This window comes from Methylorubrum rhodesianum (assembly GCF_014199985.1).
Taxonomy (GTDB): Bacteria; Pseudomonadota; Alphaproteobacteria; order Rhizobiales; family Beijerinckiaceae; genus Methylobacterium; species Methylobacterium rhodesianum.
Map to the genome: position 1 here is coordinate 113,067 of NZ_JACHOS010000009.1, position 56,314 is coordinate 169,380.

At 68.9% G+C, this 56,314-nt stretch carries 52 protein-coding genes and 1 riboswitch (2 of these 53 only partly in view); of the genes, 29 read left to right on the plus strand and 23 right to left on the minus strand.

Annotated elements, in window-relative coordinates:
• The 5 genes from HNR01_RS14635 to cydB form a co-directional block, all read left to right on the plus strand.
• Positions 1-1,220: the 3' portion of a DUF3141 domain-containing protein gene (locus HNR01_RS14635; RefSeq protein WP_183668272.1), read on the plus strand. Its footprint begins 1,114 nt before the window's first position; the window shows 1,220 of its 2,334 coding nt (coding positions 1,115-2,334); the start codon falls outside the window, past its left edge; the stop codon is at positions 1,218-1,220.
• A 28-nt stretch (positions 1,221-1,248) separates the two neighbouring features.
• Complete coding sequence (fabI, locus tag HNR01_RS14640; protein ID WP_017486832.1) at positions 1,249-2,031, plus strand: enoyl-ACP reductase FabI; 783 nt, start codon at positions 1,249-1,251, stop codon at positions 2,029-2,031.
• 27 nt (positions 2,032-2,058) lie between these two features.
• Positions 2,059-2,460 (plus strand): ATP synthase F1 subunit epsilon, encoded by a 402-nt coding sequence (gene atpC / locus HNR01_RS14645; RefSeq protein ID WP_017486833.1) that lies wholly within the window; start codon positions 2,059-2,061, stop codon positions 2,458-2,460.
• Positions 2,461-2,870: 410 nt separating this feature from the next.
• Positions 2,871-4,295, plus strand: a complete 1,425-nt coding sequence (locus HNR01_RS14650; protein ID WP_183668274.1) for a cytochrome ubiquinol oxidase subunit I — start codon at positions 2,871-2,873, stop codon at positions 4,293-4,295.
• A gap of 14 nt (positions 4,296-4,309) precedes the next feature.
• A complete protein-coding gene (gene cydB, locus HNR01_RS14655; protein WP_017486835.1) occupies positions 4,310-5,320 on the plus strand; it encodes a cytochrome d ubiquinol oxidase subunit II in 1,011 nt (336 codons plus the stop codon).
• A gap of 863 nt (positions 5,321-6,183) precedes the next feature.
• On the opposite strand, the gene HNR01_RS14660 is transcribed toward cydB, so the two are convergent.
• Together HNR01_RS14660 and HNR01_RS14665 are read right to left on the minus strand one after the other, a co-directional pair.
• Entirely contained in the window at positions 6,184-6,915 is a 732-nt protein-coding gene (locus HNR01_RS14660; RefSeq protein WP_183668276.1) for a DUF4198 domain-containing protein, read from the minus strand.
• A 499-nt stretch (positions 6,916-7,414) separates the two neighbouring features.
• Positions 7,415-10,426, minus strand: coding sequence for a PAS domain-containing protein (locus HNR01_RS14665; RefSeq protein WP_183668278.1), 3,012 nt, complete (start codon positions 10,424-10,426; stop codon positions 7,415-7,417).
• Positions 10,427-10,823: 397 nt separating this feature from the next.
• On the opposite strand from HNR01_RS14665, the gene HNR01_RS14670 reads away from it, so the two are divergent.
• Positions 10,824-13,286, plus strand: coding sequence for a PAS domain-containing protein (locus HNR01_RS14670; protein WP_183668280.1), 2,463 nt, complete (start codon positions 10,824-10,826; stop codon positions 13,284-13,286).
• A 171-nt stretch (positions 13,287-13,457) separates the two neighbouring features.
• On the opposite strand, the gene HNR01_RS14675 is transcribed toward HNR01_RS14670, so the two are convergent.
• A complete protein-coding gene (locus HNR01_RS14675; protein WP_183668281.1) occupies positions 13,458-14,093 on the minus strand; it encodes a DUF1269 domain-containing protein in 636 nt (211 codons plus the stop codon).
• A gap of 594 nt (positions 14,094-14,687) precedes the next feature.
• Here HNR01_RS14675 and HNR01_RS14680 point away from each other — a divergent pair.
• From HNR01_RS14680 to urtA, 9 genes are all read left to right on the plus strand, one after another.
• A complete protein-coding gene (locus HNR01_RS14680; RefSeq protein ID WP_183668283.1) occupies positions 14,688-16,655 on the plus strand; it encodes an oleate hydratase in 1,968 nt (655 codons plus the stop codon).
• A 401-nt stretch (positions 16,656-17,056) separates the two neighbouring features.
• Positions 17,057-18,118, plus strand: coding sequence for a DUF2778 domain-containing protein (locus HNR01_RS14685; RefSeq protein WP_183668285.1), 1,062 nt, complete (start codon positions 17,057-17,059; stop codon positions 18,116-18,118).
• Between the two features lie 179 nt (positions 18,119-18,297).
• A complete protein-coding gene (gene ureE / locus HNR01_RS14690; RefSeq protein ID WP_183668288.1) occupies positions 18,298-18,759 on the plus strand; it encodes an urease accessory protein UreE in 462 nt (153 codons plus the stop codon).
• Positions 18,760-18,763: 4 nt separating this feature from the next.
• Complete coding sequence (locus HNR01_RS14695) at positions 18,764-19,444, plus strand: urease accessory protein UreF (RefSeq protein ID WP_017486843.1); 681 nt, start codon at positions 18,764-18,766, stop codon at positions 19,442-19,444.
• Between the two features lie 14 nt (positions 19,445-19,458).
• Positions 19,459-20,154, plus strand: a complete 696-nt coding sequence (locus HNR01_RS14700) for an urease subunit gamma (protein ID WP_017486844.1) — start codon at positions 19,459-19,461, stop codon at positions 20,152-20,154.
• Positions 20,155-20,169: 15 nt separating this feature from the next.
• Positions 20,170-21,882 (plus strand): urease subunit alpha, encoded by a 1,713-nt coding sequence (gene ureC / locus HNR01_RS14705; RefSeq protein WP_017486845.1) that lies wholly within the window; start codon positions 20,170-20,172, stop codon positions 21,880-21,882.
• Positions 21,879-22,529 (plus strand): urease accessory protein UreG, encoded by a 651-nt coding sequence (ureG, locus tag HNR01_RS14710; protein WP_017486846.1) that lies wholly within the window; start codon positions 21,879-21,881, stop codon positions 22,527-22,529. The genes ureC and ureG overlap by 4 nt, the downstream gene beginning before the upstream one ends.
• Positions 22,529-23,413 carry an urease accessory protein UreD gene (locus tag HNR01_RS14715; protein ID WP_183668290.1) on the plus strand — a complete coding sequence of 295 codons (885 nt, stop codon included), beginning with the start codon at positions 22,529-22,531 and terminating at the stop codon, positions 23,411-23,413. Before ureG ends, HNR01_RS14715 begins: the two co-directional genes overlap by 1 nt.
• Before the next feature lie 187 nt (positions 23,414-23,600).
• Positions 23,601-24,842, plus strand: a complete 1,242-nt coding sequence (gene urtA / locus HNR01_RS14720) for an urea ABC transporter substrate-binding protein (protein ID WP_183668292.1) — start codon at positions 23,601-23,603, stop codon at positions 24,840-24,842.
• Positions 24,843-24,914: 72 nt separating this feature from the next.
• On the opposite strand, the gene HNR01_RS14725 is transcribed toward urtA, so the two are convergent.
• A complete protein-coding gene (locus HNR01_RS14725; RefSeq protein ID WP_183668294.1) occupies positions 24,915-26,075 on the minus strand; it encodes an acetyltransferase domain-containing protein in 1,161 nt (386 codons plus the stop codon).
• The gene (locus HNR01_RS14730) at positions 26,075-28,279 is read right to left on the minus strand and encodes a TonB-dependent siderophore receptor (RefSeq protein ID WP_183668297.1); all 2,205 of its coding nucleotides are present in this window, start codon (positions 28,277-28,279) and stop codon (positions 26,075-26,077) included. Before HNR01_RS14730 ends, HNR01_RS14725 begins: the two co-directional genes overlap by 1 nt.
• Before the next feature lie 107 nt (positions 28,280-28,386).
• A riboswitch (cobalamin riboswitch) is annotated at positions 28,387-28,603 on the minus strand.
• Positions 28,604-28,961: 358 nt separating this feature from the next.
• On the opposite strand from HNR01_RS14730, the gene HNR01_RS14735 reads away from it, so the two are divergent.
• A complete protein-coding gene (locus HNR01_RS14735; protein WP_017486851.1) occupies positions 28,962-30,140 on the plus strand; it encodes a DUF2778 domain-containing protein in 1,179 nt (392 codons plus the stop codon).
• A gap of 113 nt (positions 30,141-30,253) precedes the next feature.
• On the opposite strand, the gene HNR01_RS14740 is transcribed toward HNR01_RS14735, so the two are convergent.
• Together HNR01_RS14740 and HNR01_RS14745 are read right to left on the minus strand one after the other, a co-directional pair.
• Positions 30,254-30,616 (minus strand): YybH family protein, encoded by a 363-nt coding sequence (locus HNR01_RS14740; RefSeq protein WP_017486852.1) that lies wholly within the window; start codon positions 30,614-30,616, stop codon positions 30,254-30,256.
• Between the two features lie 28 nt (positions 30,617-30,644).
• Positions 30,645-31,088, minus strand: a complete 444-nt coding sequence (locus HNR01_RS14745) for an OsmC family protein (protein ID WP_017486853.1) — start codon at positions 31,086-31,088, stop codon at positions 30,645-30,647.
• 280 nt (positions 31,089-31,368) lie between these two features.
• On the opposite strand from HNR01_RS14745, the gene HNR01_RS14750 reads away from it, so the two are divergent.
• From HNR01_RS14750 to HNR01_RS28285, 3 genes are all read left to right on the plus strand, one after another.
• Positions 31,369-31,818: a PAS domain-containing protein gene (locus tag HNR01_RS14750; protein WP_153875816.1), complete on the plus strand. Its 450-nt coding sequence runs from the start codon at positions 31,369-31,371 to the stop codon at positions 31,816-31,818.
• Between the two features lie 113 nt (positions 31,819-31,931).
• Entirely contained in the window at positions 31,932-33,182 is a 1,251-nt protein-coding gene (gene frc, locus HNR01_RS14755; protein WP_017486855.1) for a formyl-CoA transferase, read from the plus strand.
• Positions 33,183-33,320: 138 nt separating this feature from the next.
• Positions 33,321-33,929: an HPP family protein gene (locus HNR01_RS28285; RefSeq protein ID WP_246417515.1), complete on the plus strand. Its 609-nt coding sequence runs from the start codon at positions 33,321-33,323 to the stop codon at positions 33,927-33,929.
• Positions 33,930-34,024: 95 nt separating this feature from the next.
• Here HNR01_RS28285 and HNR01_RS14765 read toward each other — a convergent pair whose 3' ends face one another.
• The 4 genes from HNR01_RS14765 to oxlT (HNR01_RS14780) form a co-directional block, all read right to left on the minus strand.
• A complete protein-coding gene (locus tag HNR01_RS14765; protein ID WP_017486857.1) occupies positions 34,025-34,744 on the minus strand; it encodes an alpha/beta hydrolase in 720 nt (239 codons plus the stop codon).
• Between the two features lie 270 nt (positions 34,745-35,014).
• Positions 35,015-36,766, minus strand: a complete 1,752-nt coding sequence (gene oxc / locus HNR01_RS14770) for an oxalyl-CoA decarboxylase (RefSeq protein WP_017486858.1) — start codon at positions 36,764-36,766, stop codon at positions 35,015-35,017.
• A 626-nt stretch (positions 36,767-37,392) separates the two neighbouring features.
• The gene (gene oxlT, locus HNR01_RS14775) at positions 37,393-38,718 is read right to left on the minus strand and encodes an oxalate/formate MFS antiporter (protein WP_183668299.1); all 1,326 of its coding nucleotides are present in this window, start codon (positions 38,716-38,718) and stop codon (positions 37,393-37,395) included.
• Positions 38,719-38,988: 270 nt separating this feature from the next.
• A complete protein-coding gene (gene oxlT, locus HNR01_RS14780; RefSeq protein WP_026105884.1) occupies positions 38,989-40,284 on the minus strand; it encodes an oxalate/formate MFS antiporter in 1,296 nt (431 codons plus the stop codon).
• A 430-nt stretch (positions 40,285-40,714) separates the two neighbouring features.
• Here oxlT (HNR01_RS14780) and HNR01_RS14785 point away from each other — a divergent pair, with 430 nt between their 5' ends.
• The 4 genes from HNR01_RS14785 to HNR01_RS14800 all read left to right on the plus strand — a co-directional run bounded on the left by HNR01_RS14785 (position 40,715) and on the right by HNR01_RS14800 (position 43,899).
• On the plus strand, positions 40,715-41,167 hold the full coding sequence (locus HNR01_RS14785) for a CBS domain-containing protein (protein ID WP_026105885.1): 453 nt from the start codon (positions 40,715-40,717) through the stop codon (positions 41,165-41,167).
• Between the two features lie 177 nt (positions 41,168-41,344).
• Positions 41,345-41,626: a hypothetical protein gene (locus tag HNR01_RS14790; protein WP_017486862.1), complete on the plus strand. Its 282-nt coding sequence runs from the start codon at positions 41,345-41,347 to the stop codon at positions 41,624-41,626.
• A gap of 37 nt (positions 41,627-41,663) precedes the next feature.
• Entirely contained in the window at positions 41,664-43,508 is a 1,845-nt protein-coding gene (locus HNR01_RS14795) for a DEAD/DEAH box helicase family protein (protein WP_183668301.1), read from the plus strand.
• A gap of 223 nt (positions 43,509-43,731) precedes the next feature.
• Positions 43,732-43,899, plus strand: coding sequence for a hypothetical protein (locus tag HNR01_RS14800; protein ID WP_183668303.1), 168 nt, complete (start codon positions 43,732-43,734; stop codon positions 43,897-43,899).
• On the opposite strand, the gene HNR01_RS14805 is transcribed toward HNR01_RS14800, so the two are convergent.
• Together HNR01_RS14805 and frc (HNR01_RS14810) are read right to left on the minus strand one after the other, a co-directional pair.
• Entirely contained in the window at positions 43,881-44,096 is a 216-nt protein-coding gene (locus tag HNR01_RS14805; protein WP_017486865.1) for a hypothetical protein, read from the minus strand. The two genes, HNR01_RS14800 and HNR01_RS14805, sit on opposite strands and share 19 nt — an antisense overlap.
• 132 nt (positions 44,097-44,228) lie before the next feature.
• Entirely contained in the window at positions 44,229-45,506 is a 1,278-nt protein-coding gene (gene frc / locus HNR01_RS14810) for a formyl-CoA transferase (protein ID WP_017486866.1), read from the minus strand.
• A 381-nt stretch (positions 45,507-45,887) separates the two neighbouring features.
• Between frc (HNR01_RS14810) and HNR01_RS14815 the strand changes: the two genes are divergently transcribed.
• From HNR01_RS14815 to HNR01_RS14830, 4 genes are all read left to right on the plus strand, one after another.
• Entirely contained in the window at positions 45,888-46,571 is a 684-nt protein-coding gene (locus tag HNR01_RS14815) for a GntR family transcriptional regulator (RefSeq protein ID WP_017486867.1), read from the plus strand.
• 408 nt (positions 46,572-46,979) lie between these two features.
• A complete protein-coding gene (locus HNR01_RS14820) occupies positions 46,980-48,074 on the plus strand; it encodes a glycosyltransferase family 4 protein (protein ID WP_017486868.1) in 1,095 nt (364 codons plus the stop codon).
• 5 nt (positions 48,075-48,079) lie between these two features.
• Complete coding sequence (locus HNR01_RS14825) at positions 48,080-49,168, plus strand: glycosyltransferase family 2 protein (protein WP_183668304.1); 1,089 nt, start codon at positions 48,080-48,082, stop codon at positions 49,166-49,168.
• Positions 49,169-49,270: 102 nt separating this feature from the next.
• The gene (locus tag HNR01_RS14830) at positions 49,271-50,320 is read left to right on the plus strand and encodes a glycosyltransferase (protein ID WP_183668306.1); all 1,050 of its coding nucleotides are present in this window, start codon (positions 49,271-49,273) and stop codon (positions 50,318-50,320) included.
• 69 nt (positions 50,321-50,389) lie between these two features.
• Here HNR01_RS14830 and HNR01_RS14835 read toward each other — a convergent pair whose 3' ends face one another.
• From HNR01_RS14835 to HNR01_RS14850, 4 genes are all read right to left on the minus strand, one after another.
• The gene (locus tag HNR01_RS14835; protein WP_017486871.1) at positions 50,390-50,677 is read right to left on the minus strand and encodes a hypothetical protein; all 288 of its coding nucleotides are present in this window, start codon (positions 50,675-50,677) and stop codon (positions 50,390-50,392) included.
• A gap of 38 nt (positions 50,678-50,715) precedes the next feature.
• Positions 50,716-51,024: a hypothetical protein gene (locus HNR01_RS14840; protein WP_017486872.1), complete on the minus strand. Its 309-nt coding sequence runs from the start codon at positions 51,022-51,024 to the stop codon at positions 50,716-50,718.
• A gap of 66 nt (positions 51,025-51,090) precedes the next feature.
• Positions 51,091-51,318, minus strand: coding sequence for a hypothetical protein (locus HNR01_RS14845; protein ID WP_017486873.1), 228 nt, complete (start codon positions 51,316-51,318; stop codon positions 51,091-51,093).
• Positions 51,319-51,501, minus strand: a complete 183-nt coding sequence (locus tag HNR01_RS14850; protein WP_017486874.1) for a hypothetical protein — start codon at positions 51,499-51,501, stop codon at positions 51,319-51,321. It abuts the gene before it with no gap.
• Here HNR01_RS14850 and HNR01_RS14855 point away from each other — a divergent pair.
• Positions 51,491-51,802 carry a hypothetical protein gene (locus tag HNR01_RS14855; RefSeq protein WP_157228220.1) on the plus strand — a complete coding sequence of 104 codons (312 nt, stop codon included), beginning with the start codon at positions 51,491-51,493 and terminating at the stop codon, positions 51,800-51,802. The genes HNR01_RS14850 and HNR01_RS14855 overlap by 11 nt on opposite strands.
• 319 nt (positions 51,803-52,121) lie before the next feature.
• Here the strand turns inward: HNR01_RS14855 and HNR01_RS14860 are convergent, their stop codons facing one another.
• The 4 genes from HNR01_RS14860 to queD all read right to left on the minus strand — a co-directional run bounded on the left by HNR01_RS14860 (position 52,122) and on the right by queD (position 54,930).
• Positions 52,122-52,985: a glycosyltransferase family 2 protein gene (locus HNR01_RS14860; protein WP_183668308.1), complete on the minus strand. Its 864-nt coding sequence runs from the start codon at positions 52,983-52,985 to the stop codon at positions 52,122-52,124.
• 106 nt (positions 52,986-53,091) lie between these two features.
• The gene (locus HNR01_RS14865; RefSeq protein WP_183668311.1) at positions 53,092-53,829 is read right to left on the minus strand and encodes a PIG-L deacetylase family protein; all 738 of its coding nucleotides are present in this window, start codon (positions 53,827-53,829) and stop codon (positions 53,092-53,094) included.
• Positions 53,830-53,839: 10 nt separating this feature from the next.
• A complete protein-coding gene (queC, locus tag HNR01_RS14870) occupies positions 53,840-54,568 on the minus strand; it encodes a 7-cyano-7-deazaguanine synthase QueC (protein ID WP_183668313.1) in 729 nt (242 codons plus the stop codon).
• A gap of 5 nt (positions 54,569-54,573) precedes the next feature.
• Positions 54,574-54,930 (minus strand): 6-carboxytetrahydropterin synthase QueD, encoded by a 357-nt coding sequence (gene queD / locus HNR01_RS14875; protein WP_026105886.1) that lies wholly within the window; start codon positions 54,928-54,930, stop codon positions 54,574-54,576.
• Positions 54,931-55,018: 88 nt separating this feature from the next.
• On the opposite strand from queD, the gene HNR01_RS14880 reads away from it, so the two are divergent.
• Positions 55,019-55,978, plus strand: coding sequence for a hypothetical protein (locus HNR01_RS14880; protein ID WP_183668315.1), 960 nt, complete (start codon positions 55,019-55,021; stop codon positions 55,976-55,978).
• 57 nt (positions 55,979-56,035) lie between these two features.
• On the opposite strand, the gene HNR01_RS14885 is transcribed toward HNR01_RS14880, so the two are convergent.
• Entirely contained in the window at positions 56,036-56,224 is a 189-nt protein-coding gene (locus tag HNR01_RS14885) for a hypothetical protein (RefSeq protein ID WP_157228223.1), read from the minus strand.
• Positions 56,225-56,309: 85 nt separating this feature from the next.
• Positions 56,310-56,314, minus strand: partial view of a 7-carboxy-7-deazaguanine synthase gene (gene queE / locus HNR01_RS14890; RefSeq protein ID WP_153875801.1) — the 3' end only. The gene runs 628 nt beyond the window's last position; the window shows 5 of its 633 coding nt (coding positions 629-633); its start codon lies beyond the right edge, outside the window; it ends in the stop codon at positions 56,310-56,312.

Here is a 56,314-nt window from a genome sequence, read left to right on the forward strand (position 1 = left end):
TCATCCTGTTCGCCTCGCTGGGCGACAACATCACCCCACCGCAGCAGGCGTTCAACTGGGTCGCCGACCTCTATCCGACGACGGAGGATCTCAAGGCCAACGGGCAGGTGATCGTGGGCCTGATGCACGAGAGCGTCGGACATCTCGGGATCTTCGTCTCGGCAGGTGTCGCGCGCCGGGAACACACCCAGATCGTGGATCTGCTCGACTATATCGAGCACCTTCCGCCCGGCCTCTACGGCATGAAGGTGGAGGAGCAGCACGTGGACGGCGCCGTGCGCTACGATGCCGTCCTGCACGAGGTGCGGGTCGAAGACCTCCAGAAGCTCCAGAAAGACGCGCGCAAGGACGAGATTCCGTTTGCCGCCGTCGAGCGCATCTCCCGGGTCAACGCGGCGGCCTACGAGCGCTTCGCGCACCCGGTGGTCGAGGCGTTGGTCCGGCCCGAGGTGGCCCCGCTCCTGCGCGCGCTCCACCCGCTCCGCGCGCGGCGCTGGGCTCTCTCCGACCTCAACCCGTTCCTCGCCCCGCTCGGCGGCTGGGCGGATCTCGTCCGGTCGCACCGCGTGATGCGCGACGAGACCGGTCCCCTGGCCGCGGCCGAGCGTCGGGCTGCGGCCGGCATCATGGCCGGCTGGGACCTTTACCGCGACCTGCGCGACGCGGCGGCCGAGAACCTGTTCTTCACCGTCTACGGCACGATGAGCCTGACGAGCCCGGCCGCGTCGGCGGATAGGATCGCGACCGGTGCCGGCCGTCCGGACGTCGGCGAGCCCGCCGGCCGCATCGACGAGGGCGGTTTCACGGACGCTGCGGTTCGGGCCGGTCTGCTGGTGGCCCGACTCGGCCGCAATCAGCGGCGCCTCTCGACCTTCAAGCGGATCCGCGCCCTCGTGGGCCGCGATGTCGGCCTGCTCGCCATGCCGACGGAGGCCGCGGCGCAGGTGGTGCGACGGCAGGCTGCCTTCGTGGAGCGCGAGCCGGAACAGGCCCTGGCCACGCTGCCGAACCTCGTACCGAGCGCGGAGGAGCGAGGCCGGCTCCTCGACATCCTGGGACGCCTGGCGAGCCATTCCGACCTTGAGCCGGAACAGCGGGCCCTGATGCAGCGCCTCCAAGAACTTCTGGGGCCCGAGAGACTTCCGGGATCCCGGCCCGAGTCCGACGTGGCTGCCGGGCGTGAGCACGGGTCGGAGCCGGCCCGGCGCAAGGCGGGCTGACGGTCGATCAACGAGGAGGAGCCAGCCGATGACGCAGATTCCCGATGGCAACGCCCTGCGCGGCAAGCGCGCCCTGGTGCTCGGCGTGGCGAACGAGCACTCCATTGCCTACGGCTGCGCTCGGGTTTTCCGCCGCCTCGGGGCGGAGATCGCCCTGACCTACCTGAACGAGAAGGCCAAGCCCTACGTCGAGCCCCTGGCTCGCGAGCTGGACGCCCCGATCCTGCTGCCCTGCGACGTCCAGCACGGGGGCGATCTCGATGCGGTCTTCCGACACTTGGCCGAAACCTGGGGCAGGCTCGACATCGCGCTCCACTCGATCGCCTTCGCGCCGAAGGCGGATCTCCAAGGACGGCTTATCGACAGCTCCGCGGCCGGGTTCGGCGTCGCGATGGACGTGTCCTGCCACTCCTTCATCCGCATGGCCCGGCTCGCCGCGCCGCTGATGACGGAGGGCGGCACGCTGCTGACCATGAGCTACCACGGTGCGGCCAAGGTCGTGCCGAACTACAACCTGATGGGCCCCGTGAAGGCGGCGCTCGAATGCGCGGTGCGCTACCTCGCCTACGAGCTCGGCCCGAGCGATATCCGCGTCCACGCGGTCTCGCCCGGCCCTCTCAAGACGCGCGCCGCCTCGGGGCTGAAGGATTTCGACATCCTGCTGAGCGAGGCGATCGAGCGATCGCCCATCGGCGAACTCGTCGACATCGACGATGTCGGGCTCACCGCGGCGTTCCTCACGACGCCCTACGCCGCCCGGCTGACCGGAATGACCGTCCATGTGGACGGTGGCCTCAGCATCATGGCCTGAGCGCCGCCTGTACAGGGAGTTGCCGCCATGGCCCTTCTCTTCGCCGAACTCATTTCCCCCGAGCGCAGGATGTACGCGGGCGAAGTCCGATCCGTCGTCTTGCCGAGCGTGGAGGGCGACATGACGGTGCTGCCCGGGCACGCCCCCCTCGTGACCGCGCTGCATGCCGGCGTGATCTTCGCCACGGATGCGACGGGGGCCGGACGCCGCGCCTTCATCAGCGGCGGCTTCGCCGAGGTGAGGCCGACGCAGGTGACGATCCTGGCTGAGCGGGTCCGTCGAATCGAGGAGCTCACGCGCAAGCAGATCGACGAGGAGATCCTGCTCCTTCAGATGGAGCGCGACAGCTCGTCGAATCCGGAGCTGCGCGCCGAGCGGGACGTCTCCGTTGCCCGGCTCGAGTCCTTCAAGGCCAGCCTCAGCCTCTGACGGCGCGTCGATCGGGCCGCACGAAGCGTCGGCCCTCAGCGCGTCGTCGTCGGCCTCGGCCCCGGAGCGCCGGACAGCCTGCCTCCCGCGGTAGCCTGCTCCGTGTAAGGGATCAGGTGCAGAAGGTGCGCGATGCAGGTGAGGCACGCCCGCCACCTGTCGCCTGCTTGGAACCGTGCACCAGGGCGCCTCCGAACGGTCGGCGGCCCCATCAGGCCACGGCCTGATCCAGATCAATGTGCCCCGTGACGTGATGAGCTTCCCTGTGCAAGCTGCTCTCTACGGTCGAACGGCGCCGTGCCGCACCGGATGATTGCAGGCGCAACTTGGATCGTCGTGAGACTCGCGAGCCGCTTATTCGGATTTGCCCTCGACCCGTGCTTCGTTCCCCTGTGCATCGAGTATGAGAGATGTTGGCCGACTATCTCCCCAGCGCACTCGATCTCGCCCGAGCCCAATTCGCCTTCACGGTCGTCTGGCATTTCCTGTTCCCGGCTTTCACGATCGGGCTGGCCAGCTTTCTCGCCGTACTGGAAGCATTCTGGCTCACCACGGGACGGGCCGTCTATCTCGATGCCTACCGCTACTGGCTGAAAGTCTTCGCCGTCGCGTTTGCCATGGGCGTCGTCTCCGGCCTCGTCATGAGTTACCAGTTCGGCACGAACTGGTCGGTCTTTTCCGACAAGACGGCTCCGGTTCTCGGCCCGCTTCTGGGCTACGAGGTTCTGACGGCCTTCTTCCTGGAGGCGGGCTTTCTCGGGGTCATGTTGTTCGGTCTGGAGCGCGTCGGCCCGCGCCTCCACTTCCTGGCCACCTGCCTCGTCGCGGTGGGCACGCTGATCTCGGCCTTCTGGATCCTGTCGGCCAATTCGTGGATGCAGACGCCCGCCGGCTACGTGATCGACGCCAACGGCCACTTCGCGCCGCAGGATTGGTGGGCGGTGATCTTCAACCCCTCGTTTCCCTTCCGTTTCGCCCACACCGTCACCGCCGCCTACCTGACCACCGCGATGATCGTGGGCGCGGTGGGGGCGTGGCACCTCTTGCGCGACCGGTCGAACCCGCGCGCCCGCCTGATGTTCTCGATGGCGATGTGGATGGCGGCGATCGTCGCCCCCGTGCAACTGGTCCTCGGCGACCTGCACGGGAGCAACACCTACCACTATCAGCCCGCCAAGGTCGCGGCGATGGAAGGCCATTTCGAGAGTGAGCGGCGCGCACCCTCGATCCTGTTCGGCTGGCCGGACGCACAGGTCGAGACGACGCGTTGGGCGATCGGCATCCCGGGGCTCGCGAGCCTGTATCTCGCCCATGACCTGAACGCCGAGGTACGTGGGCTGAAGGCGATGCCGCGCGACACCTGGCCGACCAACCTGCCGCTGGTGTTCTGGGCCTTCCGGGTCATGGTCGGGATCGGCTTCCTGATGATCGCGCTGGGCGTGGCCTCCCTCTATCTGCGCTGGAACGACCGCCTCTACACCGCGCGGTGGCTGCACCGCTGCGCGGTCGCGATGGGTCCGTCCGGCCTCGTCGCCGTCACGGCGGGCTGGGTCGTGACGGAATCCGGGCGTCAGCCCTTCACGGTCTACGGGCTGCTGCGCACCGCCGACAGCGCCTCACCCATCGCCGCCCCCGCCGTCGCGGCCTCGCTCGCCGCCTTCGCCGTGGTCTACTTCGTCGTGTTCGGGGCCGGCATCTGGTACCTCCTGCACCTCTTCAATCAGCCGCCGCGACCGCACGAGGCGGGCCCGCCCACCGGCCAGCCGGTCCGCACCGCCGGCATCACCCCAGCCCCGGCGCTCGCTGCCGCCCCGAATGCCCAGCCGGCCGAGTGAAGGAAGCGACGGCGATGTCTCTCGACCTCACGCTGATATGGGCCTTCCTGATCGCCACGGCCGTGTTCCTCTACGTTGCGATGGACGGGTTCGATCTCGGTATCGGCATCCTGTTCCCGGCCGTATCCGCCAAGGCCGACCGGGACGTGATGGTGAACTCCGTCGCGCCCGTATGGGACGGCAACGAGACTTGGCTGATCCTCGGCGGCGGCGGCCTGTTCGCCGTCTTCCCGCTGGCCTACGCGACGATCCTGCCGGCGCTCTACATGCCGTTGATCCTGATGCTGCTCGCCCTCGTGTTTCGCGGCGTCGCCTTCGAGATGCGCTTCCGCATGGTGACAGCGCGGGGTCAGCTCTGGTGGGATCGGGCCTTCTCCTGGGGAAGCTACGTAGCGGCCTTCTGCCAGGGCATCGCGCTCGGCGCCCTCGTTCAGGGCATTCGCATCGACGGCCGGGCCTATGCCGGCGGCTGGTGGGACTGGCTTACCCCGTTCTCCCTTCTGACCGGCGCGGCACTGGTCGTCGGCTACGGGCTGCTCGGAGCGTGCTGGCTCATCTGGAAGACGGGGGGAGAGCTGCAAATCCGCGCTTACCGCCTCGCCCGCCCGCTCGGCCTGGCGACTCTGCTCCTGATCGCGATCGTCTCGCTCACGATGCTTGTCCTCAGCATCCCCTTCCGCGAGCGATGGCTCTCCTTTCCCGGCATCCTCGTCGGGGCGCCGGTTCCCGTGCTCGTCGGCCTGCTGGCGCTGCGCTTCCAACGCGCGCTGGAGCGAAGGGAAGAGCTCATGCCCTTCCTCTGCGCGCTCGGCTTCTTCCTGCTGTCCTACATCGGCCTCGGCATCAGTCTCTGGCCGATGATCGTGCCGCCGGATATCACGATCTGGGCCGCGGCCACGCATCCGAGCAGCCAAGCCTTTCTACTCGCCGGTGCGGCGGTCCTGGTCCCGATGGTGCTCGGCTATACGGCCTACGTTTACTGGCTGTTCCGCGGCAAGGTCACGCCGGAATCCGGGTACCATTGACGGATGCCCGGCAGCCCAGCGTGGACCGCGACGCCGGCACCCCGGCCAACCTGCAGCTTGGCGCCTTCATCGACATCCTGCTCGAACAGGCCGCTGAACTCCCGCCCACTTATAGCGCGCCTGGTGCCTGCGGAATTCTTCGAGATTGGACCCAAACCACATCTCAGCGACCGACTGTGCGCCGCTGATCCCCGGCTCGCGCCGCCTTCGAAGATACCGAGACACCGAGCCAATTCGCACATTACAAGCAAATTGCGAGTCGCACAAAAAAAACATCTTGTGGTAGAAGCAAGCCGCCGCGGCACTTATTCATCCAGTCGAACATCAAATGACAATGGAGGATACGTCATGCCAAATGCCGCCATCTTCGCAATTTTTACTGCAACGCTGATGGGAGTGAATATCTACTCAGCGGCTCCTGCGATGAGCAGGCCCGGACAGATCATGACGACCCGCGACATGAGCATTGAATGTCATGGTAACGGTTGGGTCGGACGTGGCCCCGCCGCCTGCTGCAGCGGCCGCTGCAAAGTGCTCAAATCTAAGCGCTGCCGGTGTATCGGCAACAAGCCCTCATTTTAGAGCGCATTCCGACGAAGCGGCTGCCGATTCGTCGAAAGAGTGCACGTCAGAACAATGACCGAGAGCCGTATCCGGCCTAACGGAATCAGACCGGATACGGCTCTAGGACATCCCGCCACGCTCAGGCTGACGCATGAGATGGCGGGCGCAACGGCAGCCCGCCCGGAGCGGCGGCCGAAGACCCGATCCGCATCACCCTTCGGGATGGCGGATCCGGGCCTTGCTCAGGCACTGCGAAACCGGGTCAGGACGGTCTCCGCTTCGATCAGGCGGCTCTCGTCTCAGTTGGTCTTCGGGTCGATGACCGTGAAGGCGAGCGTCGCACCGTAGCTATCCGCATCGGCGAGGGCCGGGGTCTGCGAGGGGGTGACGCGGTGGCTGACACCGAGCACCTGCGGGCCGGCGCGGCGCAGCGGCACCACCGCCACGCCCGAGCCGTCCGTCGTCGCACGGGCCTGATCCGCCTCGCTCTTGAAGCTCACCCCGTCGGTGGCGACCACGCTGGCACCGTCGAGCGGACGGCCCTCGAACAGCACCCGCACCCGGATCTGGCCCGAGGCCGAGGTCGGCGCCTCCAGCGGAACGATCTCCAGCGTCTGGCCGACCACTGTCCCCCACGGCGCCGCCGGGCCGGACACCGCCTTGGCGAACTTCACCGACCACAGGCTCTTGTCGGCCTGCGGCAGCATCCGCTTGCTGGCATTGCGGTAGCTGCCGTCGGGCAGGCGCACCCAGTAGCCGTTGTCGTAAGCAGCCGCGAACAGCGCGTCGCCGCGATGGGCGGCGCTCAGGGTCGGGGCCGGGCCGGCCTCCAGCCTGGCCTTCAGCGCCACCGCGCCGGCGGGCTCGTAGGCGCTCAGGCTCATCAGCTTGCCCGCGCTCGGCAGTTCCGGCTCGTGGGGATGCCCGTAGAGCACCTGCACGCCGCTGCCGGTCGGGTCGAGCCAGAGGTCGTGGGCGGCGGCCGGGGCGGTGAGCGCGAGAAGGGCGGCGAGGAGGGCGGTCGGTTTCATCGGGGCGGTGCTCCTGTTGCAAAGCCGTAGGTGAGCCCGGTCGCGCGGTCGCGCGATCTCCGCGGCGCGGACCACGACGGTGGTGTCCGGCAGGGCCGGGATCGGAGAAGACAAAGCGGCCTTCAGGCCCGCGGCCGGGCTGGGGATCGTGGCCCCGCATTTCACCGGTGCGGGCGGCGCCGTGGCTTGCGACGCGTTCCCCACCACGGCCGGATCGCGCGCGAGACTGGCAAGCCTTGTCGCGTCGAGCGTGCCGGCCGATGCGAGCAGGTGTGTCAGGAGCGGCGACATCGGGCAACCCGGGCTCAAGGCATCCGAGCGGGACCAGACTTCAAATCGTGAGTATGCACAAGCCTGAATTTTTTCATACGTACGCGTCGCCGACGCGCGATCCGTCCCGTCATTGGCCGCCCCGATGCCGAGGCCGCCCCTGTTTCGAGCGCCGACGCGGGGGATCGGTCCGCCGGGCCGTCCGGACCGAACCTTGTCCCGCGTCGCCTCAGGCGGCGGCCTCGCCGCGCGGTTCCTGCATCGAGGCAAGCGGCGCTTCGAGGCGGCAGACGAGGCCGGTCGGCGCGTAGGTGAGCTTGACCTCTCCACCGACCTCGGCGGCGAAGCTGCGCTCGATCAGGCGCGAGCCGAAGCCGCGGCGCGAGGGCTGCGTCAGGATCGGCGGACCGCCCTGCTCGGTCCATGTCAGGCAGAAGCGGGGCACTTCTCCCTCGTGCACCACGTGCCAGCGCAGATCGACGGATCCCGCCTCGTTGGAAAGTGCGCCGTACTTGACTGCGTTGGTGGCCAATTCGTGCAGCGACAGGGCGAGCGAGAGCCCGGCCTTGGCGCCGAGCAGCACGCCCGGCCCGCTCGCGCGGATGCGTGCCGTCGCGGCACCGCGATGGACGGCCAGGGCGCCTTCGACGACCTCGATGATGGGGGCCTCGGTCCAGCTCGACCGGGTGAGGATGTCGTGCGCGCGGCCGAGCGAGATCAGGCGCGCGGCGAAGGCTTCACGGGCCGCGTCCGGATCCGGAGCGTTGCGGAAGGTCTGGCTGGCGATCGCCTGGACGAGGGCGAGCGTGTTCTTGACCCGGTGCTGCAACTCGCCGGTGAGCAGGCGCTGGTGCTCCTCGGCCCGCTTGCGCTCGCTGATGTCGAGCATCGCACCGATCATCCGCACGGCCGATCCGTGCCCGTCGCGGATGACGTAGCCCCGATCGAGGATGTCGGCGTAGCTGCCGTCCGCGCGCAGGAAACGGTACTCGTCGCTCCAGGCGGTGCCGGTCCCGTCGATGACGGCGTGAATGGAGGCGTCGATCCGCGCCCGGTCGTCGGGATGGATGTGGGCGATCCACCAGTCGCCGGTCGGATCGACCGCATCCGACGCATAGCCGTAGGCGACCGTGAGCGCCTCGTTCCAGAGGACGTGGTTGGTGGCGAGGTTCCAGTCCCAGATCGCGTCATTGGTGGCGCGGGCCGCAAGGCGGTAACGCTCCTCGGTCTCGCGCAGAGCCTGCTCGGCCCGCCGGCTCTGCGTGACGTCGCGCACGGTACCGATGAAGCGCACGGCGCGGCCCTCGGCGACGAAGACCTGTCCCTTGGCAGCGACCCAGCGCTCGACGCCGTCCTCCAGCCCAACGGTCCGGTAGGCGATGTCGTAGCTGCCGCTGCCGACCGGGTCGAGCGCGGCCTTGACCGCCGCATCGACCCAGTCCCGGTCGTCCGGATGCAGGCCCGCCAGGAAGACGTCGTAGCTGACGGGCGCCTCAGGATTCAGGCCGAACAGGGCGCGGGTGCGCACGTCCCATTCCAGCCTCTCCGTGACGAGGTCGTAGTCGAAGATGCCGGTGCCGGTGGCCTCGACGGCGAGGTACAACTGCTCCCGCGCCTTGCGCAGATCTTCCTCGGCCTGGCGCCGGTCGTGGATCTCGCTGTTGCTGCCGAGCCAGCCGACCACCGCGCCGCTCGCATCCTTCAGCGGCTCGGCCCGGATCAGGAACCAGCGATAGGTTCCGTCCCGACGCCGCAGGCGTGCCTCCGTGTCGTAGACGATCTCGCGGGTGCGGGCCGTGTCCCAGGCCAGGAGCAGGCCGTCGAGGTCGTCCGGGTGAATGGCCTCGCCCCAACCGAGTGGGAGCGCCTGTTCCGGCGTCTGGCCGGTATAGGCGTACCAGCGGTCGTTCAGGTAGCTGAGGCTGCCGTCCGGGTTGCCGAACCAGATGATGGCCGGGGCCAGTTCGGTGAGCGCCTCGAAACGCTCCTCGGCCACCTTGCGCTCGTGGATGTCGAGGGTGGTGCCGATCCAGCTCCTGAGGTCGCCCGCCTCGTCGCGCACGGGCCGCGCCCGCGACAGGAACCAGCGATACTGCCCGTCGGCCCGGCGGAGGGGGAATTCGACCTCGTAGGCGCCCTGGCTCCGCGCCGCCGCGAGCCACGCGTCGCGAACGCGCGCACGATGGTCGGGGTGGATCACGCCCATCCAGCTCGCCTCGCCGGTCTCGCCGGGGGGCAGCCCCGTGTAATGGTACCAGTAGGCGTTGCAGTAGGTGATGTTGCCGGCCTCGTCGCCGAACCACACCACCTGCGGGCTGACCTCGACCAGCGAGTGGTAGCGCATCTCGCTCTCCCGCAGCGCCGCCTCCGAGGCACGCGCCCCGGTGCGGTCACGCAGGATCTTGAGGTAGCCGATGAGGGCGCCGCCCTCGGAGGTCAGCGGCATCATCTCGCCCGAGGCCCAGAAGCGGGTCCCATCCCGGCGGATGTGCCAGCGCTCGTTCGGGGCGCTGCCGTTCTCCCGGGCCAGACGCATCTCGACCTCGGGCCGGCCTTCCGCCCGATCCTCCGGGGTGAAGAACGCATCGATGGCCCGACCCAGCATCTCGGCCTCGGTCCAGCCGAGGATGCGCTCGGCACCCGCGTTCCAGCGGGCGACGCGGCCCTCGGCATCGGTCGCCACGATCGCGTAATCGAGGGCGCTGTCGAGGATGCGCTCGTGCAGCAGGCGCTGCTCCGCCTGCTCCCGCAGCGAGCGGCGCAGCTCCATCTGCGCCATGGCTTGGCGGGCGAGCCGCATCAGGCCGCGGCGCTGCCGCTCCGACAGCTCGCGCGGCCGGGTGTCGAGGACGCAGACGGTACCGATCGGCTGGCCCTCGGCGGTCTTCAGCAGGGCGCCGGCATAGAAGCGCAGACCGGGCTCGCCGCTGACGAGGGGATTGCCGGCGAACCGCGGGTCGCGCGCCGCGTCCGGCACGTAGAGGAAGTCGTTGTGCAGGATGGCCTGCCGGCAGAAGGAGGTCTCGAGCGGCGTCTCGCGCACGCCGAGGCCGACCTCCGCCTTGAAGAATTGCCGCCCCTCGCCGACGAGGCTGACCAACGCGATGGGCGCCTCGCACAGCTCGGCGGCAGCCTCCGCGATCTCGTCGAAATCCTGTTCGCGCGGCGTGTCGAGCAACCGGTAGCGGTCCAAGGCGCGAAGGCGCGCAGCCTCTCGCTCGCTCGTCGTGGCGGGGTTCATCGTTCAGACAGGCTTGGGGCTACCGGATTGTTCCACCATGCGGGACCGGCTCAGGCGAAAGTGAGGCCGATCTGTGGGCGATGACAGCGCGTCGAGCGACGAAGGGTGCCGGATGCATCCACCGCACCGTCACAACTGTCTTGCGGCATCGAGTGGCAACCGGCGGCCGACCAGACCGGTTACAATCCAGGACATGCTGAAATGGCGCAGGCCGAGAGGCGCGCCCGCGATGAATCGATAGGTTACCCAACCACCATGCTTGGCCGCCCCCCTGGAAACGTGCAGTGCCCGACGGGCGCGGTTCGACCGGCTGTGACCGGCCGTCCGACCATCGCCGAGTGCGAGGCGGTGGACAGGCCGGCGCGCGGGGACTTTCGGGGCCCGGGCTTCGCGCATCATGGATGACGCTTTCGCGTTCCTGCCGCCCGGGGGAGAGACCGGCGCCGAGATCCGCGCCCGCGACTGGTCGGCGACCTCGCTCGGCCCGCCGGAGCGCTGGCCGCAATCGCTGCGCAGCGCGCTGTCGCTGATGCTGTCCTGTCCCACGGCGATGTTTCTCGCCTGGGGACCGGACCTGCTCTGCTTCTACAACGACGCCTACCGGCCGATCCTCGGATACCGGCTCGCGACGGCCCTGGGCCAGCCCTTCCGCGAGGTCTGGGCGAGCATCTGGGACGAGATCGGCCCGCTGGTGGACGCGACCCTGGCGGGCGAGAGCCAGACGCTCACCGACGTCATGCTCGACCTCTCGCGCGAGGGGAGACCCGAGCAGGGCTGGTGGTCCTTCACCTACTCGCCCGCCTACGACGAGGCCGGCGCCGTCAGCGGCCTGTTCTGCGTCACGGCCGAGACGACGGACCGCGTTCTCGGCGAACGGCGCCTGCGCGAGAGCGAGGACCATTACCGCCACACGGTCGAGCTCAATCCGCAGGTGCCCTGGACCTGCGACCCGGACGGCAACATCACGTCCTACTCGAACCGCTGGCTCGAACTGACCGGGCAGGCCCCGGGCGAGCCGGACGGCGCCGGCTGGGCCAAGTCGCTTCATCCCGATGACGTGCCCTGGACCATGACCGTGTTCGCGAACTGCCTCGCCTCGGGCGGGCCGGTCGATGTGGACTACCGCATCCGCATCGCCCGTACCGGCGAGTACCGCTGGATGCGGGCGCGCGCCCGGCCGCGACGCGACGCGGCCGGCGCGATCATCCGCTGGTACGGCGTCGTCGAGGATGTCCACGACCGCAAGCTCGCCGAGGAGCGGCTGCAGGAGATGAACGCCACGCTGGAGCGGCGCGTCGCGGATGCGCTCGCTCAGCGCAAGCTCTGGGCCGACGTGTTCGAGACCACCGACGCGCTCGTGGCCGCACTCGACCACGATTACCGCGTGCTCGCCGTGAACCGGGCCTATGCGGACGAGTTCGAGAGCCTCTACGGCGTGCGGCCGGGGGTCGGCGACGATCTCCTCGTCCTGCTCGGCGGCCACCCCGACCAGCGCGCCGCGGCGCAGGCGGTCTGGTCCCGCGCCCTGTCCGGGGAGGAGTTCTCCCTGGTCGAGGCGTTCGGTGATCCGGAGCGCCGGCGCTCCTCCTACGAGCTTCGGTTCACGACGCTGCGGGACACGGGAGGACGGCGGATCGGCGCATTCCAGTACGCCCAGGACGTCACCGAGCGGCTGCGCAGCCAGGAGCAGCTCGCCCGGGCGGAGGAGGCGCTCCGCCATGCCCAGAAGATGGAGGCCGTGGGGCAGCTGACCGGGGGCGTGGCGCATGACTTCAACAACCTGCTGACCATCATCCGCTCCTCGGTCGAGTTCCTGCGCCGTCCGAACCTTCCGGAGGAGCGGCGAAGCCGCTACCTGGAGGCGGTGTCGGACACGGTCGACCGCGCCGCCAAGCTGACGAGCCAGCTCCTGTCGTTCGCCCGACGCCAGCCCCTCAAGCCCGAGGTGTTCGACCTCGGCGAGCGGCTTCGCGGCGTGGCCGACATGCTGAACGCGGTGACCGGCACCCGTATCCGCATCGTCGCGGAGGTGCCGGAGGCGGCCTGCCACGTGCGGGTCGACCCGAGCCAGTTCGAGACCGCGCTGGTCAACCTCGCGGTCAATGCCCGCGACGCGGTGGCCGGCGAGGGCACGCTGACGCTCCGGCTCGCCTGCGGGGCGGCGCTGCCCTCGATCCGCGGCCATGCCGGCGCGGCCGGGCCCTTCGCCGCGCTCTCGGTGTCCGACGACGGAACCGGGATCGCACCGGAGCATCTGACGCGCATCTTCGAGCCCTTCTACACCACCAAGGCGGTGGGCAAGGGCACAGGGTTGGGGCTGAGCCAGGTCATCGGCTTCGCCAAGCAATCGGGCGGCGACATCGACGTGGCGAGCGAACTAGGGAACGGCGCCACCTTCACGCTCTATCTCCCCCAAGTCGACGCGCCCGAGCCGGAGGCGAAGACAGGCGAGGACGCGGCCGAAGTCCCGGCCGAGGAGCGGGCGCTCTGCGTGCTCGTGGTCGAGGACAACCTCGATGTCGGGCGCTTCTGCACGCAGCTTCTGGAGGATCTCGGCCACTCGATCGTCTGGGCGCACGACGCCGAGGCGGCGCTCGTCGAGTTCGAGAAGGTGCCGTTCCGGTTCGACGCCGTCTTCTCGGACGTGGTGATGCCGGGGATGGGCGGGGTCGAGCTCGCCCGGCGGCTGAAGGCCAGCCACCCGAACCTGCCGATCATCCTGACCACCGGCTACAGCGACGTGCTGGCGCAGGACGACGCGCACGGCTTCGACCTCGTCCGCAAGCCCTACTCGGCCGAGCAGGTCGCACGGGCCCTGCGCGGTATCCCGAACCGGCGCCGCCGACTGATCCCGGCCTGAGGCGGTGTCCTGGGGCGGCGTCCTGGCGACATCGCTTCCATCGAATGACTCCCTACGGCATTGCGCCCGATCGAAGCGGACAACCGTATCGGCAAGCTCCGTGCGGCGCTTGAGCAAGGCGCAAATCCGCCGTCCCGAAGGAAGGGCGGCCGGGATTCGATCCGAGGCCGATCAGGCGCCCGTCGGACCGGTCGAGCCGCCGGCGGGAGGTTGCGGGCTGCCGCCGACCCCCGGCTCCGGTGCGGCCGTGCCGTCGGCGGACGGCGATGCCGCCTCGGCGCTTCCGGGCATCGACACCTCCCGTCCCGCCAAAGCCGCCTGCAAGCGGCTTTCCTGCTCCGGCGAGAGGGAGGAGCGGATCACCCGCCCCCGGAATTGCGACATCTGCGCGAGGACCTTCTCCGGCTGCGCTCGGCGCACGAGGATGAACAGGGCCGAGGTGTTCGGCTGCACCGCCTCGGCGACGGAGCGGATGAAATCATCGTTGATGCCGTAATCGGCGAGCTTGCCCGACAGGGCCCCCGCACCGGCGCCGAGAGCGGCCCCCGTGGCGAGTCCGAGCAGCGGGTTGAGGAACAGGAGGCCGACCAGCGAGCCCCACATCGCGCCCCAGATGCCGCCGGAGGCCGCCCCGGCTCCGACCAGATCGACGCTCTGCTTGAGCCGCAGCTTGCCGTCGGAAGTCCGAAGGGCGACCACCGCATCCTCCAGATCGATCAGGTATTCGGACTGCAGGCGTGCCAACTCGTTCAGAGCGCGGTCCGCCTCGTGCGGACCCTCGAAGCCAATCACCACAAGCTCGGCCATTCGTCTCTCCTCGCTGCCATTCGTTTCTCCTCGCTGAATGAGGCGCGACGGGTGTTTCAGGCGGCTCGGTCGGGATGCCGAACCGACCCTGCCGACGCCGACCGGCGACGGAGACACCCGGAACGAGCAGACGGCATCACCACCGAAAATCTCGCCGACAGCCGCGCAACCTCCGCGCTATGGCTCTGGAAGTTCTTCGGCGTCGCGCATCCGCCGAAAACCCACCGCCGAAGCGATGGCAGCGCACATGCGCCCACCAAAATCTGCGATGCGGCTGAAATGCACGGCAATCAAAGCAGATCTACAGATACGCCCTTACTCTGAACCGTGTCGTTGCCGAGATACAACCTTCGCCTCACCAAGCTTTGAGAGCGGATTTCCAATCCTACCCCACAAATCGGCAGCATCAATTGATCTGCCTCATTGGATTGCCCGACCGTTGGGCCGAGACAATGCTCCGGCGTGCAAACCAAGGTTTCAACCGTGCGTGGGCCAAGCCCTCGCCCGGCGGCCATGCCCGCAACGGCGAATCGCTAACGGCCGGATCCGTCACACCGGAGCCAGGACACCGTCCGCTTTCCTGGGAGAAGCGCTATGGCTGGGGCCCATCCGAGCCAAGAAGGCCGCGAGTTCATCGTCGAAGCGGACGCGTCGGCGGCCTATTGGCGCCATCGGCCCGACAACACGCTACCGCCCCCGGACATGATGGGCGCCTACATGCGCAACCGGCCCGTGCCGGACCGGCGGGTGGAAGGGCGCAAGGCTTGGATCATCGGCAGCGGCATCGCCGGGCTGGCGGCGGCCTTCTATATGATCCGCGACGGCGGCATGAAGGGTGAGGACATCACGATCCTCGACGCCCTGACGGTCGAGGGCGGCTCCCTCGACGGTGCCGGCAATCCGGAGGACGGCTACATCATCCGCGGTGGCCGCGAGATGAACTGGAACTACGACAATCTCTGGGACATGTTCCAGGATGTTCAGGCGCTCGAACTGCCGGAGGGCTATAGCGTCCTCGACGAATATCGGCTCGTCAACGACCGCGACCCCAACTACTCCAAAGCGCGGCTCATGCACCGCCAGGGACAGATCCGTGATTTCTCCAGGTTCGGCCTCAGCAAATCCCAGCAATGGGAGCTGATCCGGCTGCTGCTCAAACGCAAGGAAGATCTCGACGACATTACGATCGAGCAATATTTCAGCCCTGGATTTCTTGAGACAAATTTCTGGTTTCTTTGGCGCTCCATGTTCGCCTTCGAGAACTGGCAGAGCCTCCTCGAGATGAAGCTCTACATGCACCGCTTCCTCGATGCCATCGACGGATTGACGGACATGTCGGCGCTCGTCTTTCCGAAATACAATCAGTACGACAGCTTCGTCCGCCCGCTGGTCAGCCACCTTCAGAGCCACGGTGTGACGGTGCGCTTCGGCGTACGGGCCTACGATCTCACGATGAGCGTCGATGGCGAGACCCGGACCGTCACGGGCATCCGGACCCGGACGGACGGCAAGGACGAGGTCATTCCGGTCGAGGCCGAGGACGTGGTCTTCGCCCTGACGGGCTCGATGACCGAGGGCACGGCCTACGGCGACATGGACCGCGCCCCGGTCCTTGAACGCGGCCGGCATGATCCGGGCGAGGACAGCGATTGGACACTCTGGAAGAATCTGGCCGAAAAATCCCCGGTCTTCGGAAAACCCGCAAAGTTCTACGGCGATACCGAGAAATCGATGTGGGAGTCGGTGACGCTGACCTGCGAACCCTCGCCCCTCGTCGAGCGATTGAGGGAGTTGGCGGTCAACGATCCCTATTCGGGCAGGACCGTGACGGGCGGAATCATCACCTTCACGGATTCGAACTGGGTGCTGAGCGTGACCTGCAACCGCCAGCCGCATTTTCCGGGACAGCCCCGGGACGTGCTGGTCCTCTGGGCCTACGCGCTCCTGATGGACAGGGATGGAAACCATGTCAGGAAGCCGATGCCGGCCTGTACCGGCCGGGAGATCTTGAGCGAACTCTGCTACCACCTCGGAATTGCCGATCAGTGCGAGGCGGTTGCGGCGAAGACGAAGGTACGCCTCGCGCTCATGCCCTACATCACGGCGATGTTCATGCCCCGCGCCGCGGGCGACCGGCCGCACGTGGTGCCGAAGGGCTGCACGAATCTGGGCCTGATGGGCCAGTTCGTCGAAACCTCGAACGACATCATCTTCACGATGGACAGCTCGATCCGCACCGCGCGGGTGGCGGTCTATACGCTGCTCGATCTGCCCAAACAGGTGCCGGATATCAGCCCCGTACAGTACGACATCCGCAATCTTCTCAAAGCGGCGCGCGCCCTGAACAACAACGAGCCCTTCCCAGGCGAACGCCTGCTGCACCGGTTGCTCGGCCGAACCTACTACGCCCATATCCTGCCGCCCCTGCCTGACCTCGAGGGGCCGCCGCGCGGATCGGCTCAGCTCGAAATGAAGCATCTGCTCAGCAAGAGGCGTCACGCGCTGAACCTCATCAGCGCCTCCTTCGAGCAGATTCGCGGCCATATCCGGTCGCAGAAATGATTCAGGCACTCAGGGACTGCAGGACCCTGCACACCTCATCAAAAGCGCAATCATCGACCCAGATCGCCTAGATCGTACAATTAATATTAATAAACAATATATATTGAGATTTTTCCGAGCCAGACAAGCGTCTGGATATTTGAATTGAAATCGAAAGTAGCGAAACCGCCCGTCCGACATACGCTCACCGGAGGCGAGGCCGCGGTCTTCCTCTGCCGACCCGGCCCAGAGTCCGCTCCGGTTTTACCCCCGCCCGACCACGATCTCGCCCCAGAATCGCCGAGTGCCGCCGCACATTTGGTTAACGACACATGAGCCGGCGGCGGGGGCATCGCGCCCGTGCCGACAGGGCGGTTCGGGAGCGAAGGCCGCTCCGGGACGAGATTTCGGGCGGCGCGAGCATGGCACATCCTCTCCTTTCATGGGCTCTGCCCACGGCTGCCTATCTGAGCGCGGCGCTGATCCTGGCCTCCTCCGCCCCGTTCGGATCGCTCGGTCTGCCGCCCCGGCACACCGTCGTGCTGCCGCTCGCGGTGGAGCCGGCGGCACTGCCGGCTGTGGTGGCCGAGGCCGTTGCCCAAGAACCGGTTCAAGAACCGGTTCAGGGGTCGGCCGAAGCGCCGCCCCCCGCACCGGAGGTCGTGGAGCCGCAGGATGTCGCCCTCGCCGAGTGGGGCCCGCAGCCACTGCCCGCTCCCACCGACGCCCGTTTCGGCATGGCGGCCCTGTTCTGGCTTCCGGACCCGCCGCGGGAGACCGCAATCGCCCAGCGCGTGCCCCTGCCGGTGCGGCGCCCGCCCGAACTGACCAGCCTCGGAGCGGCCGCCGCCCTGCGCCGGGCCGAGCGGCTCGCCGCCCGCCGGACCGCCGTGGCGGCCGCGCCGGTTGAGACGGAGGACACCCGCACCTTCTTCGAGAAGCTGCTCGGTGTCGAGAAACCCAGCTCCCCCACGCCGGCCCTCGCCTATACGGCCCTGGAGAGCGGCGCCGTCGAGTCGGCCGCCCGCCGGCCGCTCACCGCGCCGAGCCCGATCGCGCCGCCAGCCGGCGAAGGCGGTATCGCCGTCTACGACATCAGTGCCCAGAGCGTGGTTCTGCCGAACGGCGAGCGACTGGAGGCGCATTCCGGTCTCGGCGAGAGCATGGACGACCCGCGCTTCGTCCATCTGAAGATGCGCGGCCCGACGCCGCCGGGCACCTACGACCTGACGGAGCGCGAGGCGCCGTTCCACGGCGTGCGGGCGCTCCGGCTCACGCCGGTCGGCGGCAGCGAGGCGATCTACGGCCGCGTCGGCCTACTCACCCACACCTATCTGCTCGGCCCCAACGGCGCCTCGAATGGCTGCATCTCGTTCAAGGATTACGACAGGTTCCTGCAGGCCTATCTGCGCGGCGAGGTTCGCCGCGTCGTGGTCGTCCCGGGCCGCGGCCGCGATACCAACCCGCTGGTCGCATCGCGGTAACGGCGCCCAACGCCACACACGCTTTCTTTCTGAGAAAAATTAATTCTCTTTACGCTCGATTCTGGCCTGATCTTCGCATAGGGTCCGAGCGGTGCAGGAACCGCGCGGCGGTTTCGGCGCCCGAAGACCAACCCGGCCCGCTGTCGGGCGGGGTGTCGTGTGTATCGGAGTCGTGGCGTATGCGTGTGATCCAACGCGTTCTGGGCAGCCGGTCGGAGGCTGGTCTCGCCGAGCGCCTGCATCACCTCGAGCACCACGGCGCGGTCGACATTCTGCGGGTGCCGAGCGCCGACGTGGCCCGCCGCCGCCTCCGGGCGAAGACGCTGGCCGGCGAGGAGATCGCGCTCGCCCTGCCGCGGGATCAGTCCCTGTTCGACGGGGCCGTGCTCGTCCTCGACGACCATCATGCCCTGGTCGCCCGCGTCGGGACCGAGCGCTGGCTGCGGCTGGTACCGGCGGACGCTGCCGACGCGCTCGAGCTCGGCTATCATGCCGGCAACCTGCACTGGCGGGTGCGCTTCGACGGCGGGGCGATCCTCGTGGCGCTGGAGGGACCGGCGGAGGACTACCTCGTGCGACTCGGCGCACTGGTCACGGAGGGGCGCGTCGCCCACTCCGTCGATGCAGGCGAGGAGGGCTGAGGCGTTGCTCGCCGCCCTGACCGCGCTCCAGCAGGCCGACACCGCCTTCCCGAGCGGCAGCTTCGCCTTCTCCAACGGCCTCGAAGGCTTGATCGCGGACAATCCCACCTTCGACGAGGCGGCCCTCGCCCGCACCCTCGCGGCCGCCCTGCGCTTCCGCTGGGCCGGCACCGACCGGGTCGCGCTGATCCTCGCCCACCGCGCAGGTCCGGCGATCGAGCGGCTCGCGGCCATCGACGCGGCGCTCGAGGCCGCCTCGCTGTCCGAACCGATGCGGGTCGGCAGCCGCCGCAACGGCGCCTCGCTGCTCGCCTCGCATGCCCGTCTCGGCACGCCGGGCGCCGCCGAACTGCGCGCGGCGGTGCGGGCGGGCCGGCTACTCGGACATCTTCCCGTGGTGCAGGGCGCGCTGTGGCCGGCCCTCGGCCTCGACGAGCGCAATGCGGCCTCCGTCTCCGGCTACCTCTTCGCCAGCGGCCTGACCTCGGCGGCGGTGCGGCTCGGCGCCATCGGCGCCATCGAGGCGCAGCGGAGCTTGAGCGGCGCGCTGCCGCTGATCGCCGAACTGCTGGATGAGCGGGTGCCCGAACCGGAGGGCGAGATCGAGCTCACCGGCTTCACCCCACTGATCGAGATCGCCGCGATGCGCCAAGCCCAGGCCGAGTTGCGCCTGTTCGCGAACTGAAAGGAGCCGCGCCGATGCTGCTGACGCCGACCGAGATGGAACGGCTCACGATCTTCACCGCCGCCGAACTCGCCCGCAAGCGGCGGGCACGGGGGCTGAAGCTCAACTACCCGGAAGCGGTGGCGATCATCACCGACGAGATCCTAGAGGGCGCCCGCGACGGGCGCTCCGTGGCCGACCTGATCGGCTGGGGCTCGACCATCCTGACCACCGGCGACGTGATGCCGGGCGTCGCCTCCATGATGCCGATCCTGCAGGTCGAGTGCGTGTTTCCCGACGGCACCAAGCTCGTCACCGTCCACGAGCCGATCCGGCCCGCGGAGGGCGCGGCGCCCGACACGCTGGAGCCCGGCGCGATCCTGCCGGCGGAGGGCGAGATCGAGCTCGGCGCCGGCCGCCCGAGGGTGAGCCTGGAGGTCGTCAACACCGGCGACCGGCCGGTGCAGATCGGCTCGCACTACCACTTCTTCGAGGTCAACCGGGCGCTCGATTTCGACCGGGCCAAGGCGCTGGGCTTTCGCCTCGACATCCCGGCGGGCACCGCCGTGCGGTTCGAGCCGGGCCAACGCAAGACGGTGACGCTCACGGGCTTCGGCGGCGCGAAAGAACTCACCGGCCTCAACAACCTGACGCAGGGCAAGCTCGATTCCGACGCCGCCCGCGCCGACGCGCTGGCGCGCGCCCGGGCCCGCGGCTTCAAAGGCGCCTGAGGGAGACTGAGAATCATGGTCACGATCCCTCGGCGCGACTACGCCGCCCTCTACGGCCCCACCACCGGCGACGGCGTGCGGCTCGCCGATACCTCGCTCATCGCGGTGGTCGAGCACGACCACGCGGTCTACGGCGACGAGTGCCTGCACGGCGGCGGCAAGACGCTGCGCGACGGCATCGGCCTCGCCCCCGGCGTCACGGCGGCGCAGGGCGCGCTCGACTTCCTCCTGTGCAACGTCCTCGTGATCGATCCGGTGATCGGCATCGTGAAGGGCGATCTCGGCATCAAGGATGGGCGCATCGTCGGTCTCGGCAAGGCCGGCAACCCGGCGATCATGGACGGAGTCGATCCCCGCCTGATCGTATCGGCCGGCACCACGGTGCGCGACTGCGAGGGGCTGATCGCCACGCCGGGCGCCATCGACGTCCACGTGCACTTCGATTCCGCCGGGTTGCCCGACCACGCCATCGCCTCCGGCATCACCACGCTTCTCGGCGGTTCGCTCGGGCCGATCACGGTCGGCATCGATTCCGGCGGGCCGTTCAACACGGGAAAAATGCTCCAGGCGGCGGAAGCCTGGCCCGTCAATTTCGGTTTTCTGGGCCGGGGCAACACGCATAAGCCCGCCGCTCTCAAGGAGCAGCTCGAGACCGGCGTGCTCGGCTTGAAGATCCATGAGGATTGGGGGGCGATGCCGGCGGCGATCGATTCCTGCCTCGCCTTCGCCGACGAGCACGACTTCCAGGTCCAGCTCCACACCGACACGCTGAACGAATCCGGCTTCGTGGAGGACACGCTGGCGGCGATCGGCGGGCGCACGATCCACATGTACCACACGGAGGGCGCCGGCGGCGGCCACGCGCCGGACATCATCCGCGTGGCGGGGCTGCCCCACTGCCTGCCCTCCTCGACGAACCCGACCAATCCCTACACGGTCAACACCTTCGACGAGCACCTCGACATGACGATGGTGTGCCACCACCTCAATCCGGCCCTGCCGGAGGATGTGGCCTTCGCCGAGAGCCGCATCCGGGCGCAGACCATCGCGGCCGAGGACGTGCTGCACGATATCGGCGCGATCTCGATGCTCGGCTCCGACAGCCAGGGCATGGGCCGCATCCACGAGGTGATCTGCCGGACGTGGCAGCTCGCCTCCAAGATGAAGGACCAGCGGGGCAGCCTGCCGGAGGAGCGGCCGGGCTTCGGCGACAACGCCCGGATCAAGCGCTACATCGCCAAATACACGATCAACGCCGCGCGCACCTTCGGCATCCAGGACCACATCGGCTCGCTGGAGCCCGGCAAGATGGCCGATATCGTGATCTGGCGCCCGGCCTTCTTCGGCATCAAGCCGGAACTGGTGATCAAGGGCGGCTTCATCGCCTGGGGCGCCATGGGCGATTCCGCCGCCTCGCTGATGACCTGCGAGCCGATGCTGATGCGCCCGCAATGGGGCGCCTTCGGCCTCGCCAAGCAGGGGCTGTCGGCCTGCTTCGTCCACCCGCTGGCGATTCAAGGCGGCCTCCGCGAGAGTCTGGGCCTGCGCAAAAGCCTGTTGCCGGCCCGCGGCACCCGCACGCTGACCAAGGCCGACATGCTCTGGAACGATGCCTGCCCGGACATCCGGGTCGATCCGCAGACCTTCGAGGTCTTCGTCGATGGGGAGCTCGCCACCTGCGAGCCCGCGACCGTCCTGCCGCTCGCCCAACGCTACATGCTGCGATGACCGCTTCCGCTCTCCCCTCCCCCGCCCTGTCCGAGCCCGTCACCGCCGCCCGCATCGGCATCGGCGGCCCGGTCGGCTCAGGGAAAACCGCGCTGATCGAGCGGCTGATCCCAGCGCTTCAGGCGCGCGGGATCGATCTCGCGGTGGTCACCAACGACCTCGTGACGAAAGAAGACGCCGAGCGCCTGCGCCGCTCCGGGCTGATCGATCCGGCCCGGGTCGAGGCGGTGGAAGCAGGCGCCTGCCCGCACACCGTCATCCGCGAGGACCCGACCCTCAACATCGCCGCCGGCGACGATCTGGAGGCGAAGTTTCCCGGCCTCCAGCTCCTGATCTTCGAATCGGGGGGCGACAACCTCGCCTCGACCTTCTCCCTCGATCTCGTCGATTGGTGGATCTTCGTCATCGACGTGGCGGGCGGCGACGACATCCCGCGCAAGCGCGGGCCGGGCGTGCTGCGCTGCGACCTCCTCGTCATCAACAAGGTCGATCTCGCGCCCCATGTCGGCGTCGATCTCTCCGGGATGCTGGCCGAGGCCGCGCGGGTGCGGGGCGAGAAGCCCGTGGCCGCCACCAATGCCCGCTCCGGCGAGGGCGTGGAGGCGGTGGCCGACGCGATCTGCCGCGCCGTGCTGTTCGCCCCGTGATGGCCCTGTCGCTCGACGGCCTTCCCGAGATGCCCGCCCCGGCCGAGGCGGCCGCCGCACCGGTCGGGCGCCGGGTGCGGGCCTCCCTCGTCTTCGCCCGCGGCGGCGGTACCACCATGCTGTCGCGGCAGGTCGTGCCCTACCCGTTCCACATCACCCGCGCCTTCCGGATGCATCCGGAGAGCCCAGATCTCGCCACGCTCTACCTGCAATCGGCCTCCGGCGGCCTCTACGCCGCCGACCACCTCACCCTCGACATCGCGGCGCGCTCAGGCGCACGGGCCCATGTCACGACCCAGGCCGGCACGGTGGTGCATCGCGGCGGGCCGGAACCGACCCGCCAGGAGACGCGGCTCGCCATCGCGGCCGATGCCCTGCTCGCGCTCAATCCCGATCCGCTGATCCTGTTTCCCGGCGCCCATCTCGCGGTCTCGACCGAGATCACCGCCGAGCCGGGCGCCCGCGCCATCGTCACCGAGAGCGTGGCCTGCCACGATCCCCTCGGCCAGGGTCGGCCGTTCGACCGGCTCGACCTCGGCCTGACGATCCGGACGCCCGAGGGCCGCGCGCTGGTGCGGGAGCGCAGCCGGATCGACGGGGCGGCCTTCACAGCCCCGGATTCGCCGATGGGCGGCCACCGGGCCTACGGCACGATGGTCGTCCTCGGCGCGCCCGAGGATGCGCGCCTCGCCGGCCCCCTCCTGCGGCAGACCTCGGACGCGGCGGGCTGCCTGACCGGCGTGAGCCCGCTGCCCAACGGGGCGGGCCTCGGCCTGCGCCTGCTCGCGCCGGACGGCGGCGCCCTCTCGGCCGGCATGGAGGCGCTGTTCCGGATCGTGTTCGAAGCCATGAGCGGATGTGCGCCTGGGCGGCGGCGCAAGTAGATATTTTTCCAAAAGGCCAACCAGGCGGCACATCGCAAAGAATATGGGCAGAGCGCCCAGCAATTCCCCTTGATGCAACTCGGTTTCCTGAGACGAAATACGAATGGGGGCATTGGTTTCGTCTGGCGGCCGGATGGCCGTCCCTCGAGCCGACCTGCCGGATGACGTTGAAGGATTTCGAGACAACATGCGCTCGCGCGACCAAAACGACGCCCACTTCCATCTCCGCCGCCGCCTGCTCCTCGGCCTTGCCGCCTCACCGCTGCTGGGCGCCTTACCCGGACGCGCCTTCGCCCAGACCGGCGCCGGAGCCCTCGCCGTCACCGACAAGGAGGTGACCGTCGGCATCCTGCACTCGCTGACCGGCACCATGGCGATCTCGGAGACCGGGACGACGCAGGGCGAGAAGCTCGCCATCGAGGAGATCAACGCGGCCGGCGGCGTGCTCGGCCGGCAGATCAAGATCATCCAGGAGGACGGCGCCTCCGACTGGCCGACCTTCGCCGAGAAGGCGCGCAAGCTCGTCGTCAACGACCATTGCGCCGCCGTGTTCGGCTGCATGACATCGGCCTCGCGCAAGGCGGTGCTGCCGGTGTTCGAGCAGTATAACGGCTTGCTGTACTATCCGACCTATTACGAGGGCCTGGAGCAGTCCAAGAACGTGATCTACACCGGGCAGGAGGCGACGCAGCAGACGCTGGCGGGCCTCGACTGGGTCGGCAAGGAGAAGGGCGCGAAGTCCTTCTTCATGGTCGGCTCGGACTACATCTGGCCGCGCACCACCAACAAGATCGCCACCCGGCACATCACCAGCGTGCTGAAGGGGACGGTCGCCGGCGAGGAATACTTCCCGCTCGGTCACACCCAGTTCAACTCCGTCATCAACAAGATCAAGCTCAAGAAGCCCGACGTGATCTTCTCGACCGTCGTCGGCGGCTCGAACGTCGCCTTCTACAAGCAGCTCAAGGCGGCCGGCATCGACCTCAAGAAGCAGACGCTCGTCACCGTCTCGGTCACCGAGGACGAGGTGGACGGCATCGGCGGCGAGAACATCGCCGACGCCTATACCTGCATGAAGTACTTCCAGTCGCTCAAGAATCCGGCCAACGAGAAGTTCGTCGCCGCCTTCAAGAAGCGCTGGGGCGACAAGACCGTCATCGGTGACGCGACGCAGGCGGCGTATCTGAGCCCCTTCCTCTGGAAGGCGGCGGTGGAGAAGGCGGGTTCGTTCGAGATCGACCGGGTGATCGAGGCCTCGCCCGGCATTGAGATGAAGGATGCGCCGGAGGGCTCCGTGAAGATCCACGAGAACCATCACCTCTGGTCGAAGACCCGCGTGGCGCGGGCACGGGCGGACGGCCAGTTCGACGTGGTCTACGAGAGCCCCGAGTTGATCGAGCCGAATCCGTTCCCGAAGGGGTATCAGTAGCCCCGGAAGCCCCCTCTCCCCGCAAGCGGGGCGAGGGGACAGGCTCAACCGGTCGTAGGGTCGGGAGCGATCCTAAAGATAGCTCAACCCGGGCCACGCGCTGCGCCGCTTCAGCCGCACCATCCAGAGACAGGCCGGGTAGAGGGCGAAGGCGAATGCCGCCGCGATCGGCCAGATCTGCCACGGTGCCCCGGCCTCGATCCGCCCGGAGTCGCCGGCAAGGTCGAGGCCGGCAAGGCCGTCATAGACCAGGCGCAGAGCCCAGAGATGGGCGAGGTAGAAGAACAGCGGCGCCCCGCCGAAGACGGTGAGCCAGCGCAGGCGCCGCTCCGGCAGGCGCTCGAAGAGGGCGAGCAGCAGCAGGCCGGGGCCGAGGGTCGCGAGCAGGAAGTCGGCCGAGGGCGGATACTTGGTGAGGTTGATGAAGGACAGCGCGGTCGCGACCCCGTCCTTGCCGACCTGCCAGGGATGCGGGTCTCCGTAGCCGTCGAGGCCGCGCAGGGCCAGGAAGGCCGCCAGGCTCGTGAGGCCGAGGGTGACGAGGCGCCGGCGGCGCAGCGCCGGATCGAAGCCGGGCGCGTAGAGCGGTCCGAGCGCGTAGCCCGCCGCGATGACGCCGACCCAGGGCAGAACCGGATAGGAGGTGCGCGCCGCCCCCCAGGGCAGCGGGATCATCCCGCGCTGATGCAGCACCGCCCAGGGCGTGTAGCCCGGTTGATCGGGCGTCAGAACGAGGCCGTCGAGGGCGTTGTGCCCGAGCATGATCGCCAGCGCCGCGCCGATCAGCAGCGGCCGCGGTAGCCAGAGCAGGGCCGCGAGCGCCAGCATGCTGAGCCCGATCGCCCAGATCACCTGAAGATAGAGGACCGGCGGCAGCAGGCTGCCGGTCCAGGCGAGGTTCACCAAGCTCACTTCGAGGGCGATCAGGAACAGCCCGCGCTTCAGCAGGAAGGCGGAGGTCGCCGCCCGGCTGCCGTGCTTCTGTCCGTAGAGATTCGCCGAAAGCCCCGTCAGCAGCAGGAAGACCGGCGCGCAGAGATGCGAGGCGGCACGCGTCAGGAACAGGCCCGGCGGCGTCGCGGCGAGGTTGACCGGGTCGCTCACCTGGGCGTGCAGGTAGAAGAACTCGCGCACGTGATCGACGAGCATCAGGAGCATCACGAGCCCGCGCAGGGCATCGATGGCGCCGATGCGGGCGCGTGGAAGCGGGCAGGCGTCCGACCGAGCCGTCATCAGAACCGCACCGTCAGGGTTCCGGTGAAGCGCCGGGGTGAACCGGGATAGACCCGGAAGCGGTTGAGCGAGCTTTCGTAATACTCGGTGTCGAACACGTTCTCGACGTTCAGCCCGAAGCGGAAGTTCTCGTAGCGGTAATAGGCGAGCGCATCGACGGCGATGTAGGCGGGCAGCGAGAAGCTGTTGACCGCATCCGCCGGTCGCTCGCCGACGCCGCGCACGCCGCCGCCGAGGCCGAGCCCCTTCCACGGCCCGGCCTGCACCTCGTGGACCGCGAGCAGGCTGCCCGAGTGGCGGGGCACGTTGATGAGCGGCGCGCCCACCGGCAGCACGTTGTCCTTGGTCACGACCGCATCGGCGTAGACGTAGCCTGCCAGGATCTTGATCTCCGCCGTGATCTGGCCGGCGGCCGTCAGCTCGAAGCCCTGGCTGCGCACGGCACCGGCGGCGAGGGAGAAGGCCGTGTTGTTGGGATCGGGCGTCAGCACGTTCTCCCGGTCGACCCGGAAGGCCGTGGCGGTGAGCGCCAAGCCGCCGCCGTAAAGGTCGATCTTGCTGCCGACCTCGTAGCCGATGCCGGTTTCCGGCGCGAACGGCCCGGACAGCGCCACGGCGGCGGCGTCGGGCCCGATATTGGGCCGGAAGCTCGTGCCGACATTGGCGAAGAGGGCGAGCTCGGGGGTCGGCTGGTAGACGAGGCCCGCCCGCGGGGTCGCCGCGAAATAGGTCTGATCGACCTGGGAGCGCGGGATGCGCTCGCGGAACGACTGCTCGAAGAAGTCGAAGCGCACGCCCACCAGCGCCTTCCATTCCGAGCTGAGGCTGATCTGGTCCTGGGCGTAGAGGGCGGTGTTGGTGATCCGCTCGAGGTTGTTGCGCGGGATGGTGATCGGCGGCAGCGGCTGGCCGTAGCGCGGATCGTAGATGTCGATGGCGTAGGGGCTCGTGCGGAAGTTCGAGCGGTTGTAGACGACCCGGCTGTCGGTGCTCTCGCGCTCGAAGCCCACGAGCAGCGTGTGGCCGATGCCGGCGGTATCGAAGCGGCCCACCACTTCCGCTTGACCGATCGCCGTGTCCCAGCGGTAGTCGCGCAGGTTGCGGTCGCGCGAGACGGTGCGGTTGTCGGCGGCGATCGCGCGGATCTCGGCGGATTCGCCCTCCAGCGTGCCGGTGTTGAAGTGGGTGGCGAGCCGCATCTGCCAATCGGCGTTGAAGCGGTGATCGACCCGCACCTGCATGGTGTTGCTGGTCTGGTAGGTGCTCTGGCCCGGCTCGCCGAGGAAGCGCGAGATCGGCAGCAGCCCGAGCCGCCCGTTGATCGCAATGACGCCGCGGTCGAACACGATGCGGTTGCGCAGGAACTCGGTCTCGACGGTGATCCGCGTGTCCGGCGTGATCTGCCAGCTCAGTACGGGGGCGACGAGCAGCCGGTCGCCGTCCACGAAGTCGCGAAAGCTGCCCTGGCGCCCGGCGGCGAGGTTGAAGCGGTAGAGGAGCGTGCCCTCCTCGTTCAGCGCGCCGCCGGAATCGACCGTGCCGCGGAACTGCCCGAACGAGCCCCACAGGCCCCCCATCTCGACGAAGCGCTCCGCGGTCGGCTGCTTGGTGATGATGTTGACGAGGCCGCCCGGATCGCTGCGCCCGAACAGACCGCCGCCGGGTCCCTTCAGCACTTCGATGCGCTCGACGTTCTGCGTGTCCGGCGGGGGCGGCGTGCCGCGATTCAGGGGAAAGCCGTTCTTGTAGATCTCGGAGGTGGTGACCCCGCGGATGGCGTAGCTGAACACCGAGAGGCCGCCGAAATTGTTCTGCTGCGCCACGCCCGGCGTGTAGTTGAAGACGCGGTCGACCCGGGTGGCGGCGAGATCGGTGATGACCTCGCGCGGCGCCACCGTGACGACCTGGGGTACGTCGCGCTGCGGCGTGTCGGTCTTGGTGCTGCTCACCGCCCGGTCGGCCCGGTAGCCGGGCGTCGGGCCGATCAGGCCGATCGTGCCGGCCGCCGCCGTCCGGCCGTGCGGCGCGCCGTTGCCCTGGCCGCGCCCCTCCCCCTCGACCGCCAGCTCTTCCAGGGTCACCGAATCCTGCGCCCGCGCTGCCGCGCCGGGCAGGCCGGCGCAGAGCAGTGCGGCCAGCACCCAGCGCGGGTGCCGGGCCGGTCTGGCATCAGTGACGGCATTCAGGCTCGTCCGAACTCTCACGGGGCGCGCTCTGGCTGTGCGGGCACGGGCTCGAGCGGAGGCCCGGCCGCGAAGCGCGTGGGCACGCTCTCGCCGCTCGGACCCGCCGCCGGAACACCCCGCCCGGGGGACATCGTCGTGCCAAGGCAGGTCTCCTGGCTCACGGGTCAGCGCCCCCGTCCCGGCCTTCCCAGTGCGGCGCACCAGTGGCCATCCCTGACAGGGGCTCGCCGCTCACAGTTGCGGGGGCAGCTTCGGCTTTGCCCGGACGAGCTTACCGAATTCCCTCTTAGCCCCGGATGCCCTGGAGAGACGTCCGAAGGAACCTTGGCCATAGCAACTTCGCTGCGCCGCGGCGAAGGGTCAACAGGACGATCGATGAAATGTAACAACATCACATTCGCTGTGACCAGCCGGGCACAGTTCGATGCGGCGTCGGACTGAGGGGCCGGCGCCGCATCCGGAGCGTGGCTGCCATGGCTACCCGCAGCGCGGTTCAGCGCGGACAATTGGGTGCCGACCGAAGCTTGAACGAATATGGCTGCGATTTAGGCAAGATTAACCAAGATCCCGTTCAATGACGAAGGCTTAAGGTTGATCCTTCCCTAATCGGCGAAGCCATCTCGATCGTCATTCTGGCACAGATATGCCAGGAACGACGGCGGGAGGCCGTGCGGGATCCGCGTTGTCGAGTACCGCCCGCATGGACATCGCCGAGCTCGTTCAGAGCCGCTCCGCCCGGCCCGCCGTCCGCCGTCGGCGCGGGCCGCCCCTCGCGGTGCTGGCGCTCACCGCCCTCGGCGGCCTCGCCGGGGCCGGATTGCTGCAGCCGCAGGACGGCGACGTGCCCGTCCCTACGCAGAGCGCGCAGGTGTCGAGCGAGGCCGAACCGGCTGATACCGTGCCTGTCGCGCCCGGCCGCCTCGCCTGGATGCTCGATCCCGCGCCGGTCCTCGACGGTGCGACAAGCGGCTTCGTCCGACAGGCTCCGAAGGCCTCCGCCTTCCAGGCTCCGGTGACGCCCGAGCCGGTCGCGACCCTGGCCGCCCTCCCCGCGGCCGAGATGGCCGAAGCGCCGCCCGCCGTGATGCCACCCGCCGTTCCGCCGCGTCCGGCCGCGCCGACGGCGCGCGTCGCGCTCACCGTGCCGCTTCCCCTGCGGCGCCCCGAGGAATTCCGCTTCGAGCCGCGGACCCAGACCGCCCGCGCCGCGTCGAACCGGGTCGCGGCCGCCTCCGCGCCCCGGGCCTCGACCGAGCCGACCCGCAGCGTATTCAGCGCTGCGGTGACCGACGACCGCTCCTTCTTCGAGAAGATGTTCGACCTGCCCGGCTCCTCGGCACCCGCGCAGGCCTCGAACCGGGCGATGGCCTATGCCGGGCTCGACAGCGGCGCGGTCGACTCGGCCGCGCGGCGGCGCGTCGTGCCGGGTCCGGTCTCCGAGCCGGGCGTGGCCGTCTACGATATCAGCGCCGCCACCGTGACCCTGCCGAACGGCGAGGTGCTGGAGGCCCATTCCGGCCTCGGCGTCGCCCAGGATAACCCGGACTACGTCCACGTCCGCATGCGCGGCGCCACCCCGCCCGGCGTCTACGACCTGCGGGAGCGCGAGGCCCTGTTCCACGGGGTGCGGGCGATCCGCCTCAACCCGGTCGGCGGCTCGGCCGCCATCCACGGGCGCGACGGCATCCTCGCCCACACCTACATGCTGGGCCCGAGCGGCGCCTCCAACGGCTGCGTCGTGTTCAAGAACTACACCCGCTTCCTCCAGGCCTACCTGCGCGGTGAGGTCCGGCGCCTCGTCGTGGTCCCCGGCACCGCCCCCGGCGTCTTCGCCAGCCGGCGCAATGCCACGCCGCGGCGCTCGGCCTCGGCGGATTGAGGGGATCAGCCCTTTGGCGAGGCGTCGGGGCAGCGCCCCAACGCCCCTTCAGCCAGAGCTCCGCCCTGGATCCGCGAAAGGGTCGATCCCTTTCGCGGATCCAGACGTCAGTCCTACTTGACCGGCTTGATCTTGAGTTGGTCGATCGCCCAGCGCCAGGTCCCGTCAGACTGCCGGCGGGCCGATTCGACCGACAGCGCGCCGTTCGGCAGCCGCGCGAAGGTAAGCGCGAGGTCGCCGTTGCGGATCGCCGGCAGCGTTTCGGGCTCGGGGAAGTCCGACTTGCGGGCCAGCAGATCCGTGTAGAAGCGGCGGATCTCGTCGTGGCCCGTCGCCACGATGTCGCCCGCGGCGACCACGGCCTGCGGCTCGTAAAGGGCGACCAGCCCCTCGGCATCGCCGGCATTGGCCCGCTCGTGGAAGAGCCGGGCCAGATCCTCCGGCTCCCGCGCCACGTCTCGTTCGCTCGCGCTCATCGATGCTCCTCCCGGTTTTCAGGTTTGTCTATTTCAGGCGGTTTCCCTGCCCGTCCCGCACCGCGACCGCCACCGGAACACCGGCCTTGACGCTCTCGGACACAGTGCAGAACTGCTCGAACTGAGCCAGCACCCGATCGAGCCGGTCCATCGACTCGGCGGGTGCGCCCAACGCGATATCGACCTCGATCCCGACGAGACGCAGCCGGCCCTCCGCGTTGCGGGCCACGCGCCCGATCGCCTCGGCGCTCACGCCGCCCGCCTCCTGCCGGTACTTGCCCAGCGCGAAGGCGAGGCTGGCGCACAGACAATTGCTCACGGCAGCGATCAGCACCTGCTCCGGCGAGGGGCCGGTCCCGCCGCCGATCGGCTCGGGCTCGTCCGTCAGCAGCGGCACGAAGGCTTCGCCGAACTCGATCCGGAAGGCGTAGGCCTCGATCTGCCGGATCTTGATGCTGTGCTTGCCCGACATCCTGGCCTCCTTGCCTCCCTATCAACGGCGCTGTCGCTCCGGCGTTCGAACCGCACGGCGCGCCTTGACCTGCTATTCGTATCTGGTATACCAGATGCCAATCGATGAGCCACCGCAAAGAGCGGCCTCGATCTGGGAACCCGAAATCGGGGGAGCCCAGGACCCGGGAAGCCAAGGAGGCAACGCCTGCCATGACCGAACGCGGCATCCTCGACGGACATCGTTCCTCTCCGCTCGCCGTGCGGCCTTTGGGCTAGCGGCGGCACAAGGGAGGTGGCGGATGGCCCAAGCGCAGACCTTCGACACATCCGGGCTCGTCGCGGCGATCGGCGATGCGGTGGTGATCTCCGACGCGGACGGCCGCATCGTCACCTGGAATCCTGCCGCGGAGCGGATCTTCGGCTTCTCGGAGGCCGAGGCCCTCGGCGAGACCCTCGATCTCATCACCCCGGAGCGCCACCGCAGGCGTCACTGGGAAGGCTACGCAAAGACGATGCGCACGGGCGAGACCCGCTACGGCACGTCGCTGCTCAAGGTGCCCGCCCTGCACAAGGATGGACGGGCGCTCTCCATCGCCTTCACCGTCGCGCTGCTGCACGGCGCGGGGGGTGAGGTCACCGGCATCGCCGCGATCATCCGCGACGAGACCGAGCGCTTCCAGGAAGAGCGCAACCTGCGCCGCCGCGTCGCGGAACTTGAGGAGGCGCTGGGTACGCTGGTCTGCGCCTGAAGCGAGGGTCCGGGACAAGACCCAAGGCATTCAGCGATATTACTAGAAATATTATCTTCTAATTTTTCAACAACGACGCTCCACAACGAAGTCGAAAGAGGGAGAAAACCAAGATGACCCAGCCGCTCGACGGGATCAGAATCATCGATTTCACGCACGTCCAGGCCGGCCCGGCCTGCACCCAGCTCCTCGCATGGTTCGGAGCGGACGTGATCAAGGTCGAGCGCCCGGGCTCCGGCGACGTGACGCGCAGCCAGCTCCGCCACGTCGAGGACGCGGATGCGCTCTACTTCACGATGCTCAACTCCAACAAGCGCTCGCTGACGCTGGACACCAAGACCCCGCAGGGCAAGGAAGTCCTCGAGAAGCTGATCCGCGAATCCGACGTGATGGTCGAGAATTTCGGTCCCGGCGCCCTCGACCGCATGGGCTTCACCTGGGAGCACATCCAGTCCCTCAACCCGGGCATGATCCTCGCCTCGGTGAAGGGCTTCTCCGACGGCCACCACTACGAGGACCTGAAGGTCTACGAGAACGTGGCGCAGTGCGCCGGTGGCGCCGCCTCCACCACCGGCTTCTGGGACGGCCCGCCCACCGTGTCGGCGGCCGCGCTCGGCGACTCGAACACCGGCATGCACCTGGCCATCGGCATCCTCACGGCGCTGCACCAGAAGAACAAGACCGGCAAGGGCCAGAAGGTCGCCGTGTCGATGCAGGACTCGGTGATCAACCTCTGCCGCGTGAAGCTGCGCGACCAGCAGCGTCTCGACGCCATCGGCTACCTCGAGGAGTACCCGCAGTACCCGCACGGCGAGTTCACCGACGTGGTGCCGCGCGGCGGCAATGCGGGCGGCGGCGGCCAGCCGGGCTGGGTGCTCAAGTGCAAGGGCTGGCAGACGGACCCGAACGCCTACATCTACTTCACGATCCAGGGTCACGCCTGGGCGCCGATCTGCAAGGCGCTCAACAAGCCCGAGTGGATCGACGATCCGGCCTACAACACCCCCCGCGCCCGCCAGGACAAGATCTTCGAGATCTTCGCCTTCATCGAGGATTGGCTGGCCGACAAGACCAAGTTCGAGGCCGTGGACATCCTGCGCAAGTTCGACATTCCCTGCTCGCCGGTTCTCTCCATGAAGGAGATCGCCGCCGATCCGTCGCTGCGCGCCAGCGGCACCATCGTCGAGGTGCCGCATCCGAAGCTCGGTTCGTACCTGACCGTCGGAAGCCCCATCAAGTTCTCCGACATGAAGGTCGACATCAAGGCCTCGCCGCTGCTCGGCGAGCACACCGATGAGGTCCTGGCGGGCCTCGGTTACTCCCCCGAGCAGATCGCCGCGATGCATGAGGCCCGCGCGGTCTGACGGGTGACGGCGGGCAGCCCCGATCCCGGACTGCCCGCGCTGGATGGCCGGCCCCCCTTCGGCCATGATTCTCCCGGGACGGGGCATCGCCCCGGGAGTGCTTGACCGGGCACGGTGCCCGGGTTTTTTCCTCCTCCGATGACTTTCCCGGGCCGACTCTGTCGGTCCGGTTTTTCTCGTCTCGCGCGCCGGCTGCCGCGACGCGCCTCCGCCTCCGCCTCCGCCTCGAGGCTGCAGCGCCCTGCCGGATATGCAGTCGGTGACGTCCTCCCGCGGCCGAGTTCTCCCCGAGCGGCGCCCGTCAGCCCGTGCCGCACCGGATACGGACACCGAACGGCCGACGTCGGTCGCGGCGATGGGCACCTCCGCCGTTCTCCACTTCAGCGGTGCCGTTCGAGTCCGCTGGCGCAGCGCCGGTCGATCTTCGGCGGTAATCTCGTCGCCTCGCGGGTCGGCGTCACGATCGCCCTGTTCGTCCCCGATCCCGTGGTCGCCGAAGCGCTCGCTGGGGCTGGCGTTATCGCGGTGATGATGGCCCTGCGGTGCCTGGACCCGCCCGGTTGCGCTCAACGCGGTGCTGAGCGTGACGGCGATCAATGGTCTCGGCGACGGCTTCGTGCAGTGGTCGGCGGGCTTGGACCGAAGGGCTGCCTGATGGGCGCCGTCTCGCTGGGCAACCTCGCCGCCGCACGGCTGTCCGACGCCGACGCCCGCAACAATGGCGCCCGCGAGACGGTATCGACCTAGGGCGTGGAGCCGCTTACGGCAGGCCTCGCCACAGGCATCGGCCCTTCCGTATCGTCCCGAAAGCCTGACGCTGCTGTTCGGGACGACGCGGCGTTTCAGGCGAAGAAATCGCCGAGAAAGAAATCGACGGCCTGAGCCACCACGTCCGGATTGTAGGCGTGGGGGCCGTCATACTCGACATAGGTCAGGTCATAGCCCGCCCCCTTTAGAAGCCGGGCATGGGTACGGGCGCTGCGATCGATGCCGATCTGCTCGTCGCGGGTCCCGTGCGACAGGAAGATCTTCGGCGCACCCACCTGCACCTGAACGGACATGAAGCCGGCCGAGGACACGATCAGGTGGCTGACCCGGTCGCCGTTGGTGAGGCCGAGGGACAGCGCGTAGCTGCCGCCGTCGGAATGGCCAGCGAAGGCGAGATGGCGGGGGTCGATCAGGAAGCGGTCGGCGACCTCGGCCAGCGCCCGGTCAAGCCGCTCCCGGTCGGGGCCGTTGCCGACAATGACCAGATCCCATGTCGGATGGAGCGATTGCGGCGCGAGCAGCAGGAAGCCGCGCGCCTGAGCATGCCCCTCCAGCATCGGCAGGATCTTCTCCGCATGTCCGCCGCCGCCGTGGAACAGGACCACGAGGGGGGTCGGCAGGCGCGCATCGATGTGCTCGGGCACGCAGAGGACGGCGTCGCGGGTCTCGAACAGGCCGAGCGCGTGGCGGCCGGGGGGAAGCGGCGGCTTCGTCGGCAGCCGCGGCAGGAAGGCGAGACGCCCGGCGAGGCGGGGGTCGAGCGGAGCGGTCGGATCGAAGGCGGAGGAGGCCATGGGCATCGTTCCTGATGGAGCCCACCATGCCCGTCGTGAGGTGCGGCCAAGCAGCCTCGAAGGAGCCTCGAAGCACGCCTGAACCGGAATCCTGGGCACTTGCGGCCAGATACGTCCGGGAGTGCTCGGGGCTCCGCTTCGCCCTGCACCTCGGCATGAGGAAGGTGGGTGGTTGCTGGGGCCGTGGCGCCGGTCGGCAGCCCCGGCCGTGAAACGACGAAGACCGCGGCGCCGGGGCACCGCGGTCCTCTCAAGGCGCGGAGGCCGCCCTCACTTCTTCTTCAGCGTGCTCTGCGGGTTGAGGCTGCCGATGTTGCCGCTCTCGCTGCCGGCGGCCGGATCGATCACCGCGTTGATGAGCGTCGGCTTGCCGGAATCCATCGCCGCGTCGACCGCCCGCTTCAGCTCGTCCGGCGTGGTGACGTTCACGCCGACGCCGCCGAAGGCCTCCATCATCTTGTCGTAACGGGAATCCTTGACGAAGACGGTGGTGCCGGGATCGCGGCCGGTCGGGTCGATGTCGGTGCCGCGATAGATGCCGTTGTTGTTGAAGATCACGATGCAGACCGGCAGCTCGTAGCGGCAGATCGTCTCCACTTCCATGCCGGAGAAGCCGAAGGCTGAGTCGCCCTCGACCGCCAGCACCGGCTTGCCGGTCTCGACGGCAGCCGCGACGGCGAAGCCCATGCCGATGCCCATCACGCCCCAGGTGCCGACGTCCAGGCGCTTGCGCGGCTGATACATGTCGATGATGCCGCGGGCGAGGTCGAGGGTGTTGGCGCCCTCGTTGACGAGGATCGCGTCGGGCCGCTCCTTGATGACGGTGCGCAGGGCGCCGAGCGCCGAGTGGAAGCACATCGGCGAGGTGTTCTTCATCAGCTTCGGGGCCATCTTGGCAATGTTGGCCTCGCGCTTCGTGCGGATGGTCTCGAGCCAGGCCGAGGGCGCGCCCTTCCAGTCCTTGCGGATGCCCTCAAGCAGCGCCTCGACGCAGGAGCCGATATCGCCCACCACCGGCGCGACGATCTCGACGTTCGAGTCCATCTCGCGCGGCTCGATGTCGATCTGGATGAAGCGCTTCGAGCCGGGCTCGCCCCAGGTCTTGCCCTTGCCGTGGGAGAGCAGCCAGTTGAGGCGGGCGCCCACCAGCAGCACGACGTCGGAATCCTTGAGCGCGGTGGAGCGCGCCGCGCCGGCCGAGAGCGGGTGGGTGTCGGGCAGGAGGCCCTTGGCCATGCTCATCGGCACGTAGGGGATGCCGCTCTCCTCGACCAGCGCGCGCACCGCCTCGTCGGCCTGGGCGTAGGCCGCGCCCTTGCCGAGGATGATCAGCGGACGCTCGGCCGACTTGAGCACGTCCAGCGCCCGGGCAATGGCGGAGGGAGCCGGGAGCTGGGCCGGGGCCGCGTCGATCACCTTGACCAGCGACTTGGCGCCGACGCTCGCGTCGATGACCTGCGAGAACAGCTTGGCGGGCAGATCGAGGTAGACGCCGCCGGGACGGCCGGACACCGCCGCGCGGATGGCGCGGGCGACGCCGATGCCGATATCGGCGGCGTGCAGCACGCGGAAGGCGGCCTTGCAGAGCGGCTTGGCGATGGCGAGCTGGTCCATCTCCTCGTAGTCGCCCTGCTGCAGATCGACGATCTCGCGCTCGGAGGAGCCGGAGATCAGGATCATCGGGAAGCAGTTGGTGGTGGCGTTCGCCAGCGCGGTCAGGCCGTTGAGGAAGCCCGGCGCCGAGACCGTGAGGCAGATGCCCGGCTTCTTGGTGAGGAAGCCGGCGATGGCGGCGGCGTTGCCGGCGTTCTGCTCGTGGCGGAAGGAGATGACGCGCATGCCCTCGGCCTGGGCGAGGCGCCCGAGGTCGGTGATCGGGATGCCGGGCACGTTGTAGATCGTCTCGATGCCGTTGAGCTTGAGCGCGTCGATGACGAGGTGGAAGCCGTCCGTCAGCTCCGCCTCCTCGTGGGGCACCGCGCCCGCGGTGATGGCATCGATGTTCTGGGCCTGGACGGTCATGCGGCGTTCTCCCTCTTGATTGGCTGTCGTGTCCCGCTGAAGGCCCGATGGCGTCGGGCCGATGCGGCGCGGTGCCTTGCGCAACGCCAAACCCGGCGCGCGGACCGTGCGTCGAACGACCGGTCTTGCTTCGACGGATCTGGCATACCAAATACCAAATGGGTGGTCAAACGGAACCGACGGCTTTCGTGGTGTGCCGTTGCAGGCACCGCGTCGTTCAAGCGAGTCGGTCGGAGCGGAGACGGGCAGACTTCATTCTGTCACGCGTCCCGAGCCTTGGCGTCCTGAGATTTTGCAGCCGCAATTCAGACCTGAAGAAACGGGCGCAGAGCCGGATACAATCGCGTGAATTGAGGCGTCGATTTTCCCAAGACTTGTGCGCGGGTCGCTGCCCGAACACGCCGTGCTGCGGGCTGCGCCGGCGATCTCGTGAAGAAAGTGGGAGACGGACTCCATCCTCTTCATTGCCGAAGACCGCCTGACGGGATCGCTCTGCGGCTCATCGGAATCGTTTGGCAGAGCTGGGGCGGGCGACACGTCCCCGTCACGCCCCAACGAGAAACGCGCCGGGCGTCCTCCGCCGCGGCGCGTGTCTCATCAGTCGGGATAGGAGGCCGCCCGCACCCTCATGCGAGCTTGACCGCCCGCGCTTCGGCCGCCTCGGCGATCTCGGCTTCCGCCGCGAGGTAGCGCCGCCGCATCGGCTTCAGGACGAAGACCGCGAGCGCGGCCGCCAGGATGTTCAGGCCGATGATGAGGCCGAACACCGCCGACCAGCCGTAGCGCGCCGACAGGACACTGGCGAACGGGACGAGGAAGGCCGCCGTCCCCTTGGCGGTGTAGAGGAGCCCGGCGTTGCTGGCGGCGTATTTCGAGCCGAAGGTGTCGCCGCAGGTGGCCGGGAAGAGCGAGTAGATCTCACCGAACACACCGAAATACATCGCCGTGCACAGCACGAACACGATCGGGTTGCGCCCGTAGCCCAGCAGCAGAATGCAGGCCGTGGCGGCGATGACGAAGGCGATGAACATCGTGTTCTCGCGGCCGATGTTGTCGGACACCCAACCGAAGAACGGCCGCCCGAACCCGTCGAAGATCCGGTCGAGCGAGATCGCCAGGGTCAGCGCCGCCATCTGCAGGCCGAACAGGTTCATCGTCACGTCCGCGACCTTGAAGTCGTGGGCGATCGGAGCGATCTGCGCCGCCGCCATCAGGCCGCCCGAGGCGACCATGACGAACATCGCGTACATCGTCCAGAAGACGGGCGTGCGCACCGCCTGCTTCGGGCTGCGGTCGACCTTGGTTTGCGGCAGGCGCAGGTTCTTGCGCTTGATCGGCACGGCGACCGAGGGCTTGCGCAGGAAGAGCGACAGCAGGAGCACGACGGCGCCCTGGCCGAGCCCGAACACCAGGAACGCCTTCTGGTAGCCGCTCGCCGCAATCATGTTGGCGATCGGAATCACGGTGACGGCCGCGCCCGCACCGAAGCCCGCCGCCGTCGCGCCCGCGGCGAGGCCGCGCCGGTCGGGAAACCACTTCAAGGCATTGCCGACGCAGGTGCCATAGACCGAGCCCGCACCGATGCCGCCGATGACGGCCGCCGTGTAGAGCAGGAAAAGCGAGTCGGCGTAGGCGTTGAGCGTCCAGGACAGGGCGATCATGAGGCCGCCGAAGGCGACCACGATGCTCGGGCCGTAGCGGTCCACGAACCACGTTTCGATCGGAACGAGCCAAGTCTCGGTGGCGACGAAGATGGTGAAGGCGAACTGGATCGCCGTGCGCCCCCATTGATGCTGCGCGTCGATCGGATCGACGAACAGGGTCCAGCCGTACTGAAGGTTGGCGATCATGGCCATGCAGAGCACGCCGAAGGCGAGTTGCCACCACTTGGCGGAAGGCGCGTCGGAAGGCGCCTTGGTAAGCGCGTTCTGCTCTGCCGGTTGGTGAACCATCCGGTATCTCCCTGATGCTTTTCTCATGCTCCCCTGGCGCCGCATCATGCACGATGATGCTAGGCATACAATATACCAAGGAATGACGGATCGGGTGCGATGCTGCGGCAACCCGGCACAGCAGCCCGGATGGATGGGCCGGCCGGATCTGCTCCGGCGCCTGCGCGGGTTCGAAATGGAACGCGTCGACACAGGCCGGATCCCGTGGGCCCGGCTTGCGCCGACGAGGGTCGAGGAATCGGCCGGGCAGTGGCCCGGCCGAATAGGGTTTTAGTGCGCCGTGGCCGTCTTCGGCTCGGTCTCCGGCGCCGCCGGTGCGCGGGTGTAGGCATGGCGCATCGGCTTCAGGACGAAGATCGCCATCAGGGCCGCGAGGATGTTGAGCGCGGCCGCCGCCAGGAACACCGCGTGCCAGGAGCCGGTCATGGTGGTCAGGATGCTGGTATACGGCACGATCAGCGCTGCGGTGCCCTTTGCCGTGTAGAGCAGGCCGGCATTGGTGGCGGCATACTTCGAGCCGAAGGTGTCGCCGCAGGTCGCCGGGAACAGCGAGTAGATCTCACCCCAGGCGAAGAACACGAGACCGGTCAGGATCACGAACATGATCGGGTCGTGGCCGAACTGGCTCAGCATGTAGATGCCCACGCCCTCGATGCCGAAGGAGAGGAACATCGTGTTCTCGCGGCCGATATGGTCGGAGATCCAGCCGAAGAGCGGGCGGGTCACGCCGTTGAGCACCCGGTCGATGGTGGCGGCGAAGGTCAGCGCCGGCAGGGTGATGCCGAAGAGGCTGACCGGTACGTCGGCGATGTGGAAGTCCTTGGCGATGGGCCCGAGCTGAGCGGTCGCCATCAGGCCGCCCGCAGCCATCATCACGAACATCGCGTACATCACCCAGAAGATCGGGGTGCGCACCATCTCGCCCGGCGAGAAGTCGCGCCGGCTCTGACTGACGCGGGCGATCTCGGGCACCTGACCCTTCTTCGGCGCCACCAGGAACAGGGCGATCAGCATCACGATCAGACCCTGGCCGAGGCCGAACCAGAGGAAGGCCGATTCGTAGCCGTAATGGTGGATCACCGCCTGGATCGGCACCACGGTGAGCGCCGAGCCCGCGCCGAAGCCCATCGCGGTGAGGCCTGCGGCGAGGCCGCGTCGGTCGGGAAACCACTTGAGCGAGTTGCCGACGCAGGTGCCGTAGACCGCGCCCGCTCCGGTGCCGCCGATGACGGCGCCGACGTAGAGCAGAGTGAGCGAGTCGGCGTAGGCGTTGATCACCCAGGCAAGCCCGCACATCAGGCCGCCGGCCAGCGTCACGACCCGCGGGCCGTACTTGTCAACGAACCAGCCCTCGATCGGGACAAGCCACGTCTCGGTCACGACGAAGAGAGTGAAGGCGACTTGGATCGCAGCGCGGTCCCAGCCGTGCCGCTCTTGGATCGGGTTGACGAAGAACGTCCACCCGTACTGCATGTTGGCGATCATGCACATGCAGATGATGCCGAACAGCAATTGCAGCCAGCGGTTCGCCGGTGGTGGAACCGGCGTTGTCGAAGATTGGGTCATGGACGTCTCTCCAGTTTACGCTCGATTTTCCGAGCATTTTGTTCAGCTTAGACTCAAAATTGATCTACGTATAAATCTGAATATTGGAAGTATCTGCAATGAACCGACGCGGACACACGGTCAGCGCTCCAATATTTCGATAATACCCACGGAACCTTCCGGGTGACACCTCCGCCGATTGGCCTTGCCGAACCCTGGACGATATGCCTGTCAGATCGAAGGCTGGGCGCTGCAACGGGCCCGGATCGATCGCGGGGCCCGGCGCGACGCGTGTCGCTCCAGGGCTTGAAGATCCGGTGGCTCGATCATGCCAGCCGCTCCGGACGGGGCGGCACCATAATTCAAAACGCAGGATTGACAATAGGTATGTTGTATACCAGCCTGCGTTCCAAGGCGGCCCCGTCGAGAGGCATGCCGATGGAGGAGCGCCGTGTTTCGAACGATGCGCCGTGCGCCGGACGCCTCGGGCGTCCGCACCATCCATAGAGACCGTTCAGTGGCCGAGGCGGCGCAACTCCTTGCCCAATCGGAGACGGGCGCCCTTGTCGTCGTCGAGGGCGAGGCCGACGAGACGGTGACCGGCCTTCTCACCCAGCGCGACATCTTCCGTGCCGTGGCGGCCGAGGGGCCGGAGGTCTACAACCGCAGCGTCTGGCTCATCACCGACCACGATTTCCCCGCCGTCGATATCGGGGCCTCGGCTCAGGAGCGCCTGAAGACCTTCTGTGAACGGAAGGTCGATCACATCGCCCTCATGGAATCCTGCCGCATCAGCGCAATCCTCAGCATCTGGGACTGTGCGGGCCAGGATCTCGGCCGAGACACCCGCCAAGACATCGGCCAGGCGCAGGCGGCAACCCCACTGGCGTCACCGCATCCGTGAAGGCAAACAGATCCGCCTCAGCGCACGATCGTTCCCGCAACCGGGGCTGCGCGCGGCGCGTCGTGGCTGTGGACCGCGTCCAACGGAGCGGACACAGCGCATCGGGCGTTGTGCGAGAATGAACCGGAACCGGTCGGACGATATCTCCGAGAAAAGGCGCCCGTGATGGAAAACCCAATGAAACATTTGACCGTCGTCGAGTGCCCGATCGTCTTCCCGGGCGAGAATGAATTCGGTGCGTCGAGCATCGACATGCTGCCGCGCCTCGGCATCGCCGGCGGGCTGGAGAGCCGTCACATCCGCGTCTTGGACGAGCGCATCATCGCGGTGTGCATCTGGCGCAGCTCGTTCTGTGCCAAGCTGTTCTTCGACGCCGCGTGGCACGAGCGGGCGACGACCCTCTGGGGCGAGGCGTACCAGATCCGGTTCGAGGCGATCGAGAACGCCTCCGCCGCCTGATCGGGGCGGGCCGTTCGCAACGAGGAGGGCCAGCGCGATGGACACTGCCGCGCCGGCCCTCGCCGACACCTCACTCGCCGCCGGGCCCGAGGACGCGGCGGACCCGCCGGCCTTCCATGCCTGGAACCCGGGGCTCGAACCCGGATTGCCGCGGGCGATGCGCCCGCTGGCCACGCTGTTCCGGCCCGAGAACGTCTCCCTCGGCTATCCCGAGATCCTTGAGCTCGCCGACCTCAGCGGCCTGCCGGCGACCCAGATCGCCCCCTTTCGCCCCGAGCGCCTCGTCGTCCACGAGGTGCTGATCCGGGTGATGGCCGACATCTCGGTCCCGGTCGGCGAAGTCTACGCCGATCTCGGCCTGAACTTCCGCCGGATCGTCGCTACCCTCCTGCGCGAGGGCGTGGCGCATCGCCTCGACGCCGTCACCGCGACGTATGACGCCGTCCGCGCCGAAGCCGATGCGCTCCTCGACCGCGAGCTGACGGCGCTGCTCGACGCGACGTCCGCACCGGCGCCCGAGCCGGCATCGGGCTGGATGCGGCGGCTGGTCCGGCTCGGCGCGCGCGAGCGGCCATCTCCCCGGATCGCCCCCGGCTCCGGCGATGGCCAAGCCGATCTTCTCGCGCGTCTCGACGCGCGGTGCGCCGCCGCCGGCGAAGCGGACACCCTGGAGAGCGCGGTCCGCGAGGCCCTGCGCACGGTGTTCGGCCACGTCATCGCCCGGCAGGGCATGCTGATCCGCGACCGCGCGCTGCTGCGACGGCTCGCCGGGATCCTCGTCACCAACCGCTGTGGCAGCGACCGGATCGGCGCGCTGATCGCCCCCTGGATCGACGCCGTCGCCGAGGCCGAGGGCTACCATCGCCCGGCGCCCCAGGCGCAGCCGGTGGTGATGACCGTCAAGGGCGCCTCGGCCTCGGGCAAGAGCACGATCCGGCCCTACCAGCGCGGCCTCGCCGGGCGGATCGGCGCCTGCTGGCAGGATTTCGCCGTCATCACACCCGACGTCTGGCGCAAGTTCCTGCTCGATTACGACAGCCTGGGCGCCGCCCGTCGCTATGCCGGACCGCTGACCGGGCACGAAGTCGAGATCGTCGATGCCAAGCTCGACCGCTACATCACCCGCAAGGCAGCGAATGGCCGCCTCTCGCACCTGCTGATCGACCGCTTCCGCTTCGACAGCTTCTCGACGGAGGCCGACGGCGCCGGCCAGCTCCTGACCCGGTTCGGTCACCGGGTCTACCTGCAGTTCATGGTCACGCCGCCCGAGGAAACCGTGGAGCGGGCCTGGAAGCGGGGCGAGGAGTTCGGGCGCTACAAGGCGGTCGAGGATCTGCTCGCGCACAATGTCGAGGCCTATACCGGCATGCCGCGGCTGTTCTTCACCTGGGCCCTGCGCCGAGACCGCCCGGTCTTCTTCGAGTTCCTCGACAACAGCGTGCCCAAGGGCGCCCGCCCGCTCACCATCGCCTTCGGCACGAACGACACCATGACCATCCTCGACGCCAGAGCCCTGCTGGCGATCGAGCGCTATCGGCGGATCGACATCAGCGCCCGCAGTCCGGCGGACGTCTACCGCGGCGTCGCTGACGCGCCGGAGGCGGGCTTCCTGCGGGAAGTGCTGCGGCGGCTCGCCGTGGTGCGCTTCGCCGAGCGGGGGACGGGACGGGTCTTCGCGCGCTTCGAGCGGGGTCGCCTGACCGGCTTGGATCAAGCGGCGCTTGCTGCCGCGCTCACCGATCCCGAAACGGCGCAGGCTCTCGCGGCTGCCGGGCTGCCGGCGCAGACCGATACCATATCGCCGCTCGACGAGAACCTCTGTCCGACCGAGACATCGACTCTCGGCGCCTGGGGTGGGGAGACCGGTCAGGTGACCGCCTGAGCGCAACTCACCGCGCGTCGCGACATCCAACGATGCCTGTCACACGTCTCATCCAATTGGAAATTGAAGACCCGTCGCTGCCGGACCAGATCGTCAGGGCCTCCACGTGCGCGTGACGCATGCCTGAATCTGGTATTTTGTACTTCATATTCCAAAAAGGCAGGACTATTCCTGGTGCACTGCACCATGGCCCGCGCCGAAGCAGATATCATCGGAGGTCATCATGCTCGCCACTTGGCTCGCCGCGCTGCTGTTTTTCGGCGCCCTGCAGGCGTTGCTCGTCGTCAGGCTCGCTGATCGCCTGACCGTCTCCAACGCTGCTCAGGATCCCCAGTCCGTGCATGACCCCGAAAGACCGCAGACCGCCAACCGCTACGCCCGCGCAGCCTGAGCGACATCGAAGGCTTCAGCCGGAGCAGCGTTGGCGACGACTGGCCAATCGAAGACGCCTCGATCGCTTGCCGGCCCGGTGAGACGCGCTTGCACGCGCGGTGTCGCGTCGAGGAAGGCCTGCAATTCGGCCTCGGAAACGTGCCCGAACGCCTCCACGAGATAGGCCAGAGCGTCGTCCAGAGCGTTCTCGGTCATCGCCGCATCCTCCGGATTCCGATCCGAAGGGCGATTGCTCCCCTGAACGGAATGGCGTCTTGGTATCTGGCATACCAAGCGCCCGAAAATCAAGGTCCGACCGCTTCGCGAAGGGAGAAATAAGACCGACCGCTACTCCGCGGCGATGCGGTGGACGCCGCCGACGGCGCCCGAGCCGAGAATGTCGCCGATCTCGGCATCCGTGCAGCCGAGCACCTCGCGCAGGATCTCGTCGGTGTGCTCACCGAGCAGCGGCGCGCGGGTGACCTCCGTCGGGCTCGCCGACAACTTGATCGGATTGCCGACGGTCAGATAGGCACCCCGGGTCGGATGCTCGACCTCGACCACCGTCCCGTTGGCCCGCAGCATCGGATCCTCGGCGATCTCCTTCATCGACAGGATCGGCCCGCACGGGATCTCGTAGGCGTTGAGAATTTCCATCGCCTCGAACTTGTCGTGCTTCATCGTCCAGGCTTCGATGCGGGTGAAGATCTCGTTGAGATGCGGCAGGCGGGCCTTCGGCGTGGCGTAGGCCGGGTCGGTCTTCCAGTCCGGCTCGCCGATGATGTCGCAGATCGGCCCCCACACCGCCCCCTGCGTGATGAAGTAGATGTAGGCGTTGGGATCCTGCTCCCAGCCCTTGCACTTGAGGATGCGGCCGGGCTGGCCGCCGCCGGAATCGTTGCCGGCCCGCGGCACCGCTTCGCCGAAGGGGACGCCTTCGCCGTACTGGCTGTATTCCATGAGCGGGCCGTGGCCGAGGCGCTGCTGGTCACGCAGCTTCACCCGGCAGAGATTCAGCACCCCGTCCTGCATGGCGCAATCGACCCGCTGTCCCTGGCCGGTCTGGGTGCGCTGATAGAGCGCCGTGACGATGCCGAGCGCGAGGTGCAGGCCGGTGCCGGAATCGCCGATCTGCGCCCCGGAGACCATCGGAAGGCCGTCGCGCCAACCGGTGGTGGAGGCGGCCCCTCCGACGCATTGGGCGACGTTCTCGTAAACCTTGCAGTCTTGGTAGCGGCCCGGGCCGAAGCCTTTCACGGAAGCCAGGATCAGCCCGGGATTGGCCGCCTGCAACCGCTCCCAGGTCAGCCCCATGCGGTCGAGCGCGCCGGGGGCGAAGTTCTCGACCAGGACGTCGCACTCGGCGATCAAGCGCCAGAGGATGGCATTGCCCTTCGGGTTCTTGGCGTCGAGGGTGATCGAACGCTTATTGTGGTTCAGCATCGTGAAGTAGAGGCTGTCCACGCCGGGCAGATCCTGCAGTTGCTGGCGTGTCGCATCGCCCGCCCCCGGCCGCTCGACCTTGATCACGTCGGCGCCGAACCAGGCCAACAATTGGGTGCAGGTCGGCCCCGACTGGACGTGGGTGAAGTCGAGGATCCGAACGCCGTCGAGCGCCTTGCCCATCGCAGGTCTCCTCCCCAGGAGAGTAGCCTCAAGTTCGCACGATGCCGGGCCATGGCGTCGACCGGCACGCGCCTTCGGGAAGCCGGGTCGGTCTTTCACGCAGTGCGGACGGGGCACATCCAAGGAAGGCTGCCCTGCGCACAGCGAATGCCGAAGGTCTCGACTTCAAGGTTTCTTTCTGGCATACCAGATGCCAGACGTCAACGTTTGTGAGCTTTCCGCAGGACAACTGCGTGGACTCGTGAGCGAATTCCAGAGGCATAAGCCGGACGCATGGGTGCAGCCGGCTTGTCTTCCCAGAGGCGAGGCGCCATGCTCGAACGGCTCGATGCCCCATCTCCGGCTGCGCATCCACATCGGCATCAAGGTCGATCCGAAGCGATGGAAAATCTCTCGATCAAGCCAATCGTCCCGGCGACGAGCCTGCGGACGCTGGCCTACGAGGCCCTGAAGTCCGCCATCACCAACATGGACATCTACGGCCAGTCCGGAGATGTGCGGCTCGATGAGCGCGGCCTGTCGCAGACGCTCGGCGTGAGCCGCACACCGATCCGCGAGGCTCTGACGGTGCTGGAGCAGGAAGGCTTCGTGCGCAACGAGCCCCGGCGCGGGGTGTTCGTCGTCAAGAAGACGAAGCGCGAGATCGTCGGCATGATCCAGGCCTGGGCGGCACTAGAGAGCATGGCGGCACGGCTCGCCTGCACCGCCGCCACGGACGAGGACCTCGCCTGTCTGCGCCGCTCCTTCCCCGAATTCTTCGACGGAAAGCCCTACGAGCATCTCGGCGAGTACTCGGAAGCCAATATCCGCTTCCACCAGAAGATCATCTCCCTGGGCCACAGCGAGGTGATCAAGGATCTGACCAGCAACCTGCTCATGCACGTGCGCGGCATCCGCAACACGGCGCTCCGCCAGGGCGACCGTGCCTCCAAGTCGATCGAGGAGCACGTGCATATCATCGAGGCGCTGGAGGCCCGCGATGCGGAGCGCGCCGAACGCCTCGTGCGCGACCACGGCCTCGGGCTGGCCGACCACGTCCAGCGCTACGGCGACCACCTCGACTGACCGCCCGGCCAGCGCGCTGCGGCGCGCAAGCCGTTGACCGCCGTCCGAATGCCGCCGCGTGATCTCGCCGCGGATGGTCGCGATGATGGGCGGCTGCCCTCTTCCCATCCCGCCCAGCCCTCTAACGGATGCGTCCGGAAGCGCGACGCCCGCCGAACGAGGACTGGCGCGAAGACGCGAACGTCCTGTCGTTCGCCCCCTCCTCCGCCAAGACCTCCGCCAAGACTTTGCCTCTCCGAGCCGTGACGCGCGGCGCAGTGGTCGGCTGCGACACATTTAATCCTCCCTTCTCGGTTTCCTGAAGGGTTCGTTCATCGGGCGTTCCTAGAGCACGGGCGATGGTGTGGGCGAAAGCCTAGCCGTTGGACTGCCTCAAGTCCTCCACGCCGCCGACTTCGGACAACGCCCTTGAAGATCGCCGTCATCGCCCATCTCAAGTTCCCGATCGGACAGCCCTATCTGGGTGGCCTCGAGATGCACACGCATCACTTGGCCGGCGCGCTGCGGGCGCGGGGCCATCGGGTCACCCTGTTCGCATCCGAGGGCTCCGACCCGGCACTGGTGCCCAATCCCGTCTGTCCGCCGACCGGTGACGCCCTGGGCGATCCGGTGGCGTGCGAGCGGATCGAGCGAGCGGAACACGCGGCCTACGAGCGCATCATGGAGGCGGTCGCCCACGGCGGCTTCGACATCGTGCACAACAACAGCCTGCACGACCTGCCGCTGCGCGCGAGCCACACGCTCCCCGTGCCGATGACGACGGCGCTGCACACGCCGCCCTTCGAATCGCTGGCCGAGGGCGTGCGCGCGGCCAAGCCCGGCATGATCTTCGCCGCCGTCTCACCCTCGCTGGCGCAGGAATGGCAGGCGCTCGTGCCGGATGCCCGCATCATCGGCAACGGTATCGACCTCTCGACCTTCACCTTCAGCCCCTTCGCCGAACCGGCCGCCTACGTGTTCTGGAGCGGACGGATCGTGCCGGAGAAGGGCACGCATCTGGCGATCGATGCGGCGCGCCAGGCCGGAATGCGCCTGCGCTTCGCCGGTCCGAAGCCGAATCCGCGCTACTGGGACGAGTGGATCGCCCCGCGGCTCGGGAAGGATGTCACCTATGTCGGCCATCTCTCCCACCGTGAACTGGCGCGCCAGCTGGGCGGCGCGCGGGCGGCCATCGTCTCGCCGCGCTGGGAGGAGCCGTTCGGTCTCGTCGTCGCCGAGGCCCTGGCCTGCGGCACGCCGGTCGCCGCCTTCGGCCGCGGCGCGATTCCCGACATCGTCGATCGCCTCTCGGGCGCGCTCGCCCCGGCCGACGATGTGGCGGCCCTTGCCCGCGCGATCGAGCGGGCCGTTACCCTCGACCGCCGCGCCTGCCGCCGCCGGGCCGAGGCGCTCTACGACGCCGACGTGATGACCGACGGCTACGAGGAACTCTACCGCGAGGTTCTGGCCGGAGCGCCGGCCAACAGCGCCCGCACCGCCGTCTTCGAACGCCCGGCGGCCTGAACGCCATGCCCGCGCCCTCCCGCCCGGCGGTCGTATGCATCCCGGCCCGCAACGAGGCTGAGCGCCTGCCGCGCCTGCTGCGGGCGCTCGCCGCGCAGGACGGTTTTTCGGTCGATGCGCCGCTGAAGGTCGTGATCGTCAGCAACAACTGCACCGACGGGACGGTCGAGGCGGTGCGTGCCCTCGATGCTTCGGGTGCGCTCGACACCCTGGCGCTGCGCCTGATCGAGGCGACCTTCGCCGCCGCCGAGGCCCATGTCGGCACCGCCCGCCGCCGCGCCCTCGATGCGGGTGCCGATTGGCTTGAGCGCGAGGGAGCGCCCGAGGGCGTCCTGCTCACCACCGATGCCGATGCGCGGCTCTCTCCCGGCTGGGTCACGGCGAACCTTCGCGCCCTGGAGACGGCCGAGATCGTCGGCGGCCGACTGGTGATCGACGATGAGGGCGCCACCGATCCCGCGCTCGCCGCCTTCCACGCGCGGGTCGAGCGCTACTGGGCGGGCGTGCGGGCTCTCGAAGATGCGCTCGATCCCCCGCCCCACGATCCGGCGCCGCGCCACGGCGACCACACGGGGGGAAGCCTCGCGCTCCGGGCCTCGCTCTACCGCGCGGTGGGCGGCCTGCCCCCCCTGCCCCGCGGCGAGGACAACGCCTTGGTCGGCGCCGTCCAGCGTGCGGGCGGTCGCCTGCGCCACTGCCCCGACGTGTCGGTGCTCGTCTCCGCCCGCACCGCCGGGCGCGCCGAGGGCGGCATGGCGACCGAGATGCTGCGCCGCGCTCGGGTCGTGCGCGCGGGCGAGGCCTACCGGCTGCCGGTGGCGTCCCACTGGGAACGGGTCATCCTGCGCCGGGCCGCTCTGCGCCGCGCCTATCGCGAGGGTGCCGCGCCCGCCGCCCTGCAGACGCTCGGGCTCGATGCGGAGGACCTCGCCGCCATCGATCTCGCGGCCTGCCCCAACGACATCGCCTTCGTGGAGCGCGCCCATGCGCGCCTGGAGACGCGGGACGGCCCCGCCCCGGAATGCGGCCTCGACGAGGCTCTGGCGGCGCTCGACGCTTCCCTCGCGGCTCTGCGGCGCGACCGGGCAGCGTGAGGCCGGCCTGAATTCGGCATGAAGCTGGCGAGAAAGCCGGCGATAGGGTCAGGCTGTCGTTGAGGCGGCCCAACCTCGCGCCGCATTGTTCCTGGATCGCGCATGACTCGTCCGGTCGGCTACTACGTCCATCACCAAGGGGCCGGGCACCTCCAGCGGGCGATCGCGCTGGCGCGCGCGCTCGAGGCCCTCGGGCGCCCCTGCACGCTGATGGGCAGCTTCAACGGCCTCGACACTTCGGGCGCGCCCGGCCCCGTTCTCGATCTGCCCGACGATCGCCTGGACCGGAGCTTCGACGGGCAAGACGGTGCGGATCAGCGCCCCGAATGCTTCCACTACGTGCCGCTGAACCATCCCGGCATCCGCGCGCGGATGGGCCGGATCGCGGCCTGGGCGGCGGAGCACGATCCGGCGCTGATCGTCGTCGACGTCTCGGCGGAGGTGGCGCTGCTCGCCCGCCTCCTGTCGGTCCCGAGTCTCGTCGTGCGCCTGTCCGGGACCCGCACCGACCAGCCGCATCTGGAAGCCTTCCGGGCCGCCTCGCGCCTGCTCGCGCCGTTCCCCGAAGCGCTCGACGGCGGCGACGTGCCGGCTTGGGTGCGCGAAAAAACCCTCTACGGCGGCTTTCTCGGCGACGCGACGGCGCGGCTCGCGTCCGAGGAGGACGGACGCATCGTCGTGGTGTTCGGCCGCGGCGGCGAGGGCGGGCGGCTGGAGGCGCTGATCGAGGCCGCCCGAGCGGTGCCGGACCGCGCCTGGCACGTGCTCGGACCGGTCACCGGCACGGGGTCGCCACCGGACAACCTGAACCTGCACGGCTGGGTCACGGATGTGCGCCCGCATCTCGCCCCCGCCTCCCTCGTGGTCGGGGGTGCGGGCGACGGACTCGTCACCGCAGTGGCGGCCCTGGGCAAGCGTTTCCTGTGCCTGCCCGAGCCGCGCGCCTACGACGAGCAGGAGGCCAAGGCGCAGGCGCTGGAGCGACTCGGTGCGGCGGTGGTCCATCGCGGTTGGCCGGAACCGGCGGCGTGGCCGCAACTCGCCGCCGCCGGCCTCAGCCTCGATCCGGAAATCGTCCGGCGCCTCGCCGAGCCCGATGCGCTCGCGCGCACCGCCGACGCCATCGAGGCGCTTTGCCGGGCGGCGGACTGACCGGCGTTCACGCCGGAGGCTTGCTCGGGTCGACCCATGCCGCCCGAGCCACACCCCGCTGAGGCGTACTCACTTGTCGTTCGTCGTCCCCGGTGAGGTCTCCCGCCCCGTCGTGCCGGGCCCCGAGGCGCCGTGCGTCTTCGGCTTGTCGGACAGCACGCCGGCGCCATCGCGGGTGATGCCGCCGCTGCCCGGATTCGGATCGCTGCTCCTGGCCGTGCCGGTCTGATCGTTGACGCCGGCATTGCCGAAGCTGCCGGCGCGGCCCGCGCCGCCGCCCGTCTCCTGGGCGGCAGCCGGCAGGGGTGTGAGGATCGCGACGCCGAGCGTCACCGCGGCGAGCCATCGTCCGTTCATCGCGATCCTCCTCATCTTGGCCTGACCAGGCGCGCCGGTCAGCGCTTGGGCGAAAAAGTCGGATCGCTGATGCGTCGCAGGTTTTCGGATGGTGTCTCCGCCTCGGTGGCCTCCACCGACTCGACACTTCCGCCCGCGATCGAGTCGCGCCGGTCGAAGCCGGAGGCGGTGCGCGCCACCTGTGCCTCCCAGCTCGGATCCTCCTGCAGGGCGCGCTGGAGGTCGGCGGGGCGGGCGACGTCGAGCGGGCTGTCCTGCCCCAAATCCTGCCCGTTGCGGTCGGCGTTGGCGTTGAAGTCACGCAGGGAATCCCGATCGGACTCGTGCTGGCCGCGGCTCTTGTCCATGGCGTATCTCCTGATGCGGAAGCGGCTCAAGCCGCTCGATGTCGGCCTCCGGCCTGGGCGCCGTCCTCAGTGGGAGCGGTCGGTGCGGTCGGGGGCGTGGCCCATGGTGCTGTGGCGGTGGTGCGCGTCGCGCTCGCCACCGCCTCCGGACACGCCGGATTTGGCATGGTTGGTCGGGCTTCCCGGCGCCGGACCGTGATCGGGCTCGACGTAGGGCTTCGAACGGTCCTGATGGCTGCTGCCCGGCCCGCCGTGATGGCGGTTGGCGTTCGGGTGCTTCGAGGACGTGCTCATTCAGCGATCCTGCTGGTGGCCTTGATGGGTGGTGTTGACCTTCGAATTGCCAGACTGGCCGATCTTGTCCGGGTCCTTCGTCTGCGAGGAAGCCTGCCCCTGAACGGTGGCGGTCTCAGGCGCGCTTCCCGGGCCCTTGTCGGATCGGTTGGCCGGCGGAACGGGCGGGGGCTTGGTGCTCATCGAAACTCCGGGGCTCGATTGTCGGAGGCTATGCCTGAAGAACCGGCCGATCCCCGAAGAGTTCGAACCGATCTCTAAAACTTTTCAATCGAGCTTCCGGCAAATCACCGGTCCTTGCGCTGATCCACCAGGGACAGGCGCGGCAATTGCGATGCACCACGGCGGCGCCGGACGCGGCAATGCTTTGCGTCTCGGACGAATTTGCTTGGAAGAAGCGGCGGTCCCGGACGATCGTTACCTTCAAAACTTTCAGACCATGCGCGGCGGCGAGCCTGCTCCCACATTACCTGATCTGGCGTGAACCGCAGCCCGGCCCGGTCGGTTTCGCCACCAAGCCAGGCGACACGATCATCGGCTTGCGGATGGAGGCGAGGATGGAAGCGGCGCGAAACGGCGAAGACCGGGCGGAGGGGCTTGCCGGCGCGAGCGTCGCCGGCCGTTCCGGTGATCCGAGCCTGAGCAGCCCCGACCATGCGGAGGCCGGCGACCGCAGCCTGACGGGCGGGATATCACCTCGGCCGGGCGCGGCGAGCGGAAAGGCCGGGGAGCGCGAGGCGGGCGGGACGGAACCGGCCGACCCGCCGTCCAGCGGCCGATGAGGCTCTCGCTCGGCTCTTGTCTCAGAACGGCCGATCCGCCGGCACGCGGGCGGCGGCGATCTCGTCCGGGCTCGGGCCGCGTAGGAGGGTGATGTCGGGCTCGCGGCGCTCTTCGATCAGGCCGAGCCGGGCGAAAGCATCGAGCCAGCCGTCCATCGGCCAGAGCCCGTGCCGGGCGCGGAAGCGGCGGGCGTTGCGGACGATGTCGGCGAAGTGCTGCAGCGGCGGATCGCAGGAGAGATGATGCTGATGGAAGGCCGGCGGTACCCCCGCCAGCAGCACCGGCACGCCGATCTCCGCGGCGCGGAAGGCGAGATCGGTGTCCTCGGCGCCGTATCCGTCGTAGCCCTCGTCGAAGCCGCCGAGCCGATCGTAGGTCGTGGCCCGCACCGCGAAGGCGAGGGACCAGAACAGGCCGGGATTCTTCGTCTCCCGCACGCCGCCGTCCGGAAAGTCGCGGGCCGGATGGAGGATGCCGGCCTGCAGGAGATCGGCCTCCCGCCAGCGGTCGCGGACGGCGCCGGCGGGCAGGTAGCGGATCGGACCGCACACGAGGCCGTCATGGGCCGCCGCTGCCGCGGCGAGCGCCGGAACGAGGCCGGCGGAGGGAATGCAATCGACGTCGAGGAAGACGAGGATGTCACCGGACGCGGCCGCCCGGCCGGCATTGCGCGCGGCGGCGAGTGGCAGGCCGGCGCTCGGGAACGCGATCCGCCGCAGCGGGAAGCACGTCTCCGGCAGCGGCTCCGGAGCGGCTCCCATCTCGACCACGACGCACTCGGTCGTGGCCTCGCCCGGGGCGGTCCCGCGGGCGAGCCCCTCGATCAGGCGCGCGAGGTGGGCATCGCGGCCCTTGTTGAGCGTGACGACGCTGGTGGTGCTCACGGGGTTTCCAGTCCGGGCCAAGCTGTGCGGTCGCGCCCGTCCTGCCAGCCCCAACCTGAAACGCCGATGAAGAGGAGCGATCGAAGGGGAGCAGCGCAAAGAGGGTTCAGCGCAGGGCGATGTACCATTCGTGCGGGCCGCAGAGCCGGTCGATCATCGCCGGCTCCAACTGGAAGCCGGAGGGATCGTCCTCGATCAGGCCGGAGACCTGCGAGGCGTGCGCCTCCACCGCCCGGCGCTTGGCCGCGCGCTCGCCCTCCACGGCGAGGCGAAACCCCTCCGGAGCCGGCCCGACCTCGCGCTCCGGCGGCAGGGTCCAGCCCCAGACCGGGTAGGCATAGGCGGCGATGCCGGGGAGCCGGGCGCGAGCGAGATCGGTGATGGCGGCGGACGCGGTGTGGTCGCAATGTGGATCGTACCGCCACGTCACGAACAGGGCGCTCGCCCCGGCCTCACGGGCGATCGCGGCGATCCGATCCGCCGCCGCCTCGGCGTCCGCGCCCTCGCTCGGAACGCCGCCGTCGGGCAGGCGCAGGAAGTGGAGATGCTCGGAGCCGAGCCCGAGTTCGGCCATGGCCTGCACGGTCTCGGCCTCGCGCAGATCCCGCAGGCGGTCGTGCGGATAGGCCTTGGAGTTCGGGTGCGAGCCGCAGCCGTTGCTGACGATGACGACGCGCACGGCGCGCCCCTCGCTCACGGCCTGCGCGATCAGCCCGCCGCAGCCGAGACTCTCGTCGTCCGGGTGCGGCGCGACCACGACGAGGCCGCCCGCGTTCGGCACCAGGGTGGCGAGAGGGGCGACGGGCAAGGCCTTCACGACCTCGAGAAAGGCGTCGGCACGCATGGGAAGCCTCCTATTCCGCTCGCGCCGCGAGATAGCGCGAAAACCCCTTGGCGCGCAGGACGCAGGCCGGGCAGGCGCCGCAGCCGTAGCCCCAATCGTGGCGCGTACCCCGCTCGCCGAGATAGCAGGTGTGGCTCTCCTCGACGACGAGATCCACGAGGGCGCGCCCGCCGAGGCTCTCCGCGAGCGCCCAGGTCTGCGCCTTGTCGATCCACATCAGCGGCGTGTGCAGCACGAAGCGGCGCTCCATCCCGAGATTGAGCGCGACCTGCAGCGCCTTGATCGTGTCGTCGCGGCAATCCGGATAGCCCGAGTAGTCGGTCTCGCACATGCCGCCGACGACGTGGCGCAGGCCCCGGCGGTAGGCGAGCGCGGCGGCGAAGGTGAGGAAGATGAGGTTACGGCCCGGCACGAAGGTGTTGGGCAGCCCGTCTTTGGCCAGCGCGATCGCGCTGTCGCGGGTCAGCGCCGTATCCGAGATCTCGCCGAGCGCCGCGAGGGGGAGCGTGTGATCCGGCCCAAGCCGCCCGGCCCAAACCGGATCGAGGGCGCTCAATCCCTGCCGCAACGCGGCGCGCCGGTCGAGTTCGACCCGGTGGCGCTGGCCGTAATCGAAGCCGAGCGTCTCGACATGCGGGAACCGGTGGAGCGCCCAGGCAAGGCAGGTCGCCGAATCCTGGCCGCCGGAGAACAGCACCAGGGCGCCATCTCCCTGCTCCGCTGCGCCTGTCTCCGGCATGGCCGTCAATCGCCCTCGTACTCGGCCCAGGAATAGGGCGTCTCGAAGATCCGCACGCTGGCGAGCCCTGGAATCAGGGGCTTGGCGCGATGCCAGATCCAGGCCGCGATGTGCTCGGCGGTCGGGTTCTCCAGCCCCTCGATCTCGTTGAGGCAATGGTGGTCGAGCCGCTCCAGGAGCGGCGCGAAGGCGCTCTCGATGTCGTAGAAATCGACCACCCAGCCCGTCGTCGGATCGACATCGCCCGCCACCGTCAGTTCCACGCGGTAGGAATGCCCGTGCATGCGGTGGCAGCGGTGGGTCTCGGGCACGTTCGGCAGGCGGTGGGCCGCCTCGAAGGTGAAGGCCTGGGTGATCTTCATCGCGTGATCTTCACGGGGTCTGGAACGGTCCCGCCGCGGAAGCCGCGGCGGGTTGACGGCGGCCGGCGGGCGCACCGAGATCGTGGATATGTCACTGCCTCCGACGAAATGCACCCTCTATCCGGTCTTCGCCGCCGCGAGCCCGCGCGCGGTGATCTACCGGCGCGGCCCCTCGAACCAGACCTGCCTCATCGCCTGGGACCGCACGGAGGATTCGTTCGAGGTCGGGCAATGGTTCAAGGGCACGGTGAAGCCGTCCTGGGGCGGGCTGTCGCCGGACGGCGAATGGCTCGTGAGCTTTCTCGGCAAGTACAGGGGGCCGTTCGCGACCTGGACGGTGCTCTCGCGACCGCCCTTCCTCACCGCCGTCGCGCTCTGGCCGAAGGGCGACACCTGGGCCGGCGGCGGGTTCTTCCTGTCGGACGACACGCTCGTCCTGACCCATGGCGAGGGCCCCTACGACCTCGCCCCCGGCCTTCCCCCGCCGCCCGGCCTCACGGTGCTGCCGTTCACCCGCGCGAACGCGCCGGTGGTGACGGCGCGGGCGCAATCCGGCCCGGCGGCGAGCCGCTGGCGGCCGGATCCTGCCGTCGAGGGCGGCTGGATCCTCGACGCCCCCGCGGGCGCGCCTTCGAGCCACGCCTTCATCCGGGCGGTCAGCGCGTACACGGCCGACCCGCTCCGGTCGCTGCCCGAGAGCGTGCGCCACAGCCTGTGCGCCGGCGGCCCGCCGGTGCCGCTGCAGGTCGCCGGCTGGGCCGCCTTCGACCGCAACGGCGACCTCCTGTTCTCGCAGGAAGGCGGGCTGTTCCGCCTCGACGCGGACCGGCTCGGCGGCATCGGCTCGACGGAAGAGCTCCTCGCCCGCGCCCGCTGCCTCGCCGACTTCTCCGACCTGCGCTTCCGGCCGCTCGCCGCCCCCTACGCCGCGCCGACGCCTGGGGCGGAGGACGGCTTCGCCCCGATCCTCGACCGGGTGAGCCGCGAGGACCGGCACCGGCGCCGGCAGGTCCGCAAGACCCGCGAGCGGGTCGGCCGGTCCGGCTGACGGACGTGCCGGCTCAGCGGCGGCTCGGACGCAGCGGAGGGCAGAAGAGGCCCGGCTTCATGCCGACTTCGCGGGCGCGCTGCGCGATGGGGCCAGCCCTCCCAGCAGGGAAGCGAACGGCGAGTCCGGCCTCTCGACGCTGTCGAGTGTCCGCCCGATCCGCCGTCCCTGCCACCAGAACTCGGCGACGGGCAGGGCGAGAAGCGTGAGCAGGCCCCAGGTCGCAAGGTCTCGGCCGAGGATCATGCCCAAGTCCTCGGGCCGATCGTTGCCGGTGCGGCGCGCAAAGGAGATCAAGGACCGTGACGAACGCACCGCCGACACCCGTCCGCTACG

Bases quoted from the DNA above. Each gene is read 5' to 3' on its own strand.
- HNR01_RS14850 (WP_017486874.1), bottom strand. From the start codon at position 51,501: ATGAGCACCAAGCCCCCGCCCGTTCCGCCGGCCAACCGATCCGACAAG.
- HNR01_RS14805 (WP_017486865.1), bottom strand. From the start codon at position 44,096: ATGACCGAGAACGCTCTGGACGACGCTCTGGCCTATCTCGTGGAGGCG.
- ureE (WP_183668288.1), top strand. From the start codon at position 18,298: ATGCGTGTGATCCAACGCGTTCTGGGCAGCCGGTCGGAGGCTGGTCTC.
- frc (WP_017486855.1), top strand. From the start codon at position 31,932: ATGACCCAGCCGCTCGACGGGATCAGAATCATCGATTTCACGCACGTC.
- HNR01_RS14830 (WP_183668306.1), top strand. From the start codon at position 49,271: ATGACTCGTCCGGTCGGCTACTACGTCCATCACCAAGGGGCCGGGCAC.
- cydB (WP_017486835.1), top strand. From the start codon at position 4,310: ATGTCTCTCGACCTCACGCTGATATGGGCCTTCCTGATCGCCACGGCC.
- ureC (WP_017486845.1), top strand. From the start codon at position 20,170: ATGGTCACGATCCCTCGGCGCGACTACGCCGCCCTCTACGGCCCCACC.
- queC (WP_183668313.1), bottom strand. From the start codon at position 54,568: ATGCCGGAGACAGGCGCAGCGGAGCAGGGAGATGGCGCCCTGGTGCTG.
- HNR01_RS14650 (WP_183668274.1), top strand. From the start codon at position 2,871: ATGTTGGCCGACTATCTCCCCAGCGCACTCGATCTCGCCCGAGCCCAA.
- HNR01_RS14660 (WP_183668276.1), bottom strand. From the start codon at position 6,915: ATGAAACCGACCGCCCTCCTCGCCGCCCTTCTCGCGCTCACCGCCCCG.
- atpC (WP_017486833.1), top strand. From the start codon at position 2,059: ATGGCCCTTCTCTTCGCCGAACTCATTTCCCCCGAGCGCAGGATGTAC.
- HNR01_RS14725 (WP_183668294.1), bottom strand. From the start codon at position 26,075: ATGACGGCTCGGTCGGACGCCTGCCCGCTTCCACGCGCCCGCATCGGC.
- HNR01_RS28285 (WP_246417515.1), top strand. From the start codon at position 33,321: ATGACTTTCCCGGGCCGACTCTGTCGGTCCGGTTTTTCTCGTCTCGCG.
- oxlT (WP_183668299.1), bottom strand. From the start codon at position 38,718: ATGGTTCACCAACCGGCAGAGCAGAACGCGCTTACCAAGGCGCCTTCC.
- HNR01_RS14670 (WP_183668280.1), top strand. From the start codon at position 10,824: ATGGATGACGCTTTCGCGTTCCTGCCGCCCGGGGGAGAGACCGGCGCC.
- HNR01_RS14745 (WP_017486853.1), bottom strand. From the start codon at position 31,088: ATGTCGGGCAAGCACAGCATCAAGATCCGGCAGATCGAGGCCTACGCC.
- urtA (WP_183668292.1), top strand. From the start codon at position 23,601: ATGCGCTCGCGCGACCAAAACGACGCCCACTTCCATCTCCGCCGCCGC.
- HNR01_RS14885 (WP_157228223.1), bottom strand. From the start codon at position 56,224: ATGATCCTCGGCCGAGACCTTGCGACCTGGGGCCTGCTCACGCTTCTC.
- HNR01_RS14840 (WP_017486872.1), bottom strand. From the start codon at position 51,024: ATGGACAAGAGCCGCGGCCAGCACGAGTCCGATCGGGATTCCCTGCGT.
- queD (WP_026105886.1), bottom strand. From the start codon at position 54,930: ATGAAGATCACCCAGGCCTTCACCTTCGAGGCGGCCCACCGCCTGCCG.
- HNR01_RS14865 (WP_183668311.1), bottom strand. From the start codon at position 53,829: ATGCGTGCCGACGCCTTTCTCGAGGTCGTGAAGGCCTTGCCCGTCGCC.
- HNR01_RS14685 (WP_183668285.1), top strand. From the start codon at position 17,057: ATGGCACATCCTCTCCTTTCATGGGCTCTGCCCACGGCTGCCTATCTG.
- HNR01_RS14825 (WP_183668304.1), top strand. From the start codon at position 48,080: ATGCCCGCGCCCTCCCGCCCGGCGGTCGTATGCATCCCGGCCCGCAAC.
- HNR01_RS14815 (WP_017486867.1), top strand. From the start codon at position 45,888: ATGGAAAATCTCTCGATCAAGCCAATCGTCCCGGCGACGAGCCTGCGG.
- HNR01_RS14680 (WP_183668283.1), top strand. From the start codon at position 14,688: ATGGCTGGGGCCCATCCGAGCCAAGAAGGCCGCGAGTTCATCGTCGAA.
- HNR01_RS14765 (WP_017486857.1), bottom strand. From the start codon at position 34,744: ATGGCCTCCTCCGCCTTCGATCCGACCGCTCCGCTCGACCCCCGCCTC.
- HNR01_RS14675 (WP_183668281.1), bottom strand. From the start codon at position 14,093: ATGGCCGAGCTTGTGGTGATTGGCTTCGAGGGTCCGCACGAGGCGGAC.
- HNR01_RS14845 (WP_017486873.1), bottom strand. From the start codon at position 51,318: ATGAGCACGTCCTCGAAGCACCCGAACGCCAACCGCCATCACGGCGGG.
- HNR01_RS14735 (WP_017486851.1), top strand. From the start codon at position 28,962: ATGGACATCGCCGAGCTCGTTCAGAGCCGCTCCGCCCGGCCCGCCGTC.
- oxlT (WP_026105884.1), bottom strand. From the start codon at position 40,284: ATGACCCAATCTTCGACAACGCCGGTTCCACCACCGGCGAACCGCTGG.
- ureG (WP_017486846.1), top strand. From the start codon at position 21,879: ATGACCGCTTCCGCTCTCCCCTCCCCCGCCCTGTCCGAGCCCGTCACC.
- HNR01_RS14880 (WP_183668315.1), top strand. From the start codon at position 55,019: ATGTCACTGCCTCCGACGAAATGCACCCTCTATCCGGTCTTCGCCGCC.
- frc (WP_017486866.1), bottom strand. From the start codon at position 45,506: ATGGGCAAGGCGCTCGACGGCGTTCGGATCCTCGACTTCACCCACGTC.
- oxc (WP_017486858.1), bottom strand. From the start codon at position 36,766: ATGACCGTCCAGGCCCAGAACATCGATGCCATCACCGCGGGCGCGGTG.
- fabI (WP_017486832.1), top strand. From the start codon at position 1,249: ATGACGCAGATTCCCGATGGCAACGCCCTGCGCGGCAAGCGCGCCCTG.
- HNR01_RS14665 (WP_183668278.1), bottom strand. From the start codon at position 10,426: ATGAACCCCGCCACGACGAGCGAGCGAGAGGCTGCGCGCCTTCGCGCC.
- HNR01_RS14715 (WP_183668290.1), top strand. From the start codon at position 22,529: ATGGCCCTGTCGCTCGACGGCCTTCCCGAGATGCCCGCCCCGGCCGAG.
- HNR01_RS14740 (WP_017486852.1), bottom strand. From the start codon at position 30,616: ATGAGCGCGAGCGAACGAGACGTGGCGCGGGAGCCGGAGGATCTGGCC.
- HNR01_RS14700 (WP_017486844.1), top strand. From the start codon at position 19,459: ATGCTGCTGACGCCGACCGAGATGGAACGGCTCACGATCTTCACCGCC.
- HNR01_RS14790 (WP_017486862.1), top strand. From the start codon at position 41,345: ATGAAACATTTGACCGTCGTCGAGTGCCCGATCGTCTTCCCGGGCGAG.
- HNR01_RS14800 (WP_183668303.1), top strand. From the start codon at position 43,732: ATGCTCGCCACTTGGCTCGCCGCGCTGCTGTTTTTCGGCGCCCTGCAG.
- HNR01_RS14835 (WP_017486871.1), bottom strand. From the start codon at position 50,677: ATGAACGGACGATGGCTCGCCGCGGTGACGCTCGGCGTCGCGATCCTC.
- HNR01_RS14795 (WP_183668301.1), top strand. From the start codon at position 41,664: ATGGACACTGCCGCGCCGGCCCTCGCCGACACCTCACTCGCCGCCGGG.
- HNR01_RS14750 (WP_153875816.1), top strand. From the start codon at position 31,369: ATGGCCCAAGCGCAGACCTTCGACACATCCGGGCTCGTCGCGGCGATC.